45 protein-coding genes and 1 tRNA gene (1 of these 46 running past the window's edge) are annotated in these 57,671 nt (G+C 61.1%); 26 read left to right on the top strand and 20 right to left on the bottom strand.

The annotated features are described in order from the left end of the window. The 4 genes from MMB74_RS23570 to ugpC all read right to left on the bottom strand — a co-directional run. Positions 1-64, bottom strand: the 5' portion of a protein-coding gene (locus MMB74_RS23570; protein ID WP_277431077.1) for a sugar ABC transporter permease. Its footprint begins 905 nt before the window's first position; 64 of the gene's 969 nt are visible here — the first part of the coding sequence; the start codon lies at positions 62-64; its stop codon lies beyond the left edge, outside the window. 78 nt (positions 65-142) lie between these two features. Beyond that, positions 143-1,396, bottom strand: a complete 1,254-nt coding sequence (locus tag MMB74_RS23565) for an extracellular solute-binding protein (RefSeq protein WP_277431076.1) — start codon at positions 1,394-1,396, stop codon at positions 143-145. A gap of 61 nt (positions 1,397-1,457) precedes the next feature. Then, entirely contained in the window at positions 1,458-3,458 is a 2,001-nt protein-coding gene (locus MMB74_RS23560) for a beta-galactosidase (RefSeq protein WP_277431075.1), read from the bottom strand. A gap of 25 nt (positions 3,459-3,483) precedes the next feature. Further along, on the bottom strand, positions 3,484-4,647 hold the full coding sequence (gene ugpC / locus MMB74_RS23555) for a sn-glycerol-3-phosphate ABC transporter ATP-binding protein UgpC (RefSeq protein ID WP_277431074.1): 1,164 nt from the start codon (positions 4,645-4,647) through the stop codon (positions 3,484-3,486). A gap of 190 nt (positions 4,648-4,837) precedes the next feature. Between ugpC and MMB74_RS23550 the strand changes: the two genes are divergently transcribed. After that, positions 4,838-5,905, top strand: coding sequence for a LacI family DNA-binding transcriptional regulator (locus MMB74_RS23550; RefSeq protein ID WP_277431073.1), 1,068 nt, complete (start codon positions 4,838-4,840; stop codon positions 5,903-5,905). A gap of 91 nt (positions 5,906-5,996) precedes the next feature. Here MMB74_RS23550 and MMB74_RS23545 read toward each other — a convergent pair whose 3' ends face one another. Then, complete coding sequence (locus MMB74_RS23545) at positions 5,997-6,740, bottom strand: TIGR00730 family Rossman fold protein (RefSeq protein WP_277431072.1); 744 nt, start codon at positions 6,738-6,740, stop codon at positions 5,997-5,999. Between the two features lies 1 nt (position 6,741). On the opposite strand from MMB74_RS23545, the gene polA reads away from it, so the two are divergent. The 3 genes from polA (at position 6,742) to MMB74_RS23530 (ending at position 11,770) form a co-directional block, all read left to right on the top strand. After that, a complete protein-coding gene (gene polA, locus MMB74_RS23540) occupies positions 6,742-9,519 on the top strand; it encodes a DNA polymerase I (protein WP_277431071.1) in 2,778 nt (925 codons plus the stop codon). Positions 9,520-9,677: 158 nt separating this feature from the next. Next, positions 9,678-11,027, top strand: coding sequence for an NAD(P)/FAD-dependent oxidoreductase (locus MMB74_RS23535; RefSeq protein ID WP_277431070.1), 1,350 nt, complete (start codon positions 9,678-9,680; stop codon positions 11,025-11,027). A 191-nt stretch (positions 11,028-11,218) separates the two neighbouring features. Continuing rightward, positions 11,219-11,770 (top strand): hypothetical protein, encoded by a 552-nt coding sequence (locus MMB74_RS23530; protein ID WP_277431069.1) that lies wholly within the window; start codon positions 11,219-11,221, stop codon positions 11,768-11,770. A 37-nt stretch (positions 11,771-11,807) separates the two neighbouring features. Here MMB74_RS23530 and MMB74_RS23525 read toward each other — a convergent pair whose 3' ends face one another. Both MMB74_RS23525 and MMB74_RS23520 read right to left on the bottom strand, forming a co-directional pair. Next, positions 11,808-12,680, bottom strand: coding sequence for a sulfurtransferase (locus MMB74_RS23525; RefSeq protein ID WP_277431068.1), 873 nt, complete (start codon positions 12,678-12,680; stop codon positions 11,808-11,810). A 144-nt stretch (positions 12,681-12,824) separates the two neighbouring features. After that, positions 12,825-13,931: an aromatic ring-hydroxylating dioxygenase subunit alpha gene (locus MMB74_RS23520; protein WP_277431067.1), complete on the bottom strand. Its 1,107-nt coding sequence runs from the start codon at positions 13,929-13,931 to the stop codon at positions 12,825-12,827. A 278-nt stretch (positions 13,932-14,209) separates the two neighbouring features. Between MMB74_RS23520 and MMB74_RS23515 the strand changes: the two genes are divergently transcribed. The 4 genes from MMB74_RS23515 (at position 14,210) to folE2 (ending at position 18,334) form a co-directional block, all read left to right on the top strand. Continuing rightward, a complete protein-coding gene (locus tag MMB74_RS23515; protein ID WP_277431066.1) occupies positions 14,210-14,512 on the top strand; it encodes an exodeoxyribonuclease VII small subunit in 303 nt (100 codons plus the stop codon). Further along, positions 14,509-15,393: a polyprenyl synthetase family protein gene (locus MMB74_RS23510; RefSeq protein ID WP_277431065.1), complete on the top strand. Its 885-nt coding sequence runs from the start codon at positions 14,509-14,511 to the stop codon at positions 15,391-15,393. Before MMB74_RS23515 ends, MMB74_RS23510 begins: the two co-directional genes overlap by 4 nt. An 85-nt stretch (positions 15,394-15,478) precedes the next feature. Further along, the gene (gene dxs / locus MMB74_RS23505) at positions 15,479-17,377 is read left to right on the top strand and encodes a 1-deoxy-D-xylulose-5-phosphate synthase (protein ID WP_277431064.1); all 1,899 of its coding nucleotides are present in this window, start codon (positions 15,479-15,481) and stop codon (positions 17,375-17,377) included. A gap of 135 nt (positions 17,378-17,512) precedes the next feature. Next, complete coding sequence (gene folE2 / locus MMB74_RS23500) at positions 17,513-18,334, top strand: GTP cyclohydrolase FolE2 (RefSeq protein WP_277431063.1); 822 nt, start codon at positions 17,513-17,515, stop codon at positions 18,332-18,334. A 35-nt stretch (positions 18,335-18,369) separates the two neighbouring features. On the opposite strand, the gene tsaD is transcribed toward folE2, so the two are convergent. Next, positions 18,370-19,395, bottom strand: a complete 1,026-nt coding sequence (gene tsaD, locus MMB74_RS23495) for a tRNA (adenosine(37)-N6)-threonylcarbamoyltransferase complex transferase subunit TsaD (RefSeq protein ID WP_277431129.1) — start codon at positions 19,393-19,395, stop codon at positions 18,370-18,372. A gap of 146 nt (positions 19,396-19,541) precedes the next feature. On the opposite strand from tsaD, the gene MMB74_RS23490 reads away from it, so the two are divergent. The 6 genes from MMB74_RS23490 (at position 19,542) to MMB74_RS23465 (ending at position 26,587) form a co-directional block, all read left to right on the top strand. Beyond that, positions 19,542-20,762 (top strand): NAD(P)/FAD-dependent oxidoreductase, encoded by a 1,221-nt coding sequence (locus tag MMB74_RS23490; protein ID WP_277431062.1) that lies wholly within the window; start codon positions 19,542-19,544, stop codon positions 20,760-20,762. A 69-nt stretch (positions 20,763-20,831) separates the two neighbouring features. After that, positions 20,832-21,044, top strand: a complete 213-nt coding sequence (gene rpsU / locus MMB74_RS23485; protein WP_277431061.1) for a 30S ribosomal protein S21 — start codon at positions 20,832-20,834, stop codon at positions 21,042-21,044. 142 nt (positions 21,045-21,186) lie between these two features. After that, the gene (locus tag MMB74_RS23480) at positions 21,187-21,633 is read left to right on the top strand and encodes a GatB/YqeY domain-containing protein (protein ID WP_277431060.1); all 447 of its coding nucleotides are present in this window, start codon (positions 21,187-21,189) and stop codon (positions 21,631-21,633) included. 105 nt (positions 21,634-21,738) lie between these two features. Further along, positions 21,739-23,634 carry a DNA primase gene (dnaG, locus tag MMB74_RS23475; protein WP_277431059.1) on the top strand — a complete coding sequence of 632 codons (1,896 nt, stop codon included), beginning with the start codon at positions 21,739-21,741 and terminating at the stop codon, positions 23,632-23,634. Positions 23,635-23,729: 95 nt separating this feature from the next. Beyond that, entirely contained in the window at positions 23,730-26,189 is a 2,460-nt protein-coding gene (gene rpoD, locus MMB74_RS23470; RefSeq protein ID WP_277431058.1) for an RNA polymerase sigma factor RpoD, read from the top strand. 310 nt (positions 26,190-26,499) lie between these two features. After that, positions 26,500-26,587 (top strand) — tRNA-Ile (locus MMB74_RS23465). Positions 26,588-26,796: 209 nt separating this feature from the next. Here the strand turns inward: MMB74_RS23465 and MMB74_RS23460 are convergent. The 3 genes from MMB74_RS23460 to MMB74_RS23450 are packed head-to-tail and all read right to left on the bottom strand — an operon-like array spanning position 26,797 to position 31,852. Beyond that, positions 26,797-28,095, bottom strand: coding sequence for a TniQ family protein (locus tag MMB74_RS23460; protein ID WP_277431057.1), 1,299 nt, complete (start codon positions 28,093-28,095; stop codon positions 26,797-26,799). After that, the gene (locus MMB74_RS23455) at positions 28,092-29,132 is read right to left on the bottom strand and encodes an AAA family ATPase (RefSeq protein WP_277431056.1); all 1,041 of its coding nucleotides are present in this window, start codon (positions 29,130-29,132) and stop codon (positions 28,092-28,094) included. The genes MMB74_RS23460 and MMB74_RS23455 overlap by 4 nt, the downstream gene beginning before the upstream one ends. Positions 29,133-29,140: 8 nt before the next feature. Next, on the bottom strand, positions 29,141-31,852 hold the full coding sequence (locus MMB74_RS23450; protein WP_277431055.1) for a DDE-type integrase/transposase/recombinase: 2,712 nt from the start codon (positions 31,850-31,852) through the stop codon (positions 29,141-29,143). A gap of 136 nt (positions 31,853-31,988) precedes the next feature. On the opposite strand from MMB74_RS23450, the gene MMB74_RS23445 reads away from it, so the two are divergent. Beyond that, positions 31,989-32,249 (top strand): DUF6471 domain-containing protein, encoded by a 261-nt coding sequence (locus MMB74_RS23445; RefSeq protein WP_277431054.1) that lies wholly within the window; start codon positions 31,989-31,991, stop codon positions 32,247-32,249. A gap of 305 nt (positions 32,250-32,554) precedes the next feature. Further along, positions 32,555-33,601, top strand: a complete 1,047-nt coding sequence (locus MMB74_RS23440; protein WP_277431053.1) for a hypothetical protein — start codon at positions 32,555-32,557, stop codon at positions 33,599-33,601. Positions 33,602-33,658: 57 nt separating this feature from the next. Here MMB74_RS23440 and MMB74_RS23435 read toward each other — a convergent pair whose 3' ends face one another. From MMB74_RS23435 to MMB74_RS23420, 4 genes are read right to left on the bottom strand one after another with little or no spacing between them, the layout of a single operon-like run. After that, positions 33,659-36,769, bottom strand: coding sequence for a DEAD/DEAH box helicase family protein (locus MMB74_RS23435; protein ID WP_277431052.1), 3,111 nt, complete (start codon positions 36,767-36,769; stop codon positions 33,659-33,661). Positions 36,770-36,827: 58 nt separating this feature from the next. After that, positions 36,828-37,760 (bottom strand): DUF5655 domain-containing protein, encoded by a 933-nt coding sequence (locus MMB74_RS23430; protein ID WP_277431051.1) that lies wholly within the window; start codon positions 37,758-37,760, stop codon positions 36,828-36,830. After that, complete coding sequence (locus MMB74_RS23425; protein ID WP_277431050.1) at positions 37,757-39,094, bottom strand: restriction endonuclease subunit S; 1,338 nt, start codon at positions 39,092-39,094, stop codon at positions 37,757-37,759. The genes MMB74_RS23430 and MMB74_RS23425 overlap by 4 nt, the downstream gene beginning before the upstream one ends. After that, a complete protein-coding gene (locus tag MMB74_RS23420) occupies positions 39,091-40,929 on the bottom strand; it encodes a class I SAM-dependent DNA methyltransferase (RefSeq protein WP_277431049.1) in 1,839 nt (612 codons plus the stop codon). The genes MMB74_RS23425 and MMB74_RS23420 overlap by 4 nt, the downstream gene beginning before the upstream one ends. Before the next feature lie 402 nt (positions 40,930-41,331). On the opposite strand from MMB74_RS23420, the gene MMB74_RS23415 reads away from it, so the two are divergent. Together MMB74_RS23415 and trfA are read left to right on the top strand one after the other, a co-directional pair. Continuing rightward, positions 41,332-43,107, top strand: a complete 1,776-nt coding sequence (locus MMB74_RS23415) for a DUF6880 family protein (RefSeq protein ID WP_277431048.1) — start codon at positions 41,332-41,334, stop codon at positions 43,105-43,107. A 1,183-nt stretch (positions 43,108-44,290) separates the two neighbouring features. Continuing rightward, positions 44,291-45,280: a plasmid replication initiator TrfA gene (trfA, locus tag MMB74_RS23410; RefSeq protein ID WP_277431047.1), complete on the top strand. Its 990-nt coding sequence runs from the start codon at positions 44,291-44,293 to the stop codon at positions 45,278-45,280. Positions 45,281-45,850: 570 nt separating this feature from the next. On the opposite strand, the gene MMB74_RS23405 is transcribed toward trfA, so the two are convergent. Beyond that, positions 45,851-47,620 (bottom strand): hypothetical protein, encoded by a 1,770-nt coding sequence (locus tag MMB74_RS23405; protein ID WP_277431046.1) that lies wholly within the window; start codon positions 47,618-47,620, stop codon positions 45,851-45,853. Positions 47,621-47,843: 223 nt separating this feature from the next. Here MMB74_RS23405 and MMB74_RS23400 point away from each other — a divergent pair, with 223 nt between their 5' ends. From MMB74_RS23400 to MMB74_RS23380, 5 genes are all read left to right on the top strand, one after another. Next, on the top strand, positions 47,844-49,508 hold the full coding sequence (locus tag MMB74_RS23400) for an SAVED domain-containing protein (protein ID WP_277431045.1): 1,665 nt from the start codon (positions 47,844-47,846) through the stop codon (positions 49,506-49,508). Between the two features lie 19 nt (positions 49,509-49,527). Further along, a complete protein-coding gene (locus MMB74_RS23395) occupies positions 49,528-50,742 on the top strand; it encodes a nucleotidyltransferase (protein ID WP_277431044.1) in 1,215 nt (404 codons plus the stop codon). Continuing rightward, entirely contained in the window at positions 50,739-52,463 is a 1,725-nt protein-coding gene (locus MMB74_RS23390) for a ThiF family adenylyltransferase (protein ID WP_277431043.1), read from the top strand. Before MMB74_RS23395 ends, MMB74_RS23390 begins: the two co-directional genes overlap by 4 nt. Further along, a complete protein-coding gene (locus tag MMB74_RS23385; protein ID WP_346780702.1) occupies positions 52,463-52,936 on the top strand; it encodes a Mov34/MPN/PAD-1 family protein in 474 nt (157 codons plus the stop codon). Before MMB74_RS23390 ends, MMB74_RS23385 begins: the two co-directional genes overlap by 1 nt. Positions 52,937-53,898: 962 nt before the next feature. Continuing rightward, a complete protein-coding gene (locus MMB74_RS23380; protein ID WP_277431042.1) occupies positions 53,899-54,105 on the top strand; it encodes a hypothetical protein in 207 nt (68 codons plus the stop codon). Positions 54,106-54,149: 44 nt separating this feature from the next. Here the strand turns inward: MMB74_RS23380 and MMB74_RS23375 are convergent, their stop codons facing one another. Together MMB74_RS23375 and MMB74_RS23370 are read right to left on the bottom strand one after the other, a co-directional pair. After that, positions 54,150-54,491: an H-NS family nucleoid-associated regulatory protein gene (locus tag MMB74_RS23375; RefSeq protein WP_277431041.1), complete on the bottom strand. Its 342-nt coding sequence runs from the start codon at positions 54,489-54,491 to the stop codon at positions 54,150-54,152. 389 nt (positions 54,492-54,880) lie between these two features. Next, on the bottom strand, positions 54,881-55,099 hold the full coding sequence (locus MMB74_RS23370; protein WP_277431040.1) for a hypothetical protein: 219 nt from the start codon (positions 55,097-55,099) through the stop codon (positions 54,881-54,883). A 365-nt stretch (positions 55,100-55,464) separates the two neighbouring features. Here MMB74_RS23370 and MMB74_RS23365 point away from each other — a divergent pair, with 365 nt between their 5' ends. Then, positions 55,465-55,773 (top strand): hypothetical protein, encoded by a 309-nt coding sequence (locus MMB74_RS23365; RefSeq protein WP_277431039.1) that lies wholly within the window; start codon positions 55,465-55,467, stop codon positions 55,771-55,773. 146 nt (positions 55,774-55,919) lie between these two features. Beyond that, positions 55,920-56,099, top strand: a complete 180-nt coding sequence (locus MMB74_RS23360) for an H-NS histone family protein (protein WP_346780701.1) — start codon at positions 55,920-55,922, stop codon at positions 56,097-56,099. Between the two features lie 183 nt (positions 56,100-56,282). Here the strand turns inward: MMB74_RS23360 and MMB74_RS23355 are convergent, their stop codons facing one another. Next, on the bottom strand, positions 56,283-56,411 hold the full coding sequence (locus tag MMB74_RS23355) for a hypothetical protein (RefSeq protein WP_277431038.1): 129 nt from the start codon (positions 56,409-56,411) through the stop codon (positions 56,283-56,285). Between the two features lie 126 nt (positions 56,412-56,537). Beyond that, positions 56,538-57,224, bottom strand: coding sequence for a hypothetical protein (locus MMB74_RS23350; RefSeq protein ID WP_277431037.1), 687 nt, complete (start codon positions 57,222-57,224; stop codon positions 56,538-56,540). A 207-nt stretch (positions 57,225-57,431) separates the two neighbouring features. On the opposite strand from MMB74_RS23350, the gene MMB74_RS23345 reads away from it, so the two are divergent. Continuing rightward, a partial coding sequence (locus MMB74_RS23345) for a transposase (protein WP_277431036.1) occupies positions 57,432-57,671 on the top strand: 240 nt, incomplete at its 3' end.

Genomic DNA, 57,671 nt, shown 5'->3' with positions numbered 1-57,671 from the left:
AAACGCCATCGCCCGGCGCCGGATTGGCGGCGCTATCGGAGCGATGAGTGACGAGGTGAGACACGGCAACCTCCTGATGGAACTAAGCGTGCGCGCGCGACGGGGATAGCGAAGCTAATCGACGTCGCGCGCGATCACGCGCTTACTTCTTATAGATGCGTTGCCGAGTCTGCTCGAGTTGCGCCAGGATCGCGTCGAGCTTGGTCGGATCGGACACGAACTGCTGCATCCCCTTCATCCCTTCGTCGGCCATCTCCTTGGTCATGTCGCGATCGTAGAACTGCGCGATGCCGCCCTTCGTATTCGACAGAATTTGGAAACCGATCTTCGAAATCGGATCTTCCGGCTCCGGCGATTTGCTGTTCGCAGACAGCGAGCCAAGGCCTTTCCCGAGTTGAGCGCCGATCTCCGGCGTTTCGGTGAACGCGAGGAAGGCGTGAGCATCCGCCTTGTTCTTCGCCTTCGCCGGAATGTTGAGCGTTTCGACGGGGCCGTCCTCGGCGGTCGGCACGTTCGCGTCGATGATCGGGAATTGGAAGTAGCCCATTTCGGACTTCACGGTCGGCGAGAAGCCCCCCGTGATGAACGTGCCCATCAGCATCATCGCCGCTTTGCCTTGGAACAGGAACGGCTGCGCGGCATCGAGATCGTAGGAGAGCGAGTTGTCGATGAAGTAGCCCGCATCGAGCAACTGCTTCCACGTGGTGTAGACCTTCTTCACGCGCGCGTCGGTGTAGGGCACTTCGCCGGCCATCAGCTTTTGATGGAAAGCGTTGCCGTTCAAACGCAGGTCCAGATAGTCGAACCAGCCGGCCAGTGTCCACGCGTCGCGTCCGGCCACGGCGATCGGCGTGATGCCGGCCGCTTTCAGCTTTTTGCAATCGTCGAGGAAGTCGTTCCAAGTTTTCGGCTCGCCGGTGATGCCGACCTTTTGGAACAGATCTTTTCGATAGAACATGCCCCACGAGTAGTAGACGGTCGGCGCGGCGTATTGCTTGCCCTTATACGACGATGCTTCCTTGGTCGACGCGTACGTGTTGTCCCATCCGTTCTTGGCCCAGTCGCTCGATAAGTCTTCGAACAAACCGCGCTGTGCGTAGTACGCCATGCGTTCGCCGTCGTGCCAGTTCACGATGTCGGGCGGCGCCGTCGTCAACCATGCCGGAAGCTGCACTTTGTACGCTTCTTCGTCGATGAACGCCACTTTGACATCGGTGCCGGGGTGGGTCTTCTTGAACTCGTCGATCACTTGAGTCCAGACCGCGCGTTGGCTTGCGCCCTTGAACGCGATGTTCACTTCGAGCGTGCCGGCCTGAGCGGCCGTGGCGAGCGCGCCCGTCGCGACGGCCGAGGCGAGCGCGACGGCAGCGAGCATGGTGCGGGGTTTGTACGTCATGCCTGTCTCCTGTGTTTTACGTCGTTGTCGGTGCTACGTTTGGGTCCGGTTTGCGCTGCATTCAGCGGGGCTCTCGACGAGGCGTTCGGTAGGCCGCGACGCCTTGCGCTTCGATATGGTGTGCGCCGATCACGAAAGCATCGTCGGGTATCTCCGCCGGTAACCGATACGCGTCGGGGCCGTAGTTGAACACCCACGTCAGGCCGCCGCGCCGGCTCATCCGCACGGCGTCGCCCAGATGTTCGGGGGCGAGACCGGCTTCATGGGCGATGCGGGCGAAGAGCGCTTGAGTCGATGCTTCGTCGAACAGACTTGCCAGGTAATGCACGGCGCCGTGCTTCACGTAGGCGGGATGACCGTCGGCGAAAGCCGCGCGAACCTGAGGGGCCTGCGCGTCGCCACGGGCGCTGACATCGAGCAGATCGCGCCAGTGCCGCGCATAGCCCTCGGGTACGCTGCCGCTGAAGCTGACGCGCGAGGTGACGTTGGGCCGCATCGATTCGACCCGCCAGACGCGCGCGGGAAGCAGCGATGCGAGTGGCCCGGGCGGCAAGTTGGCGGGGATTTGCAAATCGGCGGTCTTCGATCCGGTGCGCGGCCCGAGGACGACATGCGCGCGCGTGGCTTCGAGCCGCCGGACCAGATCGTCGGAGACGACGGGCAGCGGCGGCACGACGATGAGCTTGTAACCATCGAGCGGCGCGTGCGTCGAGACGATATCGACGTCGAACCCGAGTGCACGCAGCGCCGAGTAGTATTCGACGGCGAAACGCGGGTAATGAAAATCCACCCCTTGCGGCTGCACTTCGAACAGCCATTTGGCTTCGTAATCGAATACGAGCGCGACGGGCGTTTGCACTGCGCCCGCGGCATCGGCGTCGGCTGCGATGACCGCGCGAATCTCTTGCGCGACGCGCTGCGCTTCGCTGCCGCCGATGTCCAACTGGTTATCGGGCGTGTGCAGTCCCGCATGCATTTGCTCCTGTGCAAACGGGGCTTGGCGCCAACGGAAGTACGACACGCAGCCGGCGCCGTGGGAGAAGGCTTCCCAACTCCACAAGCGCACCATTCCCGGAAGCGGCGCGGGATTCCATTTCGCCCAATTGACCGGGCCCGGTTGCTGTTCCATCACCCAGAACGGCAGCTTCGACATGCCGCGGTACAGGTCGTGATTGAACGATGCGAAATCCGGGTGTCCGGTGCGCAGGAATTTCGCCTTGACCTCCGGCTCGTACCATTGCTCTTCGAGCGCGCCGAGCGGATAGCTGTCCCACGAGGCCACGTCCAAATCGTCGGCAACCTTGTAGTGATCGAACTCGGTGAACAACTGCATGAAGTTGTGCGCGATGGGACGACCGGGCGAATGCTTGCGGATGATTTCCACTTGCATGTGGTTATAGCGCTTGACCTCATCGGAGGCAAAGCGCCGATAGTCGAGCCGGTGCGACGGATGCGCTTCGGTGACGGTGCCGATCGGGGCGTCGATTTCTTCGAAGCTGCGATATTCCATGCTCCAGAACACCGTGCCCCAAGCGCGATTGAGCGTATCGACGTTGCCATAGCGCGCCTTCAACCAGGCACGGAAACGCGCGAGCGCGGCGGGCGAGTAGCTGACGACGGTTTGATGGCAACCGTACTCGTTGTCGGTTTGCCAATAGGCGACAGCCGGGTGCTGCCCATAACGCGAAGCGACGGCTTCGCAAATCGCTTTCGACGCTTCGAAATAGGCGGGCGACGAAAAATCGTAGTGGCGGCGCGATCCGAAACCCCGGGCTCTTCCGTCCGCGCCGACGGGCAGGATGCCGGGGTGGCGATCGATGAGCCACTTGGGCGGCGTGGCCGTGGGCGTGCACATGACGACTTTGAGGCCCTCGGCGGCGAGCGTATCGATCGCGCGATCGAGCCAACCCCAATTGAATTCTCCGGGCGCCGGTTCGATGCGGCTCCAGGCGAATTCGGCGATCCGCACTTGGTCGATGCCGAGCGCCTTCATTCGCGCAGCGTCCTCTGTCCACATGGCTTCGGGCCAGTGCTCGGGGTAATAGCAAACGCCTAGGCGCATTCGTCGGTCCTCTTGTCGTTGTCGCTTATGCATGTTGTTCGATGGTGTCGAGCGGAGCGAGGGCGAAGCCGTCTTCGCCGAAAAGGTGGCAGGCGCTCGCCGGTGCGCAGAACCGTGCGCGCTCGCCTTGCTTTAAGCGTGCATCGCCGGGCGCTTTGGCGATCAGTGCTGCGCCGCCCGGTTGCTCGAGGTGCACGTAGCTGTGTTCCCCGAGCGCTTCGACGAGGGAGATAGGGCGTGCGAGCGTAATGGCGCTGGGCTCGCTTGCTTGCGTTGCTTCGCCCTGCATGGGTTCGAGATGCTCCGGCCGCACGCCGAACGTGACCGGCGCGCCGATGCTTAGATCTTTGCCTTGCAACGGCAGCCGCACGGATTCGCCGCCGCCGTCGAGCGTGATGGCGATGCCGTCGGCATCGATCGAGGCCACCTTTGCCGGAAGAAAATTCATGCGTGGCGAGCCGATGAAGCCCGCGACGAATTTGCTCTTGGGCCGGTGATAGAGATCGAGCGGCGCGCCCATTTGCGCGATGCTGCCGAAGCGCTCGGTGTCGTTGCCCGCGTGCAGCAGCACGATTTTGTCGGCGAGCGTCATCGCTTCGATCTGATCGTGCGTCACGTAGACGACGCTGGCATTGGCGAACTGTCGATGCAGCCGTGCGATTTCGATGCGCGTCTGTCCACGCAAGGTGGCATCGAGATTCGACAGCGGCTCGTCGAACAAGAAGACGCCGGGCTCGCGCACGATCGCGCGGCCGATCGCCACGCGTTGACGTTGGCCCCCGGACAGCGCTTTCGGATGCCGATCGAGAAGCGCGTCGAGTTGAAGGATGCGCGCGGCGTCGCGCACTTTCCGATCGATCTCGGCCTTGGGCGTCTTGGCGAGCTTGAGCCCGAAGGCCATGTTCTCGTAGACGGTCATATGCGGAAACAGCGCGTAGCTTTGAAAGACCATCGCGACGCCACGCTGCGCGGCAGGGACGTCGTTGACGAGCTTGCCCCCGATCGACACGTCGCCGTCGGTCACGTCTTCGAGGCCGGCGATCATGCGCAGCAAGGTCGACTTGCCGCAGCCGGACGGGCCGAGGAAGACACAAAACTCGTTCTTGCCGATCTCGAGATCGACGTCGCGGATCACCGGCGGACCGTCGCCGTACGCCTTTTGCACGCCACGTAACGAAATGCTCGCCATCGCCTCGTCTCCATGTTTTAATCTGCGCGTCGTCGTAGGTTAAGCGCTTAATCAACTCGCTTAGCCCAGGGCGACCATGCGATGCGCAGTGGCCGCTCCTCCGAAGATGCGTACTGAATGTGCGGGCAATCTTGCCGCGATCGCCGCGATCACGCAAATGCTGAATAACCGTCCCATTTATTGAGCAGATATGCCGACATTGAATGAAGTGGCTTTGCGCGCCGGCGTGACGTCGGCGACGGTCTCGAACGTGCTTCGCAACAAGGGGCGTGTAGGCGAGAAGACGCGCCAGCGTGTTCTCGATGCGATTGCCGAGTTGGGTTACCGGCCGCATTTGCCGGCGCGCGCGTTGGCCGAGGGACGCGCGCCCACGATCGCGCTGATGGTGTCGAGCATCGCGAACCCGTTCTACCCGGAGTTCGCGCTGGCGGTGGAGAACGCGCTGCGTCGCCAGGGGCGGTTCCTCATCATCTGCAACACCGACGGCGATCCGCAGACGGGACGCGCATACCTCGATCAAATCGCGGGCACGCTATCGGAAGGTGTGCTGGTAATGAATGCGAACCTCGACTTCGAGGATTTGCGGATGACGCAGTTGCGTGGCGCGCCGGTGGTGCTTTGCATGTGGGAGCGGCCGCTCGACCCGCCGGGGCTGCCGTGCGTCGCGGTGGATTTTCGTTTGGCCGGGGAATTGGCTGGGCAACATTTGTTGTCGCTCGGCCACCGGCGGATTGGGGCGATCGTCGGCAGCAAGGTATACGGGATTCATGCGGCGCGCTATGACGGATTCCTCGATGCGATGCGAGCGGCTGGCCTCGATGGCCGCGCAGCGCCGGTGCTTTACGCGCCCGATACGACGCAGGGCGGCTATGCCTCGGCGCTCGATTTGCTGAGCCAGCATCCGGATCTGACGGCGCTGTTCACGACGAACGATTTGCCGGCGCTGGGGGCGATGCAGGCAGCGGCCGATTTAGGTCTGTGTGTTCCGCGCGATCTATCGGTGATTGGCATCACCGATATTCAGCTTGCGCGAGAATCGCGACCGGCGTTGACGACGGTCGCGGTGCCGACGGTGGAGGCGGCGGAACTCGCGGTCGCGTCGCTTCTCGAATTGATCGAAACGCCTAGGCGTCGGGAGGAAGGGGCGCCTTCGGGGGAGGTTCCGATGAGCGTGACTTCAGAGCCGCATCTAGTGGAGCGTGCCTCTACGGCGCCGGTTCGCGGCGCGGGGCATGTCGGCGCGTGCGGCGAAGGCTAGCGGCGGGCGACGCGTGCCCGCCAAACAGTGTCATCGGAAGGCACGGCTTGAAGACCGAAGCGCCCAGCCTTCCGCCTAGGCGTAAAGCCCTTCAAAGATAGAACATCCGATCCTCGTCCGACTTCGCCGCGTGCGGCTCGGCCTCGCCGCGGTCCTCATAAAACTTGAGCACCGCTTCGAGCACTTGATCGGGATCGTCGATCACCTGCATGAGGTTGATGTCTTCGGGGTTGATGAGCCTCATCGGCACGAGGGCGGTTTCGAACCAATGCAGCAGCCCCTTCCAGAATTCGCTGCCGACGAGAATGATCGGCACGTGCCGCGACTTCTTCGTTTGAATCAGCGTCAATACTTCGGCCAGTTCATCGAGCGTGCCGAAGCCGCCCGGCATGACGATGACCGCATCGGAATTCTTGACGAACGTGACCTTGCGCGTGAAGAAATGGCGAAAACGTAGCGTGATGTCTTGCCATTGGTTACCCGATTGCTCGTGCGGCAGCTCGATGTTCAAGCCCACCGACGGCGCCTTGCCCGCATGCGCGCCTCTGTTGGCCGCCTCCATGATGCCGGGGCCGCCGCCCGAGATGACGGCGAAGCCGGCATCGGACACCTTGCGCGCGATTTGCGTCGCGAGTTTGTAGTAAGGCGAGTTCGGTTTGAGGCGCGCCGAACCGTAAATGCTTACGGCCGGGCGGATCTCCGAGAGGTACTCGGTCGCCTCGATGAACTCTGCCATAATCGTGAACATCTGCCACGACGCGCGGGCCTTCTTGGCCGTCGCGCGTTCTTGATCTGCGAGCGATCGCAGACTCGGAATCACTTTTCTCTTGTTCATAATGCCTGCAGAACGGAACCTGAAAGGTAAGACCCTCGTTTTGGTCGACGGATCAAGCTATCTGTATCGGGCCTACCATGCCATGCCAGACTTGCGCGGGCCCGACGGCGAGCCGACGGGTGCGCTCTACGGATTCATCAACATGTTGCGGCGCATGCGCAAGGACGTCACGGCAGAGTATAGCGCGTGCGTCTTCGACGCAAAGGGCAAGACGTTCCGTGACGATTGGTATCCGGAGTACAAGGCCCATCGTCCCTCCATGCCCGAAGACCTCGCCAAGCAGATCGAACCGATCCATTTTGCCGTGCGCGCGCTGGGTTGGCCGCTGCTGATGATCGACGGCGTGGAAGCGGACGACGTCATCGGCACGCTTGCGTCCGCGGCCGAGCGCGAAGGGATGCACGTCGTCGTCTCCACGGGCGACAAGGACTTGGCCCAACTCGTCAGCAACCACGTTACGCTCGTCAACACCATGACGAACGAGACGCTCGACCGCGAAGGCGTCATCGCCAAGTTTGGCGTGCCGCCCGAGCGTATCGTCGATTACCTTTCGCTGATCGGCGACACCGTCGACAACGTGCCCGGCGTCGAAAAATGCGGCCCGAAGACGGCCGTCAAATGGCTCGCGCAATATGAAACGCTGGACGGCATCGTGGAGCATGCGAGCGAAATCAAGGGCGTCGTCGGCGAAAACCTGCGCCGCGCGCTCGATTTCCTGCCGCTCGCCAAAAAGCTCGTCACGGTCGAACGCGCCTGCGATCTGACCGAGCATGTGGCCTCGATCGAGGAAACCTTGCCCGCTCGCCCCGAGTCCCCGCTCGAATTGCGCGATCTGTTCATGCGGCACGGCTTCAGAACGTGGCTGCGCGAGATCGAAACGTTGATCGAAGGCGCCGAAGATGCGCAGGCCGCGGCAGGCGTGGCCGAGCCGACAGGCATGCTCGCGGCCGAGCCTGCGCCGACGATCGCGCCGGAGCGCTGCTACGAAACCGTGCAGACGTGGGAGCACTTCGATACCTGGCTTGCGAAAATCGACAGCGCGCCGCTGACCGCCTTCGATACCGAAACGACCTCGCTCGACGCGATGCAAGCGGAACTCGTGGGGATTTCGCTATCGGTCGGGGCCGGCTGTGCGGCCTACATCCCGGTCGCCCATCGCGGGCCCGACGCCCCCGTTCAACTGCCACGCGACGAGGTGCTGGCCAAGCTCAAGCCCTGGCTCGAAAGCCCCGAGAAGAAGAAGCTGGGCCAACATTTGAAGTACGACGAGCAGGTGCTCGCCAACTACGGCATCGAACTGAACGGCGTCGAGCACGACACGCTGCTCGAATCGTACGTGCTCGAATCGCATCGTCCGCACGACATGGACAGCCTTGCGTCGCGTCATCTCGGCGTCAAGACCATCAAGTACGAAGAAGTGGCGGGCAAGGGCGCGCAGCAGATCGGTTTCGACGAGGTGGCGCTCGCGCAAGCGGCCGAGTACGCCGCCGAAGACGCCGACATCACGTTCCAATTGCACACGGCGCTGTTTCCGCAGGTCGAGCGCGAGCCCGGGTTGCTGTATGTCTATCGCGACATCGAATTGCCCACGGCGCGCGTGTTGCGCAAGATGGAGCGCAACGGCGTCTTGATCGACAGCGAACGGCTGCGCCGTCAAAGCAGCGAAATCGCGGGGCGGCTCATCGAGCTCGAAGGCGAGGCCTATGCGCTTGCGGGCGGCGAGTTCAATCTCGGTTCGCCCAAGCAGATCGGGCAGATCTTCTTCGAGCGGCTGCAACTGCCCGTCATCAAGAAAACGCCGAGCGGCGCGCCTTCCACCGATGAAGAAGTGCTGCAAAAGCTGGCCGAAGATTACCCTTTGCCGAAACTGCTATTGGAGCATCGCGGCTTGTCGAAGCTCAAGTCGACCTATACCGACAAGCTGCCGCGCATGGTGAATCCGAAAACCGGCCGCGTGCATACGAACTACGCGCAGGCCGTGGCCGTGACGGGGCGGCTCGCTTCGAACGACCCCAATCTGCAAAACATTCCCGTGCGCACGGCGGAAGGCCGCCGCATCCGCGAGGCGTTCATCGCCCCCGAAGGCAGCAAGATCATCTCGGCGGACTACTCGCAGATCGAGCTGCGCATCATGGCGCATATTTCCGGCGATGAATCGTTGCTGCGCGCGTTCGCGCAAGGCGAGGACATTCACCGCGCGACGGCGGCAGAGGTGTTCGGCGTGACGCCGCTCGAAGTTTCGAGCGATCAGCGACGCATCGCCAAAGTCATCAACTTCGGTTTGATCTACGGGATGAGCTCGTTCGGGTTGGCCGCCAATCTCGGGATCACGCGCGACGCCGCCAAGCTTTATATCGATCGCTACTTCGCGCGCTATCCCGGCGTCGCTCGGTACATGGAGGACACGCGTTCGAGCGCCAAGGTGAAGGGCTACGTCGAAACGGTTTTCGGCCGCCGGCTGTGGCTGCCCGAGATCAACGGCGGCAATGGTCCGCGCCGCCAAGCGGCCGAGCGTGCAGCCATCAATGCGCCGATGCAAGGCACGGCGGCCGATCTCATCAAATTGTCGATGATCGCGGTGCAAGGGTGGCTCGAACGAGAGCAAGCCAAGAGCCGCATGATCATGCAAGTGCATGACGAACTCGTGCTCGAAGTGCCCGACGACGAACTGCCCGTCGTACGCGAAAAGCTGCCGCAATTGATGTGCGGCGTCGCGGCCCTGAAGGTGCCGCTCGTGGCGGAAGTGGGCGTCGGCGCGAACTGGGAGGAAGCGCATTGATGCGCTGATCCGGCTCATGCTCGCGCCCGCATGGCTTCAATAAGCCGTGAGGGCTTCGCGCGAGCATGCGTCTTCGCGCACAATGGCCGAACGACACGCGCGCCGCGATCCATGAGCGCGCGACCGAACCGAATCATCAACGGCATAGGGGTATCGGCATGCATCGTTTTATCGTCGTGGGGGGAGGTGCGGGTGGGCTCGAATTGGCCACGCGCCTCGGGGATCGTTACGGCGCGCTCAAGAACGGCGAAGAGCCGCGCGCGCTCGTCACGTTGGTCGATCGTTATCCGACGCACATCTGGAAGCCTTTACTGCACGAGGTAGCGGCAGGCAGTCTCGACCCGTTCACGCAGGAACTCGAATATGCGGCGCAGGCGCGTTGGCACGGGTTCGAATTTCAGCAGGGCGATCTCGTCGGCATCGATCGGGCCGCCAAGCGCATCACGATCGCGCCCGTCATCGATTCCGACGGAGCCGAACTCTTGCCGCAGCGCATGCTCGAGTACGACACGCTCGTGATCGCGATCGGCAGCACGACGCATTTCTTCGGCGTGCAGGGCGCGGCGGAGCATTCGATCGCACTCGATACCGTGGCGCAAGCGGAGCGGTTCAGAAAGCGCCTCATCGCCGCGTGCATGCGGGCCGAGCATCAACCTCACGCCACCGTGGAGTCGGGGCTGGGACCTTCCGCGGAGGCGGAGGCGCGCATTCAAGTGGCGATCGTGGGCGGCGGTGCGACCGGCGTCGAGTTGTCCGCCGAACTGCGCAATACGGCGCAGGTGCTCTCGGCCTATGGCTTGCACAAGCTCGATCCACGTCACGACATCGGCATCGTATTGATCGAGGCGGGTCCCCGCATTTTGCCGGCGCTGCAGGAGCGTGTATCGAGCGCGACGGCTGAGTTGCTGCGCAAGCTGGGCGTGAAGCTGATGATCGGCGAAACGGTGGCGGAAGTGGCGCCCGGCGTGGTCCGTACGGCAAGCGGCAAAAGCGTGCGCGCGGACCTTACCGTTTGGGCGGCCGGTATCAAGGCGCCGGCCGTGCTCGGGCAGCTCGACGGCCTTACGGTCAATCGCTTGGGCCAACTCTGCGTGCGTCGCACCCTGCAAACCGAACTGGACGACAACATCTTCGCTCTGGGCGATTGCGCGGCGTGCCCATGGCCCGGGCAGGAGCGCAATGTGCCGCCGCGCGCCCAGGCGGCGCACCAACAAGCGAGCTTTCTGCTGCGCGCGATGTCGAATCGGCTCGAAGGCAAGGCCCTACCGGAATTCACGTATCGCGATTTCGGCTCGCTCGTATCGCTGGGACACTTCAGTGCAGTGGGCAACCTGATGGGAGGGCTCATCGGCGGCAGTATGCTCGTCGAAGGGCTGTTCGCCCGCTTCATGTATATGTCGCTGTACCGGCTGCATATCGCGGCGTTGCACGGCTATCCACGGATGATGCTCGATACCGTGGCGCACTGGCTGCGGCGCACGACGCTGCCGCGCGTCAAGCTGCATTAGCGGCTGCGCTGGGCGGTCGCATGAGTGCCCAAGACGGCTCGCCGGCGCGCGGGCCATCCGTCATGATTCACTTGGTCTGAAATTATTTGCTGCTCGTCATCGGTAGGGCGCCGGCCGCGTAGGCTTGCCGTTTTCAATCAAGCAGCGCTCTCCCGCCGCGCCGTATGGCGGGGACCTGCTCTTCCGATACGATGAGCCATCCTCCGCTTGCCACCCACATGGTGTCGCTTCCCGACGGTAAAACGGGCAATAACGCACTCGGCTACTGCACGTCTACCGCTCGCGATCCCAGCCGCACGATCGTCTTGACCCCCATCGGCCGGGCTTGGCCGAAAAGGGTGTTCAAGGGAATTCGCGTTGCTGTCAAATGGTTGAAACTGCCGGGGCAACCCGAGTTTCTGCATATTCTCGACGGGGAGACTTCAACCACGATGGCATTGCCGCGGCGTTTGCAGCAGAGGGCCACGGGGGATCTCGTCGCCGTGCGCACGGTGCCCACGCAGCATTACCCGGCCGATATCGCGCTTTACTACGGCACGGCATCGGCGCCGGCAGGCAATCTGATCACCGTCTCGCCCTTGAGCCGGTGGCTGCGCGACCTGCCTGCGGGATCCGCCGTCGAGTTGGTCAACTTGAGCGCGCCGGGCAACGCGCTAAGAAATGGGCTCTTCGGCACGCAGGCGTCCATCGCTAAAAACTCGTCGGCCGGCGTTAGGCTGCTAAAAGACTCACCGGGCGGTTAGCCGCGGGCGTTCGCCGAATGGCGCCAAGCGTCGCGCTTCAAGGATTCGGCCCGGTCGCGACGGGGCGCGACGGGTCGGCGCACCACTCGCTCCATGACCCCGCGTACAGCGCCGGGCCGTGCAAGCCGGCTACCTCCATCGCGAGCGCGTTATGGCATGCGGTGACGCCCGAGCCGCATTGCAGCACCACGTGCTCGGGCGATGTTTGACCCATGACCGCGCCGAACTCCGCGCGCAACGTATGGGCCGACTTGAAACGCCCGTCGGACGTCAGGTTGTCCTTGAAGAAGCGATTGAGCGCACCGGGGATGTGGCCTGCAACAGGATCGATCGTTTCGTTTTCCCCGCGATAGCGGTCAGGCGAGCGCGCATCGATGACAACCTGTTGGCCACCCTTCAGGTTCGCCAGCAAGTGTTGGGCGTCCACGGTCACGGCAAGCGGGGCGGCGGCTTTGAAATCCCCGCGCGCCACGGCGCCGGGCGCGGCGGTGTCGAGCTTTTGTCCCGCGGCCTGCCACGCTTGCAGGCCGCCATCGAGCACGGCAACCGAATCGTGGCCGAGCCAGCGCAAGAGCCACCAAAGGCGCGCTGCATAGCCGCCGCCTTGGGCATCGTAAGCGACGACTTGCTGGCGCTCCTTCAGTCCGTGTTTGCAGAGGGTATCGACGAGCGCATCGCGGGCAGGCAGCGGGTGCCGGCCGTTCTTGCCCGTCTTGGCGCCAGACAAGTCGCGATCGAGGTGCAAGTAATGGGCGCCGGGGATATGGCCCGCTGCATAGGCTTGCTCGCCGGCGCTTGGATTGGCAAGGTCGAAGCTGCAGTCGAAGACCAAAACGCTGCCGGGTGCGCTGGATAAGCGCTCCGCCAGGTTCTCGGCCGAAATGAGAGTGGTGTAATGCGTGTGCGGCATGATGGGCACCTCGGTGGCGAGCGAACTCCCGCTTGGATGGCGGACGATTGATTGCAGTCTAAACAAAAAGACGGGCAAGAGGCATGTTCGCCGTCTTGCCCGTCGTTCGATCGGGGCGCTTGGCCGCACGCGGCGCGCGCCGCCTCAGATTTCGCCGAGCTCGCGCCGCAGGAACTCGTGGAAATGCTGCATGCCGTCTTCCATCGGGCTTTGATACGGCCCGACCTGCGATTCGCCGCGCTCGAGCAGAGCAAGGCGGCCGGCGTCCATGCGCTCGCCGATCTCGTCGTCTTCGCGCGCCGTCTCCATATAGGCCGCGCGCTCCGCTTCGACGAATTCTCGCTCGAAAAGGGCGAATTCCTCGGGATAGTAGAACTCCACGATGTTCGTCGTTTTGCGCGGGCCGCGCGGAATCAACCACGAGACGACGAGCACGTGCGGGTACCACTCGATCATGAGCCCTGGGTAGTAGACCATCCAGATGGCGCCATATTCGGGCGGTTCGCCGTCGCGCACGCGCAGCACTTGGTCGTGCCACTTGCGATAGACCGTGCTGCCGGGCTTGGCGAGCCCGTTATGCACGCCAACCGTCTGGACGCTGTACCAATCGCCGAACTCCCACGTCAGATCGTCGCAATTGACGAAGCTGCCGAGGCCCGGATGGAACGGCACGACGTGATAGTCCTCGAGATACACCTCGATGAACGTCTTCCAGTTGTAGTTGCACTCGTGCACTTCGACGTGATCGAACATGTAGTCCGTGAAGTCGAAATGATGCTGCGTGCCGAGCTTCGCCAGATCTCTCGCGACGTCCCGGCCCTCGGTCTCGAACAGCAAGCCGTGCCAATTCTGCAGCGGCGTGGCGCCAAGGTTCAGGCAGGGGTTGTCGGCGAAATGCGGCGCTCCGAGCAATTCGCCGTCGAGATTGTATGTCCAGCGGTGCAGTGGGCAGACGATGTTCTGAGCCTGGCCGCGCCCATTGAGCATGATCGCCTGGCGATGACGACAGACGTTCGATAGCAGCTCCACCTGCGAACGTTGGTTGCGCACGAGCACGCGCCCTTCGTTTTCGCTGGGTAGGGCGAAATAGTTCCCCGCCTCGGGCACCATCAACTCATGCCCGACGTAGCGAGGACCCTTCTTGAAAAGTGTTTCGATTTCTCGCGCGAGCAGCGCTTCATCGAAGTAAGCCGTGACCGGCAGCTGGCTCGAAATGGCCTTGAGCTGCAAAGCATTGCTCAGATTGGACATTCCCACTCCCGAAAATCGTGAAAGCAGTGAACAACCCAACCATCGAAGATTCGATTTAGGGAACCTGAGATTATACCCTTTCCCCCTCCCTTGGGGCGCTTAAGTGCATGATTTGGGTCAAAAAAGCATGCGCAAAAAGCGATCCCGCAGGGGGTGGAGGCACCCCGAGTGTTGTTTTTTTGCCCTCGACCGGCGGGTTGGGCCTGGGTGGCTGATGGGCTAGGTCGTGCGCTTTTGCCGTAGAATGTCCGACTTGCTTTTAAGTTCACTCCTATCCGATGGCGAAGATAGCACCCGAAGGTACGCCCGCGCCCGCTCTCGGCGGCGAACAAGGGGATGCGGCACTGCCCCGGAACTATGAAGCGGCGGTGGCCGAGTTGGAAGAGCTGGTTTCCCGTATGGAGAGCGGCGCCTTGAGCCTCGAGGAGTCGCTGGCCGCGTACCGTCGCGGTGCAGCCCTGGTAGCGTATTGTCAGCAGCAACTGGAAAAGGTGGAGCAGCAGGTGCGCGTGCTCGATGGCGAGACGCTCAAGCCGCTGCCTCCCGGTACGGCGCCCGCGGACAGCGGAGACGATCTATGACATTTGAAGAATGGATGCGCGCGGTGCTCGCGCGCGTCGAAGCGGCACTGGAACGTTACCTGCCGGCATCTGCCGTGGAACCCGCGCGGCTCCACGAAGCGATGCGCTATGCGGTGCTCGGCGGCGGCAAGCGTATCCGGCCGTTGCTCGTGCATGCCGCGGGCGAATTGACGGGCGCGCGGCCGCAGGCTCTGGAAGCCGCTTCGGCGGCGCTCGAGATGATTCACGTCTATTCGCTCGTGCATGACGACATGCCGTGCATGGACGATGACGAATTGCGTCGCGGCAAGCCGACGGTGCACGTCAAGTATGACGAAGCCACGGCGCTGCTGGTCGGTGATGCCCTGCAGTCGCAGGCATTCGTCGTGCTGACCGACGAGGCGGTGCTGGACGCGCCCGCGCAAGCCGCGCTCGTGCGCGAGCTGGCGCTTGCGAGCGGCTCGCTCGGCATGGCCGGCGGGCAAGCGATCGATTTGGCGAGCGTGGGGCTCACGCTCACGCGGCCGCAGCTCGAAACGATGCATCGGATGAAGACCGGCGCACTTTTGCGCGCGTCCGTGCGCATGGGCGCACTGGCCGGGAAAGCCCCCGACGCGCGGGCGCTCGCGGCGCTCGACGCCTACGCGGCGGCGGTCGGGTTGGCATTCCAAGTGGTGGACGACATCCTCGATGTGACGACCGACTCCGCGACGCTCGGCAAGACGGCGGGCAAGGACGCGAAGGACGGCAAACCGACTTACGTTTCGATTATCGGGCTTGAAGCGTCGCGTGCTTTGGCGGCGCAACTGAGGCGCGACGCGCATGACGCGCTCGCGCCTTTCGGTGAGCATGCACGGCGTCTGGCCGAGCTTGCCGACCTGGTGGTACACCGGGTGAGTTGAACGCGAAGCCCGCTGGCGCGCGCCATTGGCCTCGAGAAGCGCGTGAAAAAAGCGGGCGCGTAACTTTTCCTACAATGGAACGACGATGTACGACTTGTTGAAAACCATCGACGACCCGGCGGATCTGCGCCGCCTCGATCGCCGCCAACTGAAGCCGCTTGCCGACGAGCTGCGCGCATTCGTGCTCGACAGCGTGTCGCAAACGGGCGGCCATTTGTCGTCGAATCTCGGCACCGTCGAGCTGACGATCGCCTTGCACTACGTTTTCGATACGCCGCACGACCGTATCGTCTGGGACGTGGGCCACCAAACCTATCCTCATAAGATTCTGACGGGGCGTCGCGACCGGATGCCCACGTTGCGTCAGCGCGGCGGCATTTCGGGGTTCCCGCGCCGCTCGGAGTCGCAGTACGACACATTCGGCACCGCGCATTCGAGCACCTCGATTTCCGCGGCGCTGGGGATGGCGACCGCAAGCAAGCTAGAGGGTATCGATCGTTTCTCGATCGCCGTGATCGGCGACGGCGCGATGACGGCGGGCATGGCGTTCGAAGCCATGAACAACGCCGGCGTGTGCGACGATTTGCCGCTGCTCGTGATCCTGAACGACAACGACATGTCGATTTCGCCGCCTGTCGGCGCGCTCAATCGCCACCTCGCTCGGCTAATGTCGGGGCGTTTTTATGCGGCCGCTCGCGCAGGGGTCGAGCGCGTGTTGCGCGTTGCTCCGCCGATGCTCGAGTTGGCGCGCAAGCTCGAAGAGCACGCGAAGGGCATGGTGGTCCCCGCCACGCTGTTCGAGGAGTTCGGGTTCAACTACATCGGCCCCATCGACGGGCACGATCTCGATTCGTTGATCCCCACGCTGCAAAACATTCGGGAGTTGCGCGGCCCGCAATTCCTGCACGTCGTCACGAAGAAGGGGCAAGGCTACAAGCTCGCCGAAGCCGATCCCGTGCTCTATCACGGGCCGGGCAAGTTCAATCCGGCCGAAGGCATCAAGCCGCCTAGCTCGCCGTCGAAGAAAACCTATACGCAGGTATTCGGCGAGTGGTTGTGCGATGCGGCTGAATTGGATTCGCGCGTCGTGGGCATTACGCCGGCCATGCGCGAAGGCTCGGGCATGGTTGAATTCGAGCGGCGCTTTCCCGATCGCTATTTCGACGTGGGCATTGCCGAGCAGCATGCCGTGACGTTCGCGGGCGGCATCGCCACGGAAGGCATGAAGCCTGTCGTCGCCATTTACTCGACGTTCCTGCAGCGCGCGTACGACCAGTTGATTCACGACGTAGCGTTGCAGAACCTCCCAGTCGTATTCGCGATCGACCGGGCGGGGCTCGTGGGCGCCGACGGCGCCACGCACGCGGGGGCCTATGATCTCGCGTTCCTGCGCTGCATTCCCAACATGACCGTGATGGCACCGGCCGATGAAAACGAGTGCCGCCAGATGTTGTACACGGCGTTGCAGCAGCCCAATCCGACGGCGGTTCGTTATCCGCGCGGCGCGGGCACGGGTGTCGCCACGGTGAAACAAATGGAGGCGCTGCCGGTGGGCCGTGGCGAAATTCGCCGTCAATCGACTGCGCCCAAGGGCAGCCGCATTGCGATTCTCGCGTTCGGCACCATGGTCGCGCCTGCACTGGCGGCGGCCGAAGGGCTCGATGCCACGGTCGCGAACATGCGCTTCGTCAAACCGATCGATGCCGACCTCGTGCGCGAGCTGGCGCAAACGCACGATGCGATCGTCACGGTGGAAGAAGGCTGCGTGATGGGCGGTGCGGGCTCGGCCTGTGTGGAATCCCTGCTTGCCAATGGGGTTGTTCGCCCCGTACTACAATTGGGCCTCCCCGACAGCTTCATCGACCATGGCGACCCGGCTAAGTTGCTGGCGGAATGCGGCCTTGACGGCGCGGGCATCGAACGGTCGATTCGCGCACGCTTTTTCGAGCCGGCGGCTAAGCTGGCGGCGCAGCGCGTGGCTTGATCCCGAGCCGGCCGCATAAGCGGCCGCCGCATTTTGGATGCACGCATGGGCCTTCGGGCCCATGTTTATTTATTGGCGCGACTTTCGCCGGCCCCTGCGCTCCGGCATTGCAGCCGCGCCCATCAGGACAAGAAGATGAACCAGATGAATCCCGCCTTCGTCATGCCCGACGTTCAAAGCACGGTCGACACGAGGCAGATTCCGATTCAACGCGTTGGGGTGAAGGGAGTGCGCCATCCGTTGACGGTGCGCACGCCCAGCGGCGACATCCAGCCGACGGTGGGGACATGGAACCTCGACGTGCATCTGCCCGCGCATCAGAAGGGCACGCACATGTCGCGCTTCGTCGCGTTATTGGAGGCGAACAAGGCGCCGCTCGAGTCCGCTACGTTTCGCACGCTGCTTGCCGAGATGCTCGACAAGCTCGAAGCGGCGGCCGGCCGTATCGAAGTCACGTTCCCTTACTTCGTGCCGAAAACCGCGCCCGTTTCGGGCGTGTCGAGTTTGCTCGACTACGAAGTGACATTGACGGGGCAGGCGCGCGACGGCGAAATCCGCACGTTCTTGCGTGTGCTCGTGCCCGTGACGAGCCTTTGCCCCTGCTCGAAGGAAATCTCCCAGTACGGCGCGCACAATCAGCGCTCGCATGTGACGATCGAAGTCGAATTACAGGCCGACGCGCCCGTCGAAGACCTGATCCGTATTGCCGAGGAGGAGGCTTCGTGCGAGTTGTGGGGTTTGCTCAAGCGCCCCGACGAGAAGTTCGTGACGGAGCGTGCGTACGAGAACCCGAAATTCGTCGAAGACTTGGTACGGGATGTGGCGCAGCGGCTCAACCGCGACGAGCGCATCGTGGCGTACACGCTCGAAGCGGAAAACTTCGAATCGATTCACAACCACAGCGCTTACGCCGTGATCGAGCATGACAAACGCACGGCGCCTACAGAATCGGTTTAACGCTTCTATCGTTGCGCCGGCCGCCCGTTATCGTCCTATCGCGCGAGCGACGACAAATCCCAGCGCGGCTTGACCGTGAACGCATAGTCCCGGCTTGCTTGATGCGGCCAGCGTTGCAGACGCAAAGCGCCAGCTAGCGCGATCATCGCGCCGTTATCGGTGCACAGCGCAAGGTCGGGGTAGTGGACATCGAAGCCGCGTTTCTTGGCGGCGGCCGTCAATGCGTCGCGCAACTGGCGGTTCGCGCCCACGCCGCCCGCGACGACAAGGCGTTTGAGCCGCGTCTTCTTGAGCGCCGCCAGCGATTTGCCGACAAGCACGTCCACGGCCGCATCCACGAACCCGCGCGCGAGATCGGCCTTCGCTTGTTCGCAGACGTTCGCGCCCAACCGCTTGGTTTGCGTCAGCACAGCCGTTTTCAACCCGCTGAAACTGAAATCGAGATCGCCTGAATGCAGCATCGGCCGCGGCAGCGTGACGGCGCCCGGGGTTCCGTAATCGGCGAGCCGGGAAACTTCCGGGCCGCCGGGATAGCCGAGCCCGAGCAACTTGGCCGTCTTGTCGAATGCTTCGCCGGCCGCGTCGTCCAGCGTTTCGCCGAGCGTTTCGTAGACGCCTACGTCGGTCACGCGCATGAGCTGCGTGTGGCCGCCCGACACCAGCAGCGCAACGAACGGAAACGGCGGGGGCGCCTCGACGAGCAGCGGCGAGAGCAGGTGCCCTTCCAGATGGTGGATGCCGATGGTGGGCTTATCCCATGCGAGCGCGAGTGCATTGGCGATGCTGGCCCCGACCAGCAGCGCACCCGCGAGGCCTGGGCCCTGCGTGAACGCGATGGCGTCGATGTCTGCGCGCGACGCTCCCGAGCGGGCGAGGACATCCTCGAGCAGCGGCAGCGCCCGGCGGATATGGTCGCGAGATGCCAGTTCGGGTACGACGCCGCCGTATTCGCGATGCATCGCGATCTGCGAATGCAGGGCGTGCGCGAGCAGGCCGCGCTCGGTATCGTAGAGCGCGAGCCCGGTTTCGTCGCACGAACTTTCGATGCCGAGAACGAGCATGGTGGGATGGGCGAGGGCGGCGATGACGATCATGGCCCGGCTATGACGCTATAACCGTTGCCGTCGCCACCGCGAGGAATGCGTGGAAAACACGAAAGTATATCAGCGCGCCGACCCTGGCCGCTCGCGCAGGTAGAATGCGCGCCATGGAATCTTTCGATATCGCCGTCATCGGCGCAGGGGCGGCCGGGATGATGTGCGCGGCCGTGGCCGGGCAGCGCGGCGCGCGTGTGACGCTGATCGATCACGCGCCGCGTCTTGCGGAGAAGATCCGCATTTCAGGCGGCGGGCGCTGCAATTTCACGAACTTGCAGGCAGGCCCGTCCAACTATCTCTCGGCCAATCCGCACTTTTGCCGTTCAGCGCTCGCGCGCTACACGCCGCGCGATTTTCTTGCGCTGCTGAAGGCGCATCGCGTGACTTGGCACGAGAAGCACCGAGGTCAGCTTTTTTGCGACCATTCGAGCGAATCGATCATCGACCTGCTTGCGGCCGAGTGCGACACCGGCCGAGTGACCTGGCGACGTCCGGTGGCGGTGCATGCCGTCCGGCGCAGCGAGGCGGGTGCGTTTGCGCTCGAGACGAGCGGCGGCGAGATTGCGGCACGGGCCTTGGTGATCGCTACCGGGGGACTCTCGATCCCGAAGATCGGCGCGACCGATTTCGCCTATCGCCTCGCCAAGCAGTTCGGGCACAAGCTCGTCGACACCCGGCCGGCGCTCGTTCCGCTCACTTTCACTTCCGAGGATTGGGCGCCGTTCGCCGCGCTGGCAGGCGTATCGCTCGAGGTCGAGGTGGCGGCGGGCCCCAAGCGGGCGTCGGGCTCGTTCATCGAAGACTTGCTTTTCACGCACCGAGGGTTGTCCGGACCCGGCGTGCTGCAAATTTCCAGCTACTGGCACAGCGGGGAGCCGATCGTCATCGATCTGCTGCCTGGGCGCGATGTCGCTGCGGCGTTGCTCGAGGCAAAATCGAGCGCCACCAAACGCCAGATCGGCACGGTGCTGGGGCAATGGCTGCCGGCGCGGTTGGCGCACGCATGGCTCGATGCGCATGCGGTGTCCGCCGAAGCCCGCTTGGCCGATTTGTCCGACAAGACCTTGCGCCGCCTGGGCGAGGCGTTTTCTCGTTGGACATTGACGCCTTCGGGAACCGAGGGCTATCGCAAGGCCGAAGTCACCAAGGGCGGCGTCGATACGCGCGAGTTGTCGTCGACGACCATGATGAGCGCGCGCGTGCCGGGACTCTATTTCATCGGCGAGGCCGTGGACGTCACCGGCTGGCTTGGCGGTTACAACTTTCAATGGGCGTGGGCATCGGGCGTGGCGGCAGGCCAAGCCGCGACCGAATTCGTTCGCGGTACTTGACAACGCTCGTGTAAATGTGCCCGAGGTCTGCTATACTCCCGGACCTTTGGAAAATTTCGTTTTGGAAACATGACGATCATCCGCGTAAAAGAAAACGAGCCCTTTGAAGTTGCGATGCGCCGCTTCAAGCGCACGATCGAGAAGAACGGCCTTCTGACCGAGCTTCGTGCGCGCGAGTTCTTCGAAAAGCCCACGGCTGAACGCAAGCGCAAGAAGGCGGCGGCCGTAAAGCGCCATTTCAAGCGCCTGCGCAGCCAGATGCTGCCGAAGAAATTGTATTGATCGTCCCGCGTCCGCTGCGCTCGCGCTCGCGAATGCGAATGCGAATGCGCAAGACCCGCTTGAGGAAACATCCCAAGCGGGTTTTTGCGCTCAGTGCGCACCATTGCGTTATTGCCACCTCCCTTCCTCAGCCGGGTGAAAGATGAGTCTTAAAGATCGTATCAACGAGGACATGAAAACCGCGATGCGCGCACGCGAGACCGGGCGCCTCGCCACGATTCGTTTGCTGCTGGCGGCGATCAAGCAGCGGGAAGTCGACGAACGGACGGTGCTCGACGATGCCGCCATCACGGGCGTCATCGACAAGATGATCAAGCAGCGCAAGGATTCGATCAGCCAATTCGAAGCGGCCGGCCGCACCGATTTGGTCGAGCAGGAGAGTGCAGAGCTTGCCGTGCTCGCCGCGTATATGCCGGCCCAATTGTCGGAGGCCGAAATTGCCGAGCAGGTGCAGGCGGCCGTAGCTGCAACGGGGGCGGCCGGGCCGCAGGACATGGGCAAAGTGATGGGCGTGCTCAAGGGCAAGCTTGCCGGCCGGGCCGACATGACGGCCGTGTCCGCCCTCGTGAAGGCCGCACTTGCCAAGTAAGCGGGTGAGCGACACCGAACGCTGCGCTGGCGCGCGTTTCATCGCAACGCGAGCGGCGGCGCGCAGCATGAGTGCAGCGTTCGGGTTCGTCCCGCGTGAGTGCATGTGATTCCACACGCCTTTCTCCAGGATCTGCTGAACCGCGTCGATATCGTCGACGTGGTGGGCAAGTTCGTCCAGTTGAAGAAGGGCGGGGCGAATTTCATGGGCTTGTGCCCGTTTCATAACGAGAAAAGTCCCTCGTTCACCGTCAGCCCGACCAAGCAGTTCTATCACTGCTTCGGATGCGGTGCGCACGGAACGGCCATCGGCTTCTTGATGGAACACGCGGGGCTTTCGTTCCCCGAGGCCGTGGGCGAACTCGCGCAATCGGTCGGCCTGTCCGTACCGCAAGAGCCGTCGCCCGCTCGCGGCGGTTACGGCGGTTCCGCGGGCCAAGGCGGCGCGGGCGGCGCCGAGCGATTCGCGCCCGTGGACGGCAAAGCGGTTGCCGCGTTGTCGGACCTCATGCAAACGGCGAGCGACTACTACCGCAAGACACTGCGGGGTGCGCCGCAAGCCATTCAGTACTTGAAGAAGCGCGGGCTGACGGGCGAAGTCGCCGCGCGCTTCGGGCTCGGATTCGCGCCCGACGGCTGGCAGAACCTCGAAGCCGCCTTCGCCGATTACCGCAACGATGCGCTCGTCGAGGCGGGCCTCGTCATCGTCAGCGAGAAGCTCGACGCGCAAGGCCAGCCGCGGCGCTACGACCGGTTCCGCGAACGCATCATGTTCCCGATTCGCAACGTCAAGGGGCAGGTGATCGGGTTCGGCGGGCGCGTGCTCGACAGCGGCGAACCGAAGTATTTGAATTCGCCGGAAACGCCGCTATTTAGCAAGGGTAGCGAGCTGTACGGGCTGTTCGAGGCCCGGTTGGCGATTCGCGAGGCGCATTTCGTGTTGGTGGTGGAGGGGTATATGGACGTCGTCGCATTGGCGCAACTCGGGTTTCCGAATGCCGTTGCGACCCTCGGCACCGCTTGCACGCCGGTTCACGTGCAGAAGCTGCTGCGGCAGACCGACACGGTCATCTTCAGCTTCGACGGGGACGCCGCGGGCCGTCGCGCAGCGCGGCGCGCGCTCGACGCTTGCCTGCCGCATGCCGCCGACAACCGCACGATCCGCTTCTTGTTTTTGCCGCCGGAGCACGATCCCGATAGCTTCGTCCGTGAATTCGGCCGGGACGCTTTTTCGGAGCAGATCGAGCACGCGCTGCCGCTGTCGCAGTTCATGTTGAACGAAGTGCTGGCGGGCAAGGAACTCGATACGCCGGAAGGGCGCGCTCGCGCGCTGTTCGATGCCAAGCCGCTATTGCAGGCGCTGCCGGCCAATGCGCTGCGTGCCCAGATCATGCACATGTTTGCCGATCGCTTGGGCGTTCCGTTCGAGGAAGTGGCGGCCCTGTGCGAGGTCGATACGCGCATCGCCGTGGCCGCCCGGCCGGCGCCCGCGCGCAAGGACCGGCGGCGCGTCACGGGCATCGAGGAACGCGCGTTGCGCAATTTGGTGATGTATCCGCGCATCGTGTCGGTGTTGGACGAAGAGAGCGAGGAAAGCTTATTCAACCAAAGCCACCATGGCGAATTGTTCGCCGAAGCGGCTACGCACGCGCGCGCCTTGGGCGATGCGGCCGAATTTCGACATCTGTCGGATCTGCTTAGAAATGGGGCCAACGCGGCGACTTTCGAAGAAATCTTCCGCGAAATTCTGGTCTATGATGAAAACGTGCGTGATTTGCTCATGCACGATGTGGAAGACGCCGCCGCGGCCGAGCAACAGCAGGAGCGCGAGCGCATCGCCGCGGAGGAATTCCAGGCGGCAATCCTAAAGATTCGTTACGACGCGTGCTGCGAGCGGCTCGAGCGCTTGTCGCGCCAGTCCAAACTGACGCCCGAGGAAATCGATCAATTCGCGGACCTGAACCGGCAACGCGGCGAGATGAAACGGCAGCTCGGGCTTTGAAAGGGGGATTGGGCCGTGTGTGCTATAATAAAAGGTTTTCAGCGGTTCAGTTTGTCTTTTCGAAGCAATGGCGCTAGGGCAAAGGCGAGATAGCGATGGCAAAGACTACGGGCTCCAAGGCTGCGAGAGGCGCGACGGGGACGAGCAAGGGCAAGGCCCAGGGCTCGAGCCAGCGTGCGGTGCGGCCGGCGCGCGAGGAAGTCTCTGCAAGATCGGCGATCGTTTCTGTCCGTAAGACAACGGCTGCAAGTGCAGCGGAGCGGGCCGGCAAGAAGCCGGCGGGCTCGGGGGCTGTACGAACTTCGGCGGCAGCCGCCGACATGACCAAGGCGGCACGAGCGTCCGCCAAGCCGGAGACGAGAGCCGCCGCCGCAAGGCGATCCGGTTCGAAAAGCGCAGGGGGCGCGGCTGCCACGCCGGACGATTCGGCAGTGCGCGAAACCCAGGTATCCACGGTGCAACCGGCTGAAGTCCAGCAGCCGCGAGTCGAGACTATAGCCGGTACGGCGAACTCCATGACGAAAAAGCTGAACGAAGTATCCGTCGATGACGACGCAACCCAAGGCGAAGAGCAGCAAGCTGCTCCGGCCAAGGGCGAAAAGGCCAAGGCGCGCGATCGCCGCGCGAAGGAAAAGGCGCTGTTGAAGGACGCGTTTGCGTCGAGTCAGCCCGGCACGGCGGAGGAGCTCGAAGAGCGCCGCTCGAAGCTGCGCGCGCTGATCAAGCTCGGTAAAGAGCGCGGCTTTTTGACGTACGCGGAAATCAACGACCACCTGCCCGACAACTTCGCCGAGACCGAGGCGATCGAAGGCATCATCAGCACGTTCAACGACATGGGCGTGGCTGTCTACGAGCAGGCGCCCGATGCGGAAACGCTGCTGCTCAACGACAACGCTCCGGCCGCCTCGTCGGACGACGAAGTCGAAGAGGAAGCGGAAGTCGCGTTGTCGACGGTCGATTCCGAATTCGGCCGCACGACCGACCCGGTCCGTATGTACATGCGTGAGATGGGCACGGTCGAGCTGCTTACGCGCGAAGGCGAAATCGAGATCGCGAAGCGCATCGAGGACGGCCTCAAGCACATGGTGATGGCGATTTCGGCGTGTCCGACGACGATCGCGGACATCCTCGCGATGGCCGAGCGCGTTGCGAACGAGGAAACGCGTATCGACGAACTCGTCGATGGCCTCATCGATCCGAACGCCGAAGACGCGGACGGTTTCTCGCCGCAAGAAGCGGAAGCGATCGAGAACGAAGCCGAGGAAGAAGAGGAAGAGGAAGAAGAGGAAGAAGAGGACGACGACGGCACCGCGCAGGCCACGGCCAACGCGGCGCAACTCGAAGCCCTCAAGCGTGTCTCGCTCGAGAAATTCGCGTTGATCAGCGAATGGTTCGACAAGATGCGTCGTGCGTTCGAGAAGGAAGGCTACAAGTCGAAGTCGTACTTGAAGGCGCAAGAGACGATTCAGAACGAACTGATGTCGATTCGCTTCACGGCGCGCACGGTCGAGCGGCTGTGCGATACGTTGCGCGCGCAAGTGGACGAAGTGCGTCAAGTCGAGCGTCAGATTTTGCATATCGTCGTCGACAAGTGCGGCATGCCGCGCGCCGAATTCATCGCGCGTTTCCCGGGCAGCGAGACCGATCTCGAGTGGGCCGAGAAGATCGTGGCCGAGGGGCATCCGTACAGTGCGATTCTGTCGCGCAACATTCCTGCTATCCGCGAGCAGCAGCAGCGTTTGCTCGATTTGCAAGCGCGCGTGGTGTTGCCGCTGAAGGATTTGAAGGAAACGAACCGCCAGATGGCGGCGGGCGAATTGAAGGCGCGTCAGGCCAAGCGCGAGATGACCGAGGCCAACTTGCGTCTCGTGATTTCGATTGCGAAGAAGTACACGAACCGTGGTTTGCAATTCCTCGATTTGATTCAGGAAGGCAACATCGGGTTGATGAAGGCCGTGGACAAGTTCGAATACCGCCGCGGTTATAAGTTTTCGACGTACGCCACGTGGTGGATTCGCCAGGCCATTACGCGTTCGATTGCCGACCAGGCGCGCACGATCCGGATTCCGGTTCACATGATCGAGACGATCAACAAGATGAACCGTATTTCGCGGCAGATTCTGCAGGAGACGGGGCTGGAACCCGATCCGGCGACGCTCGCGGAAAAGATGGAAATGCCGGAGGACAAGATCCGCAAGATCATGAAGATCGCGAAGGAGCCGATCTCCATGGAAACGCCGATCGGCGACGACGACGATTCGCATCTGGGCGACTTCATCGAGGATACGAACACGGTGGCGCCGGCCGACGCCGCGTTGCATGCCAGCATGCGCGATGTCGTGAAGGATGTGCTCGATTCGTTGACGCCGCGCGAAGCGAAGGTGTTGCGGATGCGTTTCGGCATCGAAATGAGCACGGATCACACGCTCGAGGAAGTGGGCAAGCAGTTCGACGTGACGCGTGAACGGATCCGTCAGATCGAAGCCAAGGCGCTGCGCAAGCTGCGTCACCCGAGCCGGTCGGATAAGCTGAAGTCGTTCCTCGAAGGGAACTGATTTCGGAGTGGTCGATGAGGTCGGTTTGGCAAAAAGCCCGGTGCGCAAGCGCTGGGCTTTTTTGTGGGCGGCGGGTCACCGGCCGGGTGCTGGCGGTCAAATCTGGCATGTCGGCTTCCGTCGCGGGCGGCGTGGTGTGACCTTGTTCGTTGAACCGACAGTCGATTCGCGTCTATTTGGTTTTTCGGATTTGCACGCGGCTGCATTAGCCGATAGACTCGCAATCTTTCCGCGATGTAGTCGCCGTGCAGTCGAAATCGCGGGCATGCAGTTTCGCCACACGCAAGCGAAGCATTCAACAGTGTGCGATGGGCCGGACGCCGTGCTGGTTGCAGGCAGCGGACTCATAATCCGCCTCCGAAAGGACACCGTGGGTTCGACTCCCACCCGGCCCACCAATCGTTGTACCGTCAACGTCCAGGACGTTATGCCGTTAAGCATAAAGTGGCCACTTGGACAGGTTATGCTTGATTTCCCGATGGGACACGTTTTGCTTTATCGGGTAACGGTGCTAGGGTCAAAGGTTTTGCCCCGCGGAGCGGGGCGTAGATACGAAAAAGCCGGCGCGTAGGCCGGCTTTTTCATTGGTGGATGGGGGGCTGGTCGATTAGCTTACGCCGAGCGTCTCCTTGACCTCCTGTAGGACGTCGATGACACCTCGGATGCTGCCCAGGACCTCCTTCGGTACCCGGGCATCTAGCTCCCGTAGGTTGATTGCCTTGCCGTCGGCGAGGATATCCCTGCACGCGGCTTCGATGACGGTGCGAGCATTGTCGACGCTTCGTTGTTTTCGGCGCTGCATGTATTGCGTCCAGCGCTCGGCCAAAACGCGCGCTTCCTTGTTCGCGTGTTGATAGAGCAGTCGGGCGTCGACGTCGAGCCTGCGTGCGGCTTCGGACACGCTGATGATTGACGGTAGCTTGCTGAATGTCCGCAGTTCAGCACGAACGTTATCCCAGTCAATTGCGCGAGCCGCCGCACGTTTTGTTTCGTCCGGAAACAGCAGTGCCAGCTGGTGCATTTCCGCCGAACACGGAGCCCAGCCGATTAAATCGCCCATGAGCAACTGTGGCAGTGCCAATCCTGTCTGTGAGGCGATGCGCAGATGCGCCGGCAATGCAGGGGCCCCCGCCTGCTTCAGCCAATAGTGAACCGTTGTCTTGCTCAGGCCCACACGCCGAGCGAAGAGCGCCCCTTTCCCGTTGTCTAGCCTGGTGACGAGCGTTTGTATCGCGTCTAGCATTGCCTGCCGGGTTGGGGGCGTTTCGAGAGACCCTTGCGCCTTCAGCATCGCCCCGACCTGGGTTGCCTTCCAAAGCTCTTCTGGCGTAGCAGCAGGAGGCGGCTCTCCGTCTCCGAGAAAGGCGCCGCAGTGCGCGCACCAGCCGGGCACAACGTACGCGGACTTGTGTCGCGCGTCGGGGCGGCCGCAATCCGGGCAGATATGCACCAATTCGGCCTTGTGTCTTGCGCACACGGTCACCGCACCCACGTCCCATGCCAGGCGGAAATACGGCGTTTTGCCGCTTTCCTTATCTTCGGCAAAACACGCTGGACACCAGCGCGACCGCGTCGCCGCGAGGCTCGTCTGGGCGATAACGTTACGCCACGGCAACAGCGTGAGTCGGTCGAGCCGCTCGACGCTCGTCAGGGCAGAGAGCGCGGCCGACCAGTTGCTCGCCGCGTCTCCGATGCCGCCAATGTTTCCCACGTGCCATTCGTGTTTCTCGGAAAGCTCCCAGCCAACGGTCCCGGCGACTTGCCTGCAAAGCGCTGCGACGGACACGCTATGCGATACGGCCAGCCGGCAAAAGTAGCTGAGCAGGCTCTCGACCTCTGGCGTGGCGAGGCCGATGGGCGCCAGAGCGTGCAGCGTCGAGCGCGGATTCGAAATCGAATAGCTCATGCTGCGCTCCTTCTGCTGGTCGATGCCTGCCGCCGCTGGGTGGGCATGATGCGGGTGAGGCCGGGATTGATGGCCTCCTCGCCCTCGAGGATTTCGGTGAGAATCCGGTCGCGCTGCGCCTCCGTTAGCAACGCGCGCCGTAGCGCATCGGTTGACCAACGACCGTCGGCATCGGCCAGTCGAGCGGCTCGGACAAGCACGCTGCTCAGCGTGCCGATGCAACCCAGCGTGTTTTCATGAAGCGCCTCCGCGTAACGCGTCAACTCGCCGCCCCACAGCGCGGGCAGCATCTTTTCGAATGCCTGGATGCAGGCGATGAATGCGCGAACGTCTTCGGGGCGGTCCTGCCGATAACGTTCGAAATGGAGGACATGCGAGCGTCTGGCGAGCTGACCAGACAGCGACATAAGCCGGTAAAGGTCGTAGGAGCCGACCAACACCATCTGCGTGCCGCATTGATTCACCAGGGACTTCAGCGTATCGAGCTGAATCTCCAGCTTGGAACTGCCGCGCGTCTGGTGAATGATGTGGGCAGCTTCGTCGATGACGAGGAATTGGACTTTCCGCTCGCGCAGCGAGCGCTCGACGGCCGTCCGTAATGCCGCGAGACTGTTGCCACTGGCACCGCGCGGCCGCACCATGCGTCCCGATTGGGCGTCGATGCCATAGGCCGCTTTCGGCGAGTCGAGGTCGTCACCGAGTTGGGAGAGAATCTGGCGATAGAAAAGTCTCCACGAGAAATCGTTCTCGCCAGAGGCCGGTGCTTCGACGAAGAGGGCCGGAATCGTGCCGGCGTTCGCCTCCATGTCCGCGGCGGCGCGTTCGACCGCCGCCTCGACCATGTACTTGGCCAGCGTGGTCTTGCCCGCTCCCGTCGGACCACAAACGAGGAGGGTGCTGTCCTGGCTGCCGGGGTAAATCAGGGTCTCCAGTTCAGACATGACCTGTGCAATGCGCGGGTGTCTGATGCGCTTGCCGAGCAGAGCGCTGGCCGAATTTGGTACAGGCGAGAGCGGGGCGGAATGTTTTTGTTGCATGAATCACCTCAAAAAGTGTCAAGGTCAGGAATGTCGTCCCACGCCGCTGCCTCGGGCGGCGATTGGACCGGATTGTTTGTTGATGTCGTTGATGACCTTGTCTCTGCCGGCGATTCGGCAGCGCTGGATGTTTCCTCGATGAGGCTAAATCGATTTAGAGGAGCAACGGGGGCGATGCTCGCGAACTGCAAACTGTTATAAAGCGACTTGTTTTCCGCCTGGCGTTCGAGAGCAACAGCCATCGCGCCTTCTGGCGTGAAGGTGCGCATGAACTCCTTAAGGCGCTGCGCGTCCTGCTCGTCAGCGACCGATGTGCGGTAGCGTCGGTCGTATTCTTGGGTCAGTGCTTTCCTCTCGTTTTCGGTTAGCTGGCCAAGACCGCTCAAGCTCGGGCAGACCGCTTGAATCCATTGGTCCTTTATCCGTACATAGACGGACGATGCATCCCACGGGTCATACCTGACGGGAAGCCGTTGACCGGCGACTTGATAAGACCGGAATGCGGGGTGGTGATAGAGCCGCTCGTTCACCTTTACGCCGCGCTGCGGATGAATTTGTCGCAGTCCTTCCCGGTCAACCGGGGGGCATGTCGCAATCAGGAAGTCCCTGTTGAACTGGATATGCAGGTGCTCGCGCGAGCCGCTTTCACGAAGGCCACGCTGAAACGCCTCACGCGGCGATTCGCCGAGGACGGGATGCTGTTGCTGGTCATAGAAATCCGTAGCCCAGTGTTCAATGCCGTAATACATTGGTTCGAGCGTCCACTCGGCGAGGTTCTTGGGTAGATGCGAACCGGACACCATGCGGACTTGCTTTGTGGCCTTCGTGTTGCCCGCGAGACCGTGTATGTAATCGACGTTCAGCCGGCCGAACATTCGTTCGAGCACCGCACCGTGACGCGGGTTGCCGGACGGACGGAAACGCAGATGGCAACCCATTGCCTTGAGAAATGATTTGAATGCTGAAGACCGAAAGTCGCTGCCGTTATCGACGACCATAATTTCAGGCAGCCGATGAAAGCGACGTACCATGTCGCGGACCGCCATCATCACCGAGTGATATGAAGGCGGGTCATACGTTAGGAATATGCCCACGATGCGCCGGGTATACGCGTCCACGGCAAGCGATAGCCACGGCCTGCCGAGGTTCTTGCCCGTGCGGCTGGAAATCAGTTCGATGTCCAGTTCGGTGTGGTCGATATGCACATACTGGAACGGTCGGCTACCGTGAATCGGCGTGTGATAGTGCAGGGCGTCCACGAAGGCGTCTTTCTGGTATGCCAAGCGTTTGCCTTCGCGAACCCGGATGTCGTGGTTGGTCGTCTGCCCTTTGATGCGTGCAATCAAGGTTGGGTATGACGGCGCCGGCACATTTTCTTGTTCGCACATCACTAGCAGGTGCCGATGGCAGGTCTTGTAGTTGATGGCCCTGTTGTTTCGCCAGTGCTCGTCAATGACCCGGTCCATCATGTCAATCTGCTCTTCACTCAGCCGAGCCGCGTGGTTTCCGCGAGCACTGACGTGCGGTACCAAAGCCAGAATCTCATGGTCGCCATTCGCTCGAGCGACGGCCTGGCGAGCATTCCAGCGACGCAATGTCCTGGCGGAAACAGTCGCCACTGCCGATTCGGACTGGAGTAGCGTCTGGCGCCGAAGCGCTTCCGCGTATTCTTCTTCGGTATACCGGCTCAGACCGAGGTCGGCGGGCGGTGCTGCTTCGAGGACCCGGATGCGATTTTTGTCATGAGCCGCAAGGAGCCAGTCACGCTGAAGCTCCATGGTGGTTTGGTCCTGCCTATTGCAGACCATGCTTTTTTCGCCGACCAGCGTGATGGTCAGTTCCTGGCCTTCGAATTCGAACTGCGTGCCGACGGCGATATGAAGTGCGAAGCGTTCGTAGCCGGGCGGCGTTGCGCGATGTGACTCGGCATACAGGAACTCGCGAAGCGTTTTGTCCCGATAGATTCGGAAGCGTCGAGGATTGCGTAGGGACTCGTGGTCAAGGTCCGTCACAACGAGTTGGTCAGCGATGGCCTTGTTCACATGGTCGGCGCTGAACGCGTACGGCGGCTCGAGCAACTCATAAAAGAAAAGCGCGCCATGTTCCTTCGGGCCGGCATCGAGACGAGCGAGAACATCTTCGGGACACGGTTCTGCCGCCGGGAGGTAATAGTCGGCGAGGTGCTGCAGGTTTTCGATGCGGCGTCGTGGAATCGCGGTGTCGCTACGAATCCGGTACCGAATACCGCGTTCGGCGAGCTGCTCCTCGATTTGCGGCGAATACCAGTTCCCATCAGGATGTCGCTGGTAGCGATAGGGGTACTTTTCGGCCAGCCGGGTCAGTTTTGCCTCGGACTTCCATTCCTCGAGCGTGATGCCGTCCTTGGAAATGACGAGAAAGTCCGGCGTGTGATGTATCGCACGGATTTCACCTGTGGAGTCGTCGACCAGGGTGAGCTGCAACTTGCACGGCTGCGGATAAAACTCCAGCACATGTTCGTCGTATTCGAACCCGATAGCGGCGGCGAACTCGATGCCGTAGCTCTCCGTGGCGATTTCGCGCGCCATCTTCCTGCTTGCCACATAGGTAATGACATTGCCTCCCCGGGAGGCCACATCGCGCACGGGCGCGTGGATGCGCGCCTCCTGGACCAGCTTGCGGCCCGGGAGCGGCGTGCCCAGATGGTCGAACAGGTCGGTCAGTTGTGCCTTGTTCAGCATTACGTCCTCACAGAAATTGCTTACAAAGAACGTGTAGTGCTGCGCGCACCAGACCGGTCATAAACGACCGATTAAAGTGTGCGAGAATTCGCGCTTCCTCAAAAATCTGAGGCCAATTCAAGGCAAAGGGGCAACGATGGGCGAGCGGCCGCGCAAAAGGACTGCGTCTCAAACGGACGTGTACGGCTCGTGGGAGGAGACGGCGAAGGAGCTGATAGTGGAGAAGATGTACCGGCGGCGCCTGACCTATAAGGAGCTGGCGAGGCGGCTGGAGCAATACGGGATTGACGAGTCGCCGGACCAGATTAACCGGAAGGTCAACCGAAAGAGGTTCTCGGCGGCATTCCTGCTTGCCTGCCTGGCGGCGATGGACGTCAAGTCCATCCGCATCATGTAGGAGCCGAACGCTCGCGGGCCATCCGCTTGCAAGGCAACCACGTGGATTTACCCGCCCGAGCCACTTTGCCTGTTTCATGGCACCCTCACTCCGTACCCTCTCATAAAATGGGGGACGGAGCCACGGCCCAGAGGGCCATAGCACTTCAGGTGCGAATGCTCAGGTCGGCGTTGCGCCGATGCTTTCAAAGTAGCAAATTTGATGTCCACGTTCAAGACTCATCGACGAGCCATGTCCTCCGGACGCGTCGCCGTGACTGCGTGTCCAGCTACGAACGCCATACGAGCCCAACAAGGAAAGCCGACATGAAGCTGAAGAGAGATGCGCGCACGCTAAAACAGCACGGGCTGGCGTCGCTACGGCGGGGTCTTGAAATATTCAATGGTTACGATGACCGCGGTAGAACAGAAAGCGTCTTGCTGCATTTGCAGCACAGCAGCGAAATGCTGCTGAAAGCTTTGCTGGTTCAACGGTCTCAATCAGGTTTCGACAAGGAAAAGGGCACTTCCATCGGTTTGGAGAAGGCACTCAACGTGGCCACATCTAATGGCTACATTACAGGAGCGCAGGCAGGTGCCATTCGAGCAATCGACGCCATGCGCGATGCTGCTCAGCATTGGATGCTCGTCGTAATTGAGGACGTGCTGTATCTGAACTCGCGGACACTGATAACCGCTATTGACGAACTCCTTCAGGAGCATTTCGAAGATTCCCTGGCAGACCATCTTCCGCTTAGGGTGCTTCCAATCTCGACCCAACCCTTACAGGATTTCGAGCTTCTTATCGACCGAGAATACAGGCAAATCGCCGAGTTGCTCGCTCCGGGGAAGCGCGCCCGTGACGAGGCGCGAGGTCGAATCAGAGCTCTGCTGGCTATGGAAGGACATGTAACAGACACTGTCGCAGTTTCGGAGCGAGACATCAACCGAATCGAGAGAGCAATCCGAAGTGCGACGCCTGTTGCGGCTGTCTTTCCTCGGCTGATGACGTTGGCAAGCGACGTCGCGGGCGAAGGCCCGACCGTCAAGGTACGGTTCACGAGGAAACAAGGCGCTCCCGTACGCTTTGTATCCGGCGATGACCCCGAGGCGGCGGCGGCTATTCGCGAAGTCGACCTCCAGAAGAAGTACTATCTAAGTCCCCAGCAACTCGCGGAGAAGCTAAAACTCACCGCCCCGAAATGTAAGGCGCTACGGGACTACGTCGACGTGGATTCGGACCCGGCAAACATGATGGTTTTTGAGTTTGGTAGTCAACGACATCCGAGGTATTCCGATAATGCGGTGCGCACGCTGCAGGAGGCGAATACAGCGGAAAACGTCGAAAACGCTTGGCGTAATAGAAAGCGATAGCCGGCCTCGTTGGCAGGTTGACGGGCTCGCCGCTTTCATCTTTTCAGGTTTATCTGCTCATGGGCTCGCGCGATTGGAGGGTGACCGTTCGCGCAGTGCCTCATAAAGTTGCGCCGGCCCGAGCAGGATGTCCTTCAGACCGTCACGCACACGCTCCGAATCGAGTGCCTGCTTGCTCATTGTGGCGTGCGCATCGAAAGCGTCGATGATGGCGTGCAGCAGCGCTTCCTTCAGGTCGGGGGAGTTGGCGAACTGCTCTTTGCTGTTGCTCGCCGCTTGTTGCATGAGCAGCACGTTTTCCAGCAGCTTGCCCTTGAGCACCCCGTTCACGTAAACGAGTTGGTCGTCGTCAGTCAGTTCCCCATCGAAAAGTCCGTTGACCTTCTGGATAATTTCGTCGAGGAACGCCTTCTCCTTCTCCTGGACGGCACCGCTGCCGACGGCATCCATCGGCGGCAGCTTCGGCGTTTCACCGTGACCGAGATTGAGGGGCTGGCGCCCGGTGTGTCTCAGGCTATGGTGCGTCAGCATAACCTTGGACAGGTCAACCGAGTCACGTTCCCGACCGAATTCCAGGAGGGGAATGAGCCGCTTGTAGAACAGGAAGCGTTTCTCGATGTCGGTATTGCCGTAGTCAAAAATCTGCGACAGGAACGCGTAGAGGCGCACGAACGCCCCCATATCGTTCTTAAACAGCACCAGGGCGTCGAGGGTGTCCTTGGCCGTTTGGGCGGCTTTGTCGTCATGCTGCGCCTCAGCCGCAGCCTTGTCTGCCTGCATCGCTTTGTAGCGCTTGAGCAGGCGGTCGGCGACGGGTGCGATGGCGGCTTGCAACTGCGCCTGGGTGGCCTTCGGCTCGAGTTCAACCTTCGCCACGCGGTCGACCTCGAAGACGTCGTAGTAGCCGGCCGCGTCGAGCTTGGCACGCAGGTCATAGACATGGTGCGGGTCGGTTGTCGCCTCGAGTTGGGCGGTCTCGTAGTACGTCTTGAACGCCTTGAGGATTTCGGCCGCGTCGTTGACGAAGTCGAGGATGTATGTGGTGTCCTTTCCACGGTAGGCGCGATTCAGGCGCGACAGCGTCTGCACCGCCTGGATACCGCCGAGCATCTTGTCGACGTACATGCCGCATAGCAGCGGCTGGTCGAAGCCTGTCTGGAATTTATTGGCGACGAGTAGCAGGTGGTAGTCGGGTTCGGCGAAAGCATCGCGGATGTCGCGCCCCTTCAGGCCGGGATTCAGTTCGCGGCTGGTTTCGGTCACGGGCGCCGGATAGCTCTCGGGGTCATCGATTTCGCCGGAGAACGCCACCAGCACGCCGAGTGGATAATTCTGCTTCTCGATGTACGCCCGAATGGCTTTCTGCCAGCGAACAGCCTCCTTGCGGCTCGCTATGACGACCATCGCTTTTGCCTTGCCGTCGAGCAGTGGCTGGACATTCTCGCGGTAGTGTTCGACGACAATCCGCACCTTCTGCGCAATGTTGTACGGATGCAGCCGGACCCACTGCATGATGCCCTTCATCGCGGCACTGCGTTCAACCTGCTTCTCGTCGTATTCCTGTCCGTCATGGGCCAGCTTGAATGCGAGCTTGTAGGTCGTGTAGTTCTTGAGCACGTCGAGAATGAAGCCTTCCTCGATAGCCTGCCGCATCGAATAGACGTGAAACGGTTCTGGCAGGCCGTCCGGTCCGGGGCGGCCGAACAGCTCCAGCGTCTTCTGCTTCGGTGTTGCGGTGAACGCAACATAGGTCAGCCCCTTGACGCCGGTCCGGGCCTCCATCTGCGCTGCGAGCAGCGCCTCGGTGTCGATTTCGCCGCCATCCTGGAGGTCGGCCCATTCCTCGGCCGAGAGTAACTGCTTGAGCTTGGCGGCGGCCTCCCCGGTCTGCGAGCTGTGAGCCTCATCGGCGATGACCGCGAAGCGCTTGCCTTCGGTGGCTGCCAGTTCCTGGACCGCCTGCAGCGCGAACGGGAAGGTCTGGATGGTGCAGACTATGATTTTCTTGCCGTCTTTCAGCGCCTGGCCGAGCTGGGCGCTTTTGCTGCCGTGCTCGTTAGTGATGGTGGCCACCACACCGGTGGTACGCTCGAAGTCGAAGATGGCTTCCTGCAACTGGGCGTCGAGTACGGTGCGGTCCGACACCACGAGGACGCTGTCGAACATCTTGCGGTGGTCGGCGTCGTGCAGGTCGGCGAGGAAGTGCGCCGTCCACGCAATCGAATTGGTCTTGCCCGAGCCTGCGGAGTGCTGAATCAGATAACGCTGACCCGGCCCTTGAGCCAGCACGTCGGCGACGAGCCGGCGTGTCGCATCGAGTTGGTGATAGCGCGGGAAGATGACGCTCTTGAGCTGCTTCTTGTCATCGCGCTTTCCAATCAGGTAACGGTGCAGGATGTTGAGCCAGCTGTCGCGCGCCCACACCTCTTCCCACAGATAGGCAGTGGCGAAGCCGTCCGGATTGGGTGCGTTGCCTGCGGCCCCGGCATTGCCCCGGTTGCAGGGCAGGAAATAGGTGGCCGTGCCGGCCAGCCGGGTGGTCATCATGACCTCGGTCTGACTGATGGCGAAATGCACGAGCGCCCCGCCTGGGAAGCTGAGGAGAGGTTCGGCCTGTCCGCCCTTCGGCTGCGGGTTACGGTCGAAACGGTACTGGTCGACCGCATCCTGCACGCCCTGTGTGAAGTCCGATTTCAGCTCGGCGGTTGCGACCGCGATGCCGTTGACAAAGAGCACAAGGTCCAGCGCGTCCTGCGGATGGTTCAGCGAATGCCGCACCTGGCGCACCACGCGCAGGCGGTTGGCAGCATAGTGCTGCTGGATGACCGGGTTGATGGCCAGTGCCGGCTTGAACTGCACGAGCGAGAGCGGCTCTTTCAGGCCCAACATCTCGACGCCCCGTCGTAGCACATCGAGCGTGCCGCGCTCGGTCAAGGTCTTGCGCACCCGTTCAGCCAGACGCTCGTGAAGCGCGGGACCGTGAGTCTTGTTCAGGCGCTGCCAGGTGTCGGGCTGGGTAGCCTCAATCCAGGCCAGCAGGTCGGGCATGAAGAGCGCGTGGGTGCGGTCGTAGTGCGCGGCATCGCCTTCGGTGTAGAGCCATCCATTGGTCGCGAGGGACTGGCAGATTTCGGCTTCGAAGTGATGTTCCTGGTGCAGGTTGCTCATGGATGGCCCCGGTCCGTTCGATATTGTTCTTGGGTCAGTAGTGTGGGGTGCTGCCCGTTCAGCCTTCGGTGTAACTGCGTTCCAGCAGCGGTTTCGCGCGCTCGAGGTCGGCCTGCGTGCGCAGCGTTAATTCGATGTCGCCGGTGCCCCAGTGACCAACTTCACTGACGTCGCGGCTGAAGCCGTCCTCCAGTGTGACGGATGCGGGGTCGAGTTTCAGCGTAACCAGCAGCCGGTTCGGATAGGCAATGATGCAGGCGAAATTTTTCAGACGCCGGAAGGCCGTGTAGAGCTTCAGGCGCTTTTCCTGTACGTCGTCGCCCAGGGCGGTCAGATAGCTGGTCGTCTGCGCGTACAGGTCGCGTATCTCGGTGGACGCGAGGGCAAGCTGCTCATCCAGCGACTTGTCCTTGCCGCTCGGCTTCGGCTTATCCGGCTCGGCGGGCATATCGGCAGGTGCAGGCTTGACTGCGGTGGCATCCGGGACGCTCTGGGCGTTTACCAGCTCGAGCAACAGCAGGTCGTCACCGAACAGCTTGTAGCGAAGCAGCTCGATATTGCGCGGAATCTGCTGGACGGCATGTTCGTCGTAGCGCGTGAAATCGGCGGCAATGCACAGCAGGCGCGTGCCGGTCCACTCGATTTGCTCGGCAACGTCTTTGCCGAGCTTCTCCATCACCAGCCAGCGGAACTCGGCCTGATGGTCGAGCAGCCAGTCCAGATAGAACAGCCCCTGGTTGATGACGTTCTCGTTGCTGTGACGCTTGTACTCGATAATGACGGGGCAACCATTTTCGTCAAGTCCCAGCGAGTCAATGCGGCCTCTGTGGGTCTTGCCAGTCGCGTACTCGGTGGCGAGGAAGCGCACGCCGAGGAAGGTCGGCATGTTCGCTTCGATGAGGTTCTGCAAATGCTTCTCGAGTTTTGCGGCCTGGCTAGGAAGCTCGTTCGCGGTGCCGCTAGAGAGCCGAAAGAGCTGGATGTCGCTCATGCGGCCAACTCCTCAGGCACCGCAGCGCGTACGTCGATTTTGCCGGTAACGGCAGCGGCAATCAGGGCACTGCGGCGCTCCTTCAGCAGGTCGATGGCGCGTTCAGATTCGGCTTTGAGACTGTTGACCTTGGCGGTCTCCCTGTCAAGAAATTCGACAATCATCGACTGTTCAGTGAGTGGCGGAACCGGGAACTGCTCTGGCCCAATGTGCTTATTGTTGATTTGCGGGACCGTTGACACGTCCGCAAGCTCTTCCAATCTGCGAACTTTGAGAATATAGGCGACGAACTTAATGTCAGCCCTTTCTCCGATTTTCCACCCCATAAGATTGGGGTCAATCAACGCGTCGCACTCGACTATGTTCACTTTGTTCGTAAATATCGCCGCTCCCCGTTTTGGGAAAGTAATGAAATTTCGTCGCGGTGCGCACCGTGCTGCAGTGATTCCGTCAACATACCAATCCCAACTTTCGATACGAAAATCCTCCAATGACAGCGAACCTACTTTAATGAAAGGCAATTCTCCCGACTCGTGAACCTGATTTTCGGGGATAGGCTCCGAACCGAAAAGCTCTCCAATACGCGAGCCTTTGAGCACATCCCAATGTGCCGGCACCTCTCCGAGCCACACCACGCCGGAATCCTTCTTCGGCGCATCGGGGTTGAGGCCACGGGTGACAGCGTGCGAGATGGTCGCCTGGCGCTTTTCTGCGAGCAGGGTGAGGAGCTTTTCCTGCTCGGCAATTAGCGCGTCAATCTTGCCGGTCTCGCGGTCAAGGAAGGCGGCGATGCCCGATTGCTCATCCGGCGGGGGCAACGGTATTGCTACATTGTCGAGTGCATATTGCGAAAGTCCAACCCGCGTCAACCCGTTTGCTGCAACGGCAAAACAGGCCTTCAGGTAATGACTGTCGAAGAGGCGCTTAATGTAGAGCCCGTCGTGTCCATGCTTGGGGCGAACGATTGCAAGGTGGTAACCGCATACCACACCGGGCATATCGGTTGGTACATATGCCGAAATCGCGATGTCGTCGGCAGTCTCCGAATCCTTGGTGATTAAAGTGTCTCCGGCGCGAAGAGTAAATCTTGCGATTTGCTCCTCACTCGCGGTCGCAGGCATGAATTGAATCGATGGCGATATCTTTTCGTTATAGTAGACGTCGGTGTAGTTGCACAATACTACTGATGGTTCGTCGTCGTATGACTTCTTATCTACATTTGAAGGCATAACGGTGCATGCGTACTTCAGGCGTGTCACGTTCCAGTGTGAAGGCAGTTCACCTAGCCACTGCACGCCGCTATCTCTGTACTGCTGATATCTCGACAAGCTCATTCTGCCAACTCCTCAAGCATCTTCCTGATGTTGGCCGAGACCCCCTTCAGTTCCCCATCAATTTCGTGCAGGTCGCGCGGCGGCTCGAACACATAGAAGTGCCGATTGAACGGAATCTCGTAACCGACCTTGCTCTTCTCGTCGTCAATCCATGCGTCCGGCGCGTGTGGCAACACTTCCCGTGCGAAATAGGCACCGATGTCCTCGGAAAGCGGCACATTCTCGGTATCGCGCAACGCGCTGTCAGCTTGCGGCTTGCCTTTCTGCTTGCCCTTAACGCCGAGCACCACATTCCCGTGCTCATCGCGCAGCGGTCGCTCCACCGTAATCGTCGTGTAGCCGAAGTCCTCATTCCGGAAAACCCGCGAAATCGGCACGGACTTCACCTTCCCCCCGGCCGGCACATCGGGCCCATTGCCGCCCGCTGGGACGACCCACCGACCCACTTCAGTGCCGTCGGCATCAAACACCGTCGCGAGTTCGGCTTCGACGAAATCACCGAACAGACGCGTGACCGTGTCGATGTGGTCGTCGGACATTTCTCGGCGCTTGCTCCCCAGGCTCTTTCGCATCTTCTGCCAGAAGCTGGACGCATCAATCAACTGCACGAACCCCTCGCGCCTTTTGGGCTTCCTGTTCGACAGAATCCACACGTAGGTCGCAATGCCCGTGTTGTAGAACATGTCGGTGGGCAGGCCGACGATTGCCTCCACCAGGTCGTTCTCCAGCACGTAGCGTCGGATTTCCGATTCGCCTGAACCGGCGCCGCCAGTGAACAGCGGCGAACCATTCAGCACAATGCCGAAGCGGCTGCCACCATCCTGCGCCGGCCGCATCTTGCTGATAAGGTGCAGCAGGAACAGCATCGAGCCATCCGACACGCGTGGCAGGCCAGGGCCGAAGCGGCCGTCGAAACCTTTCTGCTCGTGCTCCGTGCGCACGGCTTTTTCGACCTTCTTCCATTCGACGCCGAACGGCGGATTGGAGAGCATGTAGTCGAACTTGCGCCCGCCATGACCGTCGTCCGACAGGGTGTTACCGGCGACGATGTTCGCGACGTCCTGGCCCTTGATGAGCATGTCCGCCTTGCAGATAGCGTACGACTCGTCGTTGAGTTCCTGGCCGAACATGGTCAGGCGGGCAGCCGGGTTGTGCTCCAGCAGATATTCGCCCGCAACTGACAGCATGCCACCCGTCCCCGCCGTCGGGTCGTAGATGGTCCGCACTACCGCGTTGCCGGGAGTGAGCACGTCATCGTCCTCGATGAACAGCAGGTTGACCATCAGGCGGATGACCTCGCGCGGCGTGAAGTGCTCTCCGGCCGTCTCGTTCGAGATTTCGGCGAACTTGCGAATCAGCTCCTCGAAAACCAGCCCCATCTGGGCGTTGTCGACGACGGAGGGATGCAGGTCGATGTTCGAGAATTTCTCGGTTACCAGATAAAGCAGGTTGGCCTTGGCCAGGCGCTCAATGTGGGTGTAGAAGTCGAAGCGCTCAAAGATGTCACGGGCCGCGGGCGAGAAGGCCTGGATGTAGGCGTACAGGTTTTGGCGGATATGGTCCTGGTCACCCAGCAGCTTGACCAGGTCGAGCGGGGACGTGTTGTAGAACGACTGGCCAGCCTTGCGGACGAGGAACGGGTCGGGGTTCAGGCCAGCTTTCGTTTTGGCATCAAACTCCACGAGCACCGCGGCCTTGGTGGATTCCAGAACGCAATCGAGACGGCGCAGGACAGTGAACGGCAGGATGACGCGACCGTACTCGGACTGTTTATAGTCGCCGCGCAGCAGGTCCGCGACCGACCAGATAAATGAGGATAACGCCTGATGATTCATCGTTGATGCCTATATGCGCGGATTTGAGTTGTGGAGTCAGTTATCCCGCGCCGGCTGGCGCGCACGGCTGACGTTGATAACGGCGCAAAATTGAGATGATTTTACCTCCGGGCAGTAAAGGGAGGGGCCGCCGCTGGACCCGGTGGTGCCGGCTTCTCATGAATCGCCGGACATACACTTCCATGCAGCAGCGAAATGACGCATGCGGTGCGAGCGAGGCCGGCAGGGACGGGGGCGACGCAGTGGCCGCTAACGGCGCTGAAGGCCGCAATTGATTCAATACGCATCCAGCCGCTGCAAGGCGCGCATCGCCGTTCCGTGAGGCGACTGCAGGGCTGCCTGGGTATCATCGCGCCTGTGTGCCGTCCGTCACGGAATTCTCCGTTTTTCACCAGTCACCCGATGTCTCAGTCTGCAAAGCTCTCCGAGGTTCTCACTCTTGCCGAAGTCCAGTCGCTGGCCGACGCGAAGACCTTTGCGCGCGGCAAGGCCTATTTCCACGATGGCGCCGTCTCCCGCCTGGAGGCGCGCGACGGCGCCGTTCACGCCAGCGTACGCGGCACGCATCGTTACGAGGTCGAACTCGCCGTCGATGACGATGGCGAACTCGCACACGACTGCACATGTCCAGTGGGCGACGATGGAGTTTTCTGTAAGCACGCTGTCGCCGTCGCGCTCTCGTGGCTCGAGAATTCCGGTGAAGAGGTGTTCCATGCCGAAGAGGCGGCTCCCGAGAAGCCGCGTAGGAAAAGGAAGACCTACGAGGAAGTGATTCGCGAATACGTAGCGACGCTCGACAAGGATGCGCTTCAGGAATGGTTGCTCGAAGCCATCGAACGCGACCTGGCGTTGCGCGACAAGCTGCTGTTCGCCGCGCGTGCCGCAGGGGCATCCGATTTGCCCGGCATGAAGGCCGCGGTCAGGCAGGCGACACGCATTTCCCGTCCACTGGGCTGGCGGGAGGCTGGCGCATACGGCGATGGCCTGATGTCGCTGGCCGACATGCTGCGCCAGAAGCTTTCCGGACCTCACGCCGCACAGGTGGTCGAGCTGTCCGAGCTGGCAATTGCGGGCGCCGAAACGAGCCTCGAACAGATTGACGATTCCGGTGGCGAGGTGATGCCGGCGATTCTCGAGCTGGCGTCTGTGCACCTCGATGCCTGCAAGTTGACCGGACCGGACCCGGTGAAGCTCGCGGAGCGACTTTTCCGCTTCCAGACAGAAGGAAAGTGGGACACTTTCTACAACGTTTTGCCGGCGTATGCGGAGCCACTGGGCAAGAATGGGTTGCGCCGCTATCGCGAACTCGTCAACGAGGCTTGGGACCGTCTGCCCACGCTCGCGCCAGGCAAAGAATATCAACGGTCATACGACTCCCCGCGCATGCAGCTCGAACACGCGATGGGCGCGCTGGCCGAACTCGACGGAGACGTTGATGCGTTGATTCGCATTCGCACGAAGGACCTGTCGAGTCCGTACCGCTTCCTGGTGGTGGCGGAGCTTTGTGTGAAGCACTGTCGCCCGGACGAAGGGCTTACGTGGGCCGAGCGCGGCATCGAAGAGTCCGGCAAGAGCTTTGACCAGCGCCTGCTCGACTTCTGCATCGACGCGTATCTGAGGCGCAGTGAATTCGACAAGGCCGATGCGTTCGCGTGGCGCCGCTTCGAAATGCGCCCGACAGCGGAGGCGTTTCTCGCCCTGATGAAGGTTGCGACGGCTACCGGCAGGCATGACGAGACACGGGAGCGCGCTCTCACGCACCTCTGGGCGTTGGTTAGGGAAGAGGAGGCAGTCGCGAAATCGAAGCGCAGCGTCTGGCAGCAGTCGTCGCGGACCGAACTGGTTCGGATTTCTCTTGCCGAAAAAGAGAATGACACCGCATGGGAAGCGTTTATCGGCGGCCCGGTCGCAACACAGCTATGGCCGGAAATGGCGGCTGTCCGTGGCAAGACGCATCCGCACGACGCCATCGCCGTCTATCACAGGCTGCTGCCGGTCGCTGTCGAGGGCGGTGCGCGCAACGCTCGATATGACGAGGCGTTTGAAATCGTGCGGGCTATCGGTATGTTGCGGGCGAGGCTGGATGAACGTGCGGAGTTCGCCCGCGAACTGGAGGAGATTCGGGCGACGTATCGCGTGAAGCGCAACTTCATCAAGTTGCTGGTCAAATTGTCCTGAATTCGCTCTTAGCCGTGCCGGGTCGATAGCCGTTCAGCGCCGTCGGCTGCGATATCCGCACCGTGATACGGCCGCCGATTAATATCGAGGACCGGCAGCGCACCAGGGGCCGGTTGGTCGGCGAGCATCCGAGCGGACATAGAATCCCCTGGGGTGTGTAGTCCGCTTCTGGCCGTCGATGAGGGTGGGCTGCCGAGAAGGGCGATTCAGGTATATAGAGCGATACGCCTATCTGTCTGTAGCTGGACTCAGGTGCGGTCCTGCGCCGCCTTCCCTGGTCAGCCAGATGTAGATTGCGGATTTAGTCTCGTGCCGATAGCGGATTGCGTTCGCGATGGGCGCCAGGTTTCCGTTACCCGAGAAGGTGAGAGAAGACCCGCGTGAGGCGCGCCTCGGCTGACCAGGGCCGGCGATTGTCGACAACATTTCTCTGAACAGAATCGCGGCGCGTTTTCCAACGCCGGTTCGTCGGCGCTTTTTTGGTTCCGAAGAAGACCGGCAAGATAGCGTCATTTCGTATTTACGCGGGCGGACAGCCGAGGTCAGACTGCGGAAGTGTTCGCCAGCCGTGGGCTACCTGGTCCGGATATCTCGGTTACCAAGTCTACAGATACTATGGGACGCCGCTCGCTTCCAACAATCCCTCTGCCGCAGCCCGATTTTCGCGTGTTCGTCCCGAGGGCGATGTGGAGTACAAGCCGAGGCGATGCAGGGTACAAGTGCGCGCGATGCGCAGTACATGTGGAGCCGATGCCGAGTACAAGCTGCGCAATCCCCGACCAGCGCTGAAATTCGCCCCTGCTGCAGGCCGGTATTTTTCGATATGGCGCCGCCGTCCGTTCCGCACGCTTCCGCGGCCATCGTTTCTGCTTATACACATGCATCTTCAACGCGCATGTGTTCGTCATGAATAACCCCGCAATACCGATTCGCGCTGCCGGAGCAACCCAACTCGCCGTGGGAGCCGTTCATACCTTTCACCCGCGGCACAGCTCCAACTTCGTCTTCATTGGCGCCGCAGTATTTTGGACGGTTTCAGAAAGTGCTGGGTGGGACGAGGAGGAGCGGAATGGCTAGGCACCTCGCGCCCAGTAGACTCGAGCGCAAAGCCACAGAGCTTCGTAAGCTCGCTAGCCTCACCGCGAATGCAGCTCTCACCGTTGCAGTGGACCGACAAACTACGGTGCTCGACGCGGCCGAGCAAATCGACCGCTTTGCCGACAACCTTGAACGTCGAGCCGAGAACGCGCGCACAGAGCCGGCAATCGCCGAGCTTCCGTCCAATGCCACAGCAGAGGAAGTGCAAAACGTCAGGCGTCGGCAGGCCATTCGCAGAGGCTCGGATGTGTATCTGCCGAGCTGGTCCGCGATGGCCCGTGCCTTGCCGAATGCTTTCCTCCGCTCAGCCTTGTTTTCCACGGGCAGAAGCGTCCAGGCCGACTGCGCGAGCGTACTGTCGGGCGACTCGACCTTGCTCGTGGCCGGTAAGGAAATTGCCACGTTCCGAAACATGACGTTGACCTTCAGCGGGTACGAGCTTTGTCAGTTCGATAGACTCGTCTACGCGACCTGCCTCGACTATTACCGCGAAGCACCTCTTTGCCCCGAGGAGAGCCCGCGACACGTACGAACAACGTTCTATGAGTTCGCGCGTCGCATGGGAAATGAATACAGCGTGAAAGCGCACAGGGCCATTCGGGCGAGCATTCTGCGCCTGAGCTTCGCCCAGATGCGTCTGCGTTATAACCGCATGAACATCGAAGTACCCAAGCTACTGTCCGTGACGTTCGAGGACGGTGGACTGGGTGAGGATTTCAAAGGCAGCGAAGCGCTACTTCTGCGGGTGACGACATCGGTAGCGGAGCTCTTCGGACCAGGCGCGTGGACGGCCGTTGACAACGAAGCGGTTCGATACGACGGACTGAAGGGGTGGCTCGCGAGCTTCTATGCAGGGCACGCTGGCCCCATGTGGCTGCCCATCGAACGTCTTTACCTCCTGTCTGGTTACACGTCCCATATGCGAAATTTCAAAGCAAGTCTCGTTCGCGCTTTGGAAAAGCTTACGGACACACGGACGCCGGCGTGCAGCCGGGTCGCGCGCTACGAATTCTCGGAAGACGGCGCGAAGATTCGCGTCGTTCGCGCCGAATGGAACACTCGCGGCGTCGCTTGACTTCAGCGCCCACAAAGGCATCGCCGTGTTGGGCAAAACTGAACTCCTACCGCGTGCCCAGGGCGACCAGAGTGACTAGACGTCGAGCGTATGGCCCCCCGGTCCGAAGCGTCTGATGTTCCCCGCAGTCCCCGCATATTGCGGCCTTGACCAGCACGGTGGCGCGCGCGTTTCTTCTTGAGACGGATACCTGGGTCCATTGTCAAGCACAGTCGCTGGGCTTTTTTTGAGATGCTCGGTATTGCCACGCGGCACTGCCCGCTACTGGCCGCAAGCTGTACCACGGCAATCGCAACGCACAAAACAGACTGCCCTGTCCATTTCTCATTCCAGCTAATTCTGAATCGGCAATAAATCGTCGGCCGGCGGGACTGTAACCGAGGGCATACCGAACACAACCCATTTCGGCACCGAACTCACTTTCGTCGGTGCACAAGTTGCTTGTCCGACCTGCAAATCGGTGGGCCAGTCGACATCATCTTATCCGTTGAGCAGTGAGCGCTTTCCACCGTCGCTGCCGAACGGACAGACGTAACTTCAGGGCTAGAAATCAGTATGCGACGAGCGGGACTACAGCTCGACCCCTGTCTTCTTCAATGCGAGTAGCGCCGACGCACGAAACGGCGTCGTGTTGTTGGTTCTCGACTGGCTATGCTTGAACGCTTCGATGAGGTCCGGGTGTAGCGATTTGAGTTCGACTACGCGGCCCTCTACGTATCGAATCCGAGACAAAATGTCTCGAAGCCATTTGTCGAAGTCGGTGGTGGGCGCTAGCACCACGGCCAATCCGCGGTAGCTATCAGCCTCCTTGTCGATTTTTGTTTTACCAGCCCGGCGTTGCTTTTGCCGGCGCTCGATTTCAAGGACGTAGATTGTCTTCTTCTCAAGTGTTTTGGGAACCGCAGCTTGTATTCGCAGGACGAGGACGCCGCGTGGCGGTTCTGTCTTGATGTCCCGCGTTACCCAGCTGCGAACGTCAGGCTCGACCTGCTCGTTCTCAGCGAACGGCTGCAAGGCGATGAGTTCCGGAGGTTCGTCGTTGACGAAGCCGCGCTCGGCGTGGAGCCATTGAATTGCATGTATGTTTTGTGGGTGATTGGCCTGCAGCGTCAGCAGTGCTCGCCACATCTCCAAAAGCGTGCCGTGGGCCATCACCATGCGAAGTGCCTCGGGAACATCGGGCGCATCAGACGACGTGAGTTGAACCCCGGGCTTGTTGGAGCTATCAGGCGCAAGCACGATACTCGACTGTCGTTCAAAGATGGTTGTGATGTCGCGCCTTGGGCCGATAGGGAACCGCTCCTCCTTTGGTTCGCGCCTTTCGGGCGGGTTGCCGAAGCTGTGTGTGCCGGTGGTGACGTGGACCTTCAGCTTCGACTCCGGAGACAGGGTAAAACTTTGGCGTCCCTCGCGAGCTTGCTCTCCGCTTCGGGGGTCCTCGGAACGGTGAACCTCGTCCTTCTTCGTCTTAACCGCCACGATTCCGGGCCCAGTTGGCTCGCCGAGCAGCTCCATACGCAGCGCGAGAAATGTTCGCTTTTCGCGGACCCAGAGTCCGCGCGCTGAAACGGGGACCTTGCCGGAAAACCACGGCTTCACGCGAGGGAATATTAATTCCCGATTCTTGCTTTCGCTCTCGCACTGGTCGGCAATTGACTTTGCTGCCTGCTGTCCATCGGCGGTGTGCAGGATGTGGCCAAGGAACGCTCTGTCGCCGTCCCGCATCCGTTCAGTTGGGCGGATGACCCATTTTCCTTCCGTACTCGTTTCGCGGGTCGAGTTGACAAAGAAGAGCTTCACTGCCTCGTCCCAAGGCATGCTTGTCAGCGCGCGCGGTATAAGTTCCGAAACGCCATAGCAGCGAAGCAAAAACTCCATGCACGGGACGAGGAGCCTGCGGTTGTTGGAAAGCCTGAACTCGAGCAACCAACTGCGCTCTTTCCGCTCGTCTTTGGTAGAGACGCGGTATCGACCATTCAATGGCGCTGGGCGTCCCTCTTGCGTTTCGGTGTTTGCAGAGATGATTCGCCACTGACTCGGAGAAAGGTCCACCTCCGTCAGTCCGAGGTCATCGTACCCGACCTCGCCTACATGTCGGCTGTTCTGCCAGACAGAGCCAATGCGTAGCGCTCGAAGGTGGCTGAAGGACACCTGCTCATGGAACGGGTTCGCATTTTCATCATCCAGCCTCTGGAAGGAAACAGCGACCTTTCGGGTGACTCCGTTGACCAGTTGCGGCGACATCCCGCCGTAACCCAAGACGGCGATGGGGTAATCAGTATCTGGGATTCCTTCTCGTAGCTCGGAATGCCCCACCTTCCTCGACCATTCATAACGCATGAACTCCACCCTCACATGACCATATGGAAGTTTCTATTGAGAATGAGAAACGTTTGCGCATATGCGCCAAGGTGAATATGCACATTGAATATTCACCCGGTTTAGGTCTTCGCCCGACTCGTCAAGGCCGGCTCAGTGCTCATTTGCCCAACTCAGTAACTGTAACATTGTGCATTTCTTGAAATTACTATATGTTGTTGTTCGGCGACGGAAATTTGCGGAAATGGCACAAGATATTGATTCTATGGGGCGCCGGACGAATGTGGCTGCCGGGGCGGAAGGGATTTACGATATTGGTCGAGGCCTGCCCGACGCAGAACTGGCCGAGACGTTGCGGGAAGCCGTCTCGCAGTCTGACGCAATGGTATTGATAGCGGACAAGCTACGTGTGGCCCTCGTGATGAAGATGGGGCCGCAGGCTCAATGGGGGTTTGGCGCAAGTGGTGACTTCGGAGATGAGTCCCGGCGGGTAGTTGAGGCCAACCGGAGGCAGTTCAAGTGGCTTGAGGTGGATTCGTTGGCGCAAGGTCTCGCCTCTGCCGGGAGCGCGACGGCCTATCGCAAGGCTGATGTCGTCCGATGGGCTGCTCGGCGCGATGAGCTTACCGGCTTCGCCAAGCCTAAGAGGGGTGAAGGCGGCAGAACCGGGGAGATTCCCGCCGAGGTGCGCAAGCTGGTCGGCGCGCGGGCAGGGTGGCACTGTCAGTTTGAGGGGTGCGGCGAAAACCTATGGATGCATGCGTCCACGAACACTGTGGGCAACTACAGCTACTTCGCCCACATCATCGCGTCGTCAAAGGATGGTCCGCGCGGCCACGAAACGCTCTCGGAGCAACTGGCCGAGAGCGCGGATAACGTGATGCTGTTGTGTGACAAGTGCCATCGGCTCATTGACCGCGTCTCGCCGGGCGAGTATTCCGCGGAGAGGCTCAACGCGATGCGTACAGCGAATATCGCGCAGGTCGCGAGGTTGTTCAGCAGCCTGCGCTACCCGTCGTCGGACATGATTGTTATCGGCGGCAATATCGCCGGTCAGACGGTTCAGTTTGACCAACGGCGCGCCGAGGAAGCCATGCGCGCGATGCAGCTGCGGCCGCTTAATCCGAAGCCTCTCTGCTTTGCATACAACGGCAACGAGCAGGGGGACGGCACGACAGTCCATTACTGGGAATCGCTCTTTGACCAGCTCGCACGGATACAGATACCGCTTCTCCAGGCGCGCCTCGATGGTTCGACCGACGGCGGTACTCGCGCAGATGTGATTTCGGTTTTCCCCCTCCACCTCATGTCCGTGTTGGGGCTCGCTGGGCGTCTCATAGGGGAGGCCCGGACGGTCGAACTCTTTCAATTCGAGCGGAATGCAGTGGGCGGTGAGCCGGGCGGTCAGTGGGTTTGGCCCAAGGACGCTGAGCGGCCCGCCCCGGATAAATATTCGCTGACGGTCCACCGGGGAGCGGCGCCGGATGAGAAGGAAGCAGTGTTTCTCATCAGCTTGACAGACCAGGTGCCGCCTGAGGAGCTGCCTACCGATTTCTATCAGGACGGCCAGTGGAGGCTTCCCGCCATTGAGGTCGTGGTGCCGGAGCCTTCTCGCAGCGTCATCGGACATCGGGAGGACCTTGTGCTGGTCGGCAAGGCATTCGACCGTGCGCTGCAGCGATTGCAGGAGCAGTGGCGGATTGAACGTATCCACTGCATTCCGATTGCGCCCGCCGCGGCTTGCGTCAGGTTCGGGCAGAAGTTGCAGAGTCGCCATCAAAGCCGCGTTGTGTTCTACGAAAGGGCGAGGACAACCGACGGAAGCCGTGGCCAGTTTCTGCCGACTATCGAGATAGCATCGTCCTACGTCAAAAACGTCAGGACCGGCCGTGAAGTGTCGCTAATGTAACGCTGAGTGAGACCAAAGCATGAACACCAAACGTACGCTTGCAAAAGCCTTCATGGAGAAGGTCGCTGTCGACCAGGAAGCCCAGCAGTGGGAGGAGTTGATGGTGCAACTCTTGGCAAAGCTGGAGCTAAGCGAGGAGGAAAGGGAGCGTGCCGTCCGGCATTATGAGACCCTCGCAAAGCAGGTCGCGCGCAAACTCGGCGTCGGCGAAACCGATGTGCATATCGTAGTTCAGGGTTCGATGCGGACGCAAACCACCGTCGCACCTCGGGGCAGGGAGAAGTTCGACCTCGACATCGTCGTGAAGTTGGACGGCGACCGCTTTGTCGGCATCGACCCGGACGAGTTCTTCGAAGACTTCGGTGATTCGCTGCGCGGGCTCAACGACGCGGCGGGCGACCCAAAGCCAAAACCGCGTTGCTGGCGTCTGCAGTACCCGCATGAGCCGTTTTATTTCGACGTCACGCCGGCACTGCCCGATAGCTACGACATCACCGGTACGGAGTTGCGCGTTCGCGACCCCGACACTGGCTGGAGCCCATCCAACCCAGAAGAGTTCGCGGACTGGTTCTGTGAGGCGGCTGAGCAAAGATTTCATTTCCAGACGATGCTCAAGGCCGCGATGGACGCGCGACATCAAATCGACGATGTCCCGTCGGACGCAGTGGCAATCGACGACATCCTGCGTCGAACCGTGCAGCTCATCAAGTTGCACCGTGACTTGATGTATCACGGCGTCTCAGATGAAGTGAAGGAAGGCAAGCCCATCTCCGTTGTTCTCGTGACCCTCGCCACCTGGGCATACAAAGAGGTCTACCGGAACCGCCACATGTACTCGAACGCCATCGAAGTTCTGCTTGATGTGGTTGAACGGATGCCAGACTACGTGGAGTACGACGGCGAGCGCTACAGCGTGTGTAACCCGAGCCATATGGAAGAGAACTTCGCGGAGCGCTGGAATGAGGATGGCGGCAAACGAGTCCGCGCTTTCTACACCTGGCACAAGCAGCTTCGGACCGACCTCGCTGCGCTGTTCGCGGACTCGTACTCGCGCAGCAACGAGGAGCGCATTCGAAAAATATTCGGGCAGCACGGCGTAGATGCATGGAAAGCCAGTATCGCGCCGGCAACGAGCGGTCTGCTCAACTCGCTGATGAAGTCGGTTCCGGGTGGTGAGCGTAGGGACCCCGCAATACCGGTGCCTCCTGGCAGCAGGAAAGACACCCTCGCATGAGCGCGGAAGAGCAATCGGCTCCGTTCGCTGGGCAGGTGGCCGCGGTAGTGCAGTGGTTGGACGGCGCCGGAGCAGCGTTCCTTAAGCGAGTGGGCGAACGCTCTGGGGCGACGCACATCTGGGAATTCGACCTGCAGCACCCCGCTTTGCGAGGGCGAACGCGCATCAAGCTCGTTTTGCCGCGCGGATTTCCCGCCCGTGCGCCGCGCATCATGGTCGACAAAGCACTTTGCCTTACGCTGCCGCACGTCGAAGAGACGGGGCTGGTTTGTCTCGGGAAACTCAACGAGCCGAGTGCGTATACGGAGCCGGAGCAAGCCGTATATGCCCTGCTTAAGGCCTTCGACGAATTCCTCGAAAAGTGCAACGATATCGCGTGGGTGATGTCGGAGTTCGAGCGCGAAGCTCTGGCCTACTGGACCCGCTTTTGCGATTCGAGCGCAAAGCGAAATATGCGCCGGCGAGTCCGCCAGCTACTTAATGCGCTCGGGCGCGTAGAGTCAATTGTCGAAGGACGTGTAGCGGTTTACGAGGCTGGCCGCGTTGGTGTGGCCACGGGACCCGGTAAGGACCCGAATTTCCTCGCGCGCAGGCACGGACTTTCTCGAGGCACTCTGGAACTGGCGCGTGCCGTTTTCATGCCGCTTCCCGCGTCGGTATGCTGGACGCCGGACAACTGGCCGCGGACGTTTGGCGAGCTGGCGCAGTTGACATATGAGGCGACCAACGGCGAGTTCAACTTGAGCGCATGGTGTTCGTCGGACCCGAATGAGCCTCCTGCAGGCTTCGTCCTCCTGACTGCCTCGAACGCGGTATACGCGTATCAGTTGACGCCGCCACTGGTGAAAGGGCTTGGATTGCCGGGAGTCGCTCCGCTGGAGGTCACGCGGATGGACCCTGACTGGGCAATCGTGCGCGACCAGCGTCTTGAGCGAATCCAGAGCCGGAGAACGAAGCGGGTTCTTGTCCTCGGCAGTGGCTCGCTTGGCGCGCCGCTGGCCATCGGACTCGTGAAGGCTGGGATACAGCTCCTGACGCTTGTGGACATGGATGACGTGATGCCGGAAAACGTCTCGCGACATCCGCTCGGAATGCGCGCGTTGTTTCAGTCTAAGGCCGTCGAACTGGCGGCGCAGCTCAATGCCGATATTCCCGGGGCGGACGTCAAAGGCCATCGCGCGATGGCGGCCGACTGGATTCTGGCGCGGTGCCGACCGGGCGATTTCGACCTCGTGATTGATTGCACAGGAGAGGAGAGCATTCGCATGTTTCTCCGTGAGGTACGCAACAGCGCCTTCCCGGGCATACCAATTGTTCACGCATGGATGGAGCCGTTCTGCGCCGCGTCGCATGTTGTGCTTATCGACAAGACCGCCGCGTGGCCTGCCGATGACCCTGTCCTCCAGATTCAAGCTGCAAAATGGCTGGATGACACAAAAATTGTTTTGCCGGCGTGCAACTCCGGTTTTCACGAGTACGGTGTCGCGGATGTGGCTCAAGCAGCAGCAGCAGCTTGTGAGTGCGTTCTTGGCGTTCTCGACGTCGATTCTCCGTCGACTTCGCTCGTATGGTCCATCGTCCGCTCGTCCGCATTTTTCGACTCGCTCGGTGTCAATGTCGTGCCGGGCCCCTTGGTTCCGAAATCTGAGGATGCTTTCCATTCAGTTCGGCTGACGCGCATTCTTGACGACGTGCTTGCCGGGCAAACGGGGGCCGCGTGATGCGGTTTGCGCTTCCAGACGCAGCCTGGGAGTTGGTGTTAGACGATGAGGTCCTCGAGATGCTCCGTTCGCGTGTCCAGACTGGCCGATGCAATGCTGAAAGCGTCGGGCAGCTGTACGCGCCTTCCCTCTCCACAGGCGAAGTGACGATGCGAGTCGCGACTCTTCTGCGACCGAAATATGCACATCGGACGCGTGTCGTCATAGACAAATCGCTAGCCGAGGAGGAGCGCGCAATCATGTTCGAGCGGGGAATGCACTGCGCAGGTGTGTGGCACACGCATCCCGAGTCGCATCCCAGCCCTTCATATGATGACCACAAGCTCGCTGAAGACTATGCGCAGGCTGCCGCTGCAGCAGGGCTTGCCGGTGTCGTCTTCATTATTGTCGGCACTGCTACCTTTCCCGCCGGGCTTTATGTCGGTGTTCACGATGGCAACATGATGCACAGAGCCTCGATTCTCGAATCGTAATTCAACTGGAAGGGATGATGGCAACCGTCGCTATAGCCGCACAACAAGCCCGCGAATTTCGCAACGTTTTCGTTGAATGGAGCCGGGAGCAGGGGGTACATATTGTCTCGGAGCCACCCGAGAGCGGGGGCGTGGGTGGCACGGTCAACTTCTCGTGCGTACCCGTGGAATTTCTAGCGTTACTAGACGCGGCGGGCATTCAATACACGATGATTTCCGCATAGCGAGGAGACTGATGGACACCACTGATTGGTTGCCGTGCATTGTGACGATGTTCGACCTAGTAGGTACACGAAGGGACGCGGCGTCGGGCAGGGGCTCGTCCGCGATGCTGCTATTGCAGGAGCGAGCAGTGGCGAAGACAAATTACGGCATGCCGCACCATAGCCACTGCTATGTCTGGAACGACTCGGTCCTGATGCTGTCCTATGAGGCAAGGCCTGCCCGCGCACGGCGACGTGTCCTCGCGGAGCTCGATGAGTGCAAGCAATGGTTGGAGAGAGAATGCTCGGGCAAACTGTACGCCATCTGCGTTATGGGTTTAGCGTTTCCTCAGGATGCGACACTCAGCCCAGTGTTCGATGGCCAGGTCGCAGGTCAAGCTCGTGCTGTGGTCCTTAAGACATCAAGCTGGGCGATGGCGAATTGCTTCGAAATCGAAAAAACACTCAAGCACCACCGTGCGGACTGGTATGTCGATAGTCGTGTAACCGAAGGTGCCGGCCTTCGCGCTCCATTCTGCAGCCAGGAAGTGTCTCTGCTACCAAGAAACGAGTTGAGACGCGTAGACATGTTCCGTGGAAGCTTGTTTGGGTAGGGTTTGCCCAGCCTAGCGCATATCGGTAGCGCCCGGGGTAGTCAAACTTGACATCGTTTGCTAGACGTAGGCGTCGGCAGAAGAGAAGTCGCTGTTGTAGGTACTGTGTCGTATTACCAGAATTGGGATAACAAGGAGCGCCACCATGAAGCAACCGGGACTCGACGGCCGCCATCGTGACAAGGATGGCACGATTGACCTGAAACATGGGAATACCAAGAACAAGAATCTGGCGAAGCCTATCCCTGGTTTTGGCCCGGACACGACTTTGAAGACAATGCGCGACAAGACCGGGAAAACGAGCGAGAGAGACATTCGAGCTGTGATGGCACGACGGAAGGGCCGTGATTGACTGTGCAGTTGCAAGGCAAGTTTGCCGCGTTGCCGAGAACGCTCTCAGGAGGCCCCTATGTTCTCGGATTTGACAGTGGCCAAACGGGTGCCGGCGAACGGGTCGTAACTCCAATCGATGCTTGGCCGGCGCAGGGATTCGTGTGCTGGCGTTCCATTTACCGCGAAGTGCTCAAGCGACTGTCCAGCACTGGTCGCCTGGACGACCCACTGCGGCGCCGCACCTTCACCGTCCCAACTGTTACCGAAGGCGTCGCGATACCTCACGGCGCGCTGGCGGCGCTGGTCCTCGGCAATCGAGGCGGCAACATCTTCGGGTTCGATACTGAATTCAGCCATTCTGCGTCGCAGGTAGGCGACAATGCTTTCGCGCTTTCTCTCATCCATTCGGTTCGTCTTTGCTTAGCACACGGTAGTTGGGCTACCCCAGTGCGAGTGGTGTGCTGCCACGATAGCACAAAGCGCATTCCGCCTACGCGAATAGGGATTACCGTCATCCCGACCAGCGTGATATGCGTACTGTCCTCGCTGTTAGTCGAGGAGCGGTTGGACCGGCAGAGACTGCTTACCGGATTATCAACATGACTAATATCACAATGGCAGGCGCTGCCGCGACGAGCGACACGGTCCCACCGAGCCACATCGCGACCCGGTCTATATTTCTCTGTGATGAAGCGAAGCGGAAAAGCCATTCAGCAAGATGGTTGGCCCGTTTCATGTCGTGCCTCTTTCGGTGTCGTCAACGGCGGCGGGCCTTCGCTTTACGGGGCTGCTCGTCAAAGTCCCAGCGGGTCGTTGTCCTCGGTCTGTGAATCCAACCAGGCGCGCCGTGCGGCTTCCATCTCGGTGCGGTACGCTTCTACAGAAGCGACATCGATATCGGGTTGACCATCTGGATTCCTCGGCAAGACCTCGAGCAGCTTCCCTGATGCGAGCAGACTGTGAATATGAAGGCGATTGATGAAGAGATATTTCGCTGCTTCTTCAACGGTCATGGCGAACACCTCATCTATCTGACAAGGAACTGGGTGATGCGCCGGCGTTGCGGCAACGTTACCTGCGTTCTGCCAGGAATTCGGTTGCGGGCGCGGTGGCAGTTCCTCTTGCCCTGTCAATGCGGCGGCAACCGCCTTGCGACCAAATACCAGATAGTGGATGAGCGCCGCGGATATGCGCGGAGGGTTGCAGTGCCAACGCCTCCGAGCATGTCTTGTTTCAACTCGACTCGATAGTTCGCAAGTGTGTCGTTTTCTATGTGGCCAATCGTTGCGGTTGCCAGCGCGTGACAACCGCTCGAACCCGGTCTGACGTGTCGACTACGAGTCCGTCTCGCGCGTCTGGCCTAGGAGCGGCGGTCATCATGTACATCGACCAGCCACTCACGAATACGCTGCTGGGCGCCGGCATCGCTGATGCCCCGAGCCGAATCGAGGAGAAGGAAATGCTCCAGCAGGTCCCCGGGTTCCCTGCCGAATTGGTAGGCTCCGTACGCGGCATCATCTATCGCAAGCCTGTTGACGACGGTCCAAAAGCGACAGAAAACGACGACGTCAAAGAGACGGTTTGCCATGGTTGGAAGCCCGGGAATGCCGCGCTTCCAACCATGCCAGAGCGTGGCAAACCCACGCCGCGTCAAGGGTTCGCTGCGCCGGGCTACGCCCGCCCTTGACTCGTCAATTTTCGTGCCTTGTTACAAAGACGCCGTCGTTTAGTGTCGCTTTTCGGCCGGCGTTCACAACAGCACGCGGTCGTGCGCCGGCGTGGATTGCGAATGCGAGGAGTCGGGACCGCTTTTTAGTTGATGGCAATGAGTCGATGGCGTCGGTTGCGACTGGAAGCAAAGCGAAAAGACCCGGAAATTATCTCCGCGGCCCGCAGCCGGCGAAATATCGTGACCCTGACAGTGGCGCCACGTGGTCGGGGCGCAGACCGGCGCCCGCGTGGATGGCGAACGCAAAGGACCGCACGAAGTTCTTGATTGAAACTGGGGCCTAAGAGTTGAGAACAAAAATTCCTCGTCGAACATGCTACTTCGCAAGACGCCTCAGAAGGGCACTGTGCTGCAATTGGTCGGTACGAGACTAAATTGCTGCGAAGACCACCGTGCCTTAATGACCGACCTAGGTGAATCGCAAGGCTTCGGTGCAATGGCAGCGGCGGAACCAGTTTGCCACTGCATCACGACACGCTGTTCGCCAGCCTGGGGCGAAGCGCATTGACGAGCAGATTTGCTGTCTTGAGAAGCCAGGCCAGTTGCCCGGACTCCCTGTCGAGGCCTTCGCGAGGCTTATGGTTGACGACCATCATACCCACGACCTCGGAATCGTCGCCTATAGAATCTCCCACGAAGGTGAAGGACCCGCAGCGGCGCTTTCACGACCGGACGTGGTCGTCTTGCAAGAGCAAGCACCGCCCTCGAAGCCGATGCGTACGTCAAACGGCCACAGATAGGGACAGCCGCTCCAGGATAACGGCGCTCCAAGGCTTCCAGCTAAAAGGACGGCTCGGATGCAGGACAAACAGAAGTTTGACTTCCCCCGCAGGGGTCGTAAGCGACCCGGCGCGCGGATAACATCTATTGATGTTCTGCGGAACCTTGTCGATTCGGCACGGGAGCTGCCGCTCGGCTGCAACCTCTTTCAGTGCATCGACGGACCCGACGCCGTAGACCAGTATCTGCTTGACGGCCAGCGGGCCAAGCAAATCGAGCACTTCTTGCCACCCGGCGCGAAACTGGCGCTGCGACGGACGGTGCTTCAGCGACGGCAGGGGGGCGAGAACGAGGTTGTGATACACCACCGACGACCAGAACGCGAGCTTGTGTTCATTCGTCGGTTTGGCGGTAGACAGCACAGCCCGCTCGATGTTGCGCACATACCGAGAGTTTCGCTTGAACTTCAGGGCATGGTTGAAGTGTGTGACGCGCAGCGCATCGGGCTTCGCATATCGGGCCCGGAAGACTTCTTGTTCCCGCGGCGTTTTCGCCCATTCGTAGATGCTTTCCCCGAGGACAAGGGTGCGAACCGGCGAGCTTGCATACTGGCAGCCGACCCACGGCCACCACCGCAGCGCTGGGCGCGTCTGGAAGTGCGAGTCAAAGGAGAGGTCGATATTGGTCATGGATTGTGTAGGTCAGCGTTATTCAAGCGGCGATACGCCAGGGGATTGTCGAGATTCCAGGATGGCGGAACTCGACCTATCACCCCACGACAGAGCCACAAGCGCCAGCTACATCGCATCCCACACGTTGACGTCGTTTCCCAAGGCGCGGAGTGGAGTTGACCCGCTTTCGTAGACACCTATCCTTTGGAACAGGAGGTGCCTGCCATGGGAAAGCACCACAACCCCTACGCGCCGGAATTTCGGGCGCAGATGGTCGAGTTAGTCAAAGCCGGGCGCTCGCCCGAAGAGCTTGCACGGGAGTTCGAGCCGACCGCGCAAACGATCTACAACTGGGTGGCGCAAGCCGATCGCGACACCGGCAAGCGGCACGACGGCTTGACGACGGCGGAGCGCGAAGAACTGACGCGCTTGCGCCGCAAGGTTCGCCAACTCGAGCTTGAACGA

The sequence above is a fragment of the Trinickia sp. Y13 genome (assembly GCF_029522115.1).
GTDB lineage: Bacteria > Pseudomonadota > Gammaproteobacteria > Burkholderiales > Burkholderiaceae > Trinickia.
Note: the sequence above shows the minus strand (reverse complement) of the source record. Positions and strands in the feature narration are given on the sequence as shown.

Coding starts and splice junctions, on each gene's coding strand:
- MMB74_RS23565 (WP_277431076.1), bottom strand. CDS start 1,396: ATGACGTACAAACCCCGCACCATGCTCGCTGCCGTCGCGCTCGCCTCG.
- MMB74_RS23560 (WP_277431075.1), bottom strand. CDS start 3,458: ATGCGCCTAGGCGTTTGCTATTACCCCGAGCACTGGCCCGAAGCCATG.
- ugpC (WP_277431074.1), bottom strand. CDS start 4,647: ATGGCGAGCATTTCGTTACGTGGCGTGCAAAAGGCGTACGGCGACGGT.
- MMB74_RS23550 (WP_277431073.1), top strand. CDS start 4,838: ATGCCGACATTGAATGAAGTGGCTTTGCGCGCCGGCGTGACGTCGGCG.
- MMB74_RS23545 (WP_277431072.1), bottom strand. CDS start 6,740: ATGAACAAGAGAAAAGTGATTCCGAGTCTGCGATCGCTCGCAGATCAA.
- polA (WP_277431071.1), top strand. CDS start 6,742: ATGCCTGCAGAACGGAACCTGAAAGGTAAGACCCTCGTTTTGGTCGAC.
- MMB74_RS23535 (WP_277431070.1), top strand. CDS start 9,678: ATGCATCGTTTTATCGTCGTGGGGGGAGGTGCGGGTGGGCTCGAATTG.
- MMB74_RS23530 (WP_277431069.1), top strand. CDS start 11,219: ATGAGCCATCCTCCGCTTGCCACCCACATGGTGTCGCTTCCCGACGGT.
- MMB74_RS23525 (WP_277431068.1), bottom strand. CDS start 12,680: ATGCCGCACACGCATTACACCACTCTCATTTCGGCCGAGAACCTGGCG.
- MMB74_RS23520 (WP_277431067.1), bottom strand. CDS start 13,931: ATGTCCAATCTGAGCAATGCTTTGCAGCTCAAGGCCATTTCGAGCCAG.
- MMB74_RS23515 (WP_277431066.1), top strand. CDS start 14,210: ATGGCGAAGATAGCACCCGAAGGTACGCCCGCGCCCGCTCTCGGCGGC.
- MMB74_RS23510 (WP_277431065.1), top strand. CDS start 14,509: ATGACATTTGAAGAATGGATGCGCGCGGTGCTCGCGCGCGTCGAAGCG.
- dxs (WP_277431064.1), top strand. CDS start 15,479: ATGTACGACTTGTTGAAAACCATCGACGACCCGGCGGATCTGCGCCGC.
- folE2 (WP_277431063.1), top strand. CDS start 17,513: ATGAACCAGATGAATCCCGCCTTCGTCATGCCCGACGTTCAAAGCACG.
- tsaD (WP_277431129.1), bottom strand. CDS start 19,395: ATGCTCGTTCTCGGCATCGAAAGTTCGTGCGACGAAACCGGGCTCGCG.
- MMB74_RS23490 (WP_277431062.1), top strand. CDS start 19,542: ATGGAATCTTTCGATATCGCCGTCATCGGCGCAGGGGCGGCCGGGATG.
- rpsU (WP_277431061.1), top strand. CDS start 20,832: ATGACGATCATCCGCGTAAAAGAAAACGAGCCCTTTGAAGTTGCGATG.
- MMB74_RS23480 (WP_277431060.1), top strand. CDS start 21,187: ATGAGTCTTAAAGATCGTATCAACGAGGACATGAAAACCGCGATGCGC.
- rpoD (WP_277431058.1), top strand. CDS start 23,730: ATGGCAAAGACTACGGGCTCCAAGGCTGCGAGAGGCGCGACGGGGACG.
- MMB74_RS23460 (WP_277431057.1), bottom strand. CDS start 28,095: ATGAGCTATTCGATTTCGAATCCGCGCTCGACGCTGCACGCTCTGGCG.
- MMB74_RS23455 (WP_277431056.1), bottom strand. CDS start 29,132: ATGCAACAAAAACATTCCGCCCCGCTCTCGCCTGTACCAAATTCGGCC.
- MMB74_RS23450 (WP_277431055.1), bottom strand. CDS start 31,852: ATGCTGAACAAGGCACAACTGACCGACCTGTTCGACCATCTGGGCACG.
- MMB74_RS23445 (WP_277431054.1), top strand. CDS start 31,989: ATGGGCGAGCGGCCGCGCAAAAGGACTGCGTCTCAAACGGACGTGTAC.
- MMB74_RS23440 (WP_277431053.1), top strand. CDS start 32,555: ATGAAGCTGAAGAGAGATGCGCGCACGCTAAAACAGCACGGGCTGGCG.
- MMB74_RS23435 (WP_277431052.1), bottom strand. CDS start 36,769: ATGAGCAACCTGCACCAGGAACATCACTTCGAAGCCGAAATCTGCCAG.
- MMB74_RS23430 (WP_277431051.1), bottom strand. CDS start 37,760: ATGAGCGACATCCAGCTCTTTCGGCTCTCTAGCGGCACCGCGAACGAG.
- MMB74_RS23425 (WP_277431050.1), bottom strand. CDS start 39,094: ATGAGCTTGTCGAGATATCAGCAGTACAGAGATAGCGGCGTGCAGTGG.
- MMB74_RS23420 (WP_277431049.1), bottom strand. CDS start 40,929: ATGAATCATCAGGCGTTATCCTCATTTATCTGGTCGGTCGCGGACCTG.
- MMB74_RS23415 (WP_277431048.1), top strand. CDS start 41,332: ATGTCTCAGTCTGCAAAGCTCTCCGAGGTTCTCACTCTTGCCGAAGTC.
- MMB74_RS23405 (WP_277431046.1), bottom strand. CDS start 47,620: ATGCGTTATGAATGGTCGAGGAAGGTGGGGCATTCCGAGCTACGAGAA.
- MMB74_RS23400 (WP_277431045.1), top strand. CDS start 47,844: ATGGCACAAGATATTGATTCTATGGGGCGCCGGACGAATGTGGCTGCC.
- MMB74_RS23395 (WP_277431044.1), top strand. CDS start 49,528: ATGAACACCAAACGTACGCTTGCAAAAGCCTTCATGGAGAAGGTCGCT.
- MMB74_RS23390 (WP_277431043.1), top strand. CDS start 50,739: ATGAGCGCGGAAGAGCAATCGGCTCCGTTCGCTGGGCAGGTGGCCGCG.
- MMB74_RS23385 (WP_346780702.1), top strand. CDS start 52,463: ATGCGGTTTGCGCTTCCAGACGCAGCCTGGGAGTTGGTGTTAGACGAT.
- MMB74_RS23380 (WP_277431042.1), top strand. CDS start 53,899: ATGAAGCAACCGGGACTCGACGGCCGCCATCGTGACAAGGATGGCACG.
- MMB74_RS23375 (WP_277431041.1), bottom strand. CDS start 54,491: ATGGATGAGAGAAAGCGCGAAAGCATTGTCGCCTACCTGCGACGCAGA.
- MMB74_RS23370 (WP_277431040.1), bottom strand. CDS start 55,099: ATGACCGTTGAAGAAGCAGCGAAATATCTCTTCATCAATCGCCTTCAT.
- MMB74_RS23365 (WP_277431039.1), top strand. CDS start 55,465: ATGTACATCGACCAGCCACTCACGAATACGCTGCTGGGCGCCGGCATC.
- MMB74_RS23360 (WP_346780701.1), top strand. CDS start 55,920: ATGGCGTCGGTTGCGACTGGAAGCAAAGCGAAAAGACCCGGAAATTAT.
- MMB74_RS23355 (WP_277431038.1), bottom strand. CDS start 56,411: ATGATGGTCGTCAACCATAAGCCTCGCGAAGGCCTCGACAGGGAGTCC.
- MMB74_RS23350 (WP_277431037.1), bottom strand. CDS start 57,224: ATGACCAATATCGACCTCTCCTTTGACTCGCACTTCCAGACGCGCCCA.